Annotated in this window: 40 protein-coding genes and 1 pseudogene; 19 read left to right on the top strand and 22 right to left on the bottom strand. The window is 62.7% G+C overall.

Going from position 1 to position 40,400, the window contains the following annotated elements:
• The 3 genes from GJ699_RS34305 to GJ699_RS32265 form a co-directional block, all read left to right on the top strand.
• Nucleotides 1–315, top strand: a 315-nt coding sequence (locus GJ699_RS34305) for a hypothetical protein (RefSeq protein ID WP_229262405.1), incomplete at its 5' end; no start/stop codon positions are given.
• A gap of 288 nt (nt 316–603) precedes the next feature.
• A complete protein-coding gene (locus GJ699_RS32260) occupies nt 604–768 on the top strand; it encodes a hypothetical protein (protein ID WP_195763703.1) in 165 nt (54 codons plus the stop codon).
• Between the two features lie 91 nt (nt 769–859).
• Nucleotides 860–1,981 (top strand): branched-chain amino acid ABC transporter substrate-binding protein, encoded by a 1,122-nt coding sequence (locus tag GJ699_RS32265; protein WP_154383528.1) that lies wholly within the window; start codon nt 860–862, stop codon nt 1,979–1,981.
• Here GJ699_RS32265 and GJ699_RS32270 read toward each other — a convergent pair.
• Entirely contained in the window at nt 1,944–2,525 is a 582-nt protein-coding gene (locus tag GJ699_RS32270; RefSeq protein ID WP_154383529.1) for a biliverdin-producing heme oxygenase, read from the bottom strand. The genes GJ699_RS32265 and GJ699_RS32270 overlap by 38 nt on opposite strands.
• 89 nt (nt 2,526–2,614) lie before the next feature.
• Between GJ699_RS32270 and GJ699_RS32275 the strand changes: the two genes are divergently transcribed.
• Nucleotides 2,615–4,237 (top strand): response regulator, encoded by a 1,623-nt coding sequence (locus GJ699_RS32275; protein ID WP_154383530.1) that lies wholly within the window; start codon nt 2,615–2,617, stop codon nt 4,235–4,237.
• Here the strand turns inward: GJ699_RS32275 and GJ699_RS32280 are convergent.
• The 3 genes from GJ699_RS32280 to GJ699_RS32290 all read right to left on the bottom strand — a co-directional run bounded on the left by GJ699_RS32280 (nt 4,224) and on the right by GJ699_RS32290 (nt 7,877).
• Nucleotides 4,224–4,679: a response regulator gene (locus GJ699_RS32280; protein ID WP_154383531.1), complete on the bottom strand. Its 456-nt coding sequence runs from the start codon at nt 4,677–4,679 to the stop codon at nt 4,224–4,226. The genes GJ699_RS32275 and GJ699_RS32280 overlap by 14 nt on opposite strands.
• A gap of 9 nt (nt 4,680–4,688) precedes the next feature.
• Nucleotides 4,689–6,920: an ATP-binding protein gene (locus GJ699_RS32285; protein ID WP_154383532.1), complete on the bottom strand. Its 2,232-nt coding sequence runs from the start codon at nt 6,918–6,920 to the stop codon at nt 4,689–4,691.
• Between the two features lie 72 nt (nt 6,921–6,992).
• The gene (locus GJ699_RS32290) at nt 6,993–7,877 is read right to left on the bottom strand and encodes a LysR substrate-binding domain-containing protein (RefSeq protein ID WP_154383533.1); all 885 of its coding nucleotides are present in this window, start codon (nt 7,875–7,877) and stop codon (nt 6,993–6,995) included.
• Nucleotides 7,878–7,980: 103 nt separating this feature from the next.
• Between GJ699_RS32290 and GJ699_RS32295 the strand changes: the two genes are divergently transcribed.
• Nucleotides 7,981–8,556: a nuclear transport factor 2 family protein gene (locus GJ699_RS32295; RefSeq protein ID WP_154383534.1), complete on the top strand. Its 576-nt coding sequence runs from the start codon at nt 7,981–7,983 to the stop codon at nt 8,554–8,556.
• On the opposite strand, the gene GJ699_RS32300 is transcribed toward GJ699_RS32295, so the two are convergent.
• On the bottom strand, nt 8,553–9,263 hold the full coding sequence (locus GJ699_RS32300) for a TetR/AcrR family transcriptional regulator (protein ID WP_154383535.1): 711 nt from the start codon (nt 9,261–9,263) through the stop codon (nt 8,553–8,555). The genes GJ699_RS32295 and GJ699_RS32300 overlap by 4 nt on opposite strands.
• Before the next feature lie 154 nt (nt 9,264–9,417).
• Here GJ699_RS32300 and GJ699_RS32305 point away from each other — a divergent pair, with 154 nt between their 5' ends.
• The 3 genes from GJ699_RS32305 to mhpA are packed head-to-tail and all read left to right on the top strand — an operon-like array spanning nt 9,418 to nt 12,796.
• Nucleotides 9,418–10,254, top strand: a complete 837-nt coding sequence (locus tag GJ699_RS32305) for a fumarylacetoacetate hydrolase family protein (protein ID WP_154383536.1) — start codon at nt 9,418–9,420, stop codon at nt 10,252–10,254.
• 2 nt (nt 10,255–10,256) lie between these two features.
• On the top strand, nt 10,257–11,174 hold the full coding sequence (locus GJ699_RS32310) for a VOC family protein (protein WP_154383537.1): 918 nt from the start codon (nt 10,257–10,259) through the stop codon (nt 11,172–11,174).
• Nucleotides 11,175–11,191: 17 nt separating this feature from the next.
• A complete protein-coding gene (mhpA, locus tag GJ699_RS32315; RefSeq protein WP_154383538.1) occupies nt 11,192–12,796 on the top strand; it encodes a bifunctional 3-(3-hydroxy-phenyl)propionate/3-hydroxycinnamic acid hydroxylase MhpA in 1,605 nt (534 codons plus the stop codon).
• Here the strand turns inward: mhpA and GJ699_RS32320 are convergent.
• A complete protein-coding gene (locus tag GJ699_RS32320) occupies nt 12,763–13,743 on the bottom strand; it encodes a 2OG-Fe(II) oxygenase family protein (RefSeq protein WP_154383539.1) in 981 nt (326 codons plus the stop codon). The genes mhpA and GJ699_RS32320 overlap by 34 nt on opposite strands.
• Nucleotides 13,744–14,148: 405 nt before the next feature.
• On the opposite strand from GJ699_RS32320, the gene GJ699_RS32325 reads away from it, so the two are divergent.
• From GJ699_RS32325 to GJ699_RS32340, 4 genes are read left to right on the top strand one after another with little or no spacing between them, the layout of a single operon-like run.
• Nucleotides 14,149–15,120 (top strand): ABC transporter substrate-binding protein, encoded by a 972-nt coding sequence (locus GJ699_RS32325; protein WP_154383540.1) that lies wholly within the window; start codon nt 14,149–14,151, stop codon nt 15,118–15,120.
• An 11-nt stretch (nt 15,121–15,131) separates the two neighbouring features.
• Nucleotides 15,132–15,932, top strand: coding sequence for an ABC transporter ATP-binding protein (locus tag GJ699_RS32330; RefSeq protein WP_154383541.1), 801 nt, complete (start codon nt 15,132–15,134; stop codon nt 15,930–15,932).
• Entirely contained in the window at nt 15,929–16,720 is a 792-nt protein-coding gene (locus GJ699_RS32335; RefSeq protein ID WP_154383542.1) for an ABC transporter permease, read from the top strand. The genes GJ699_RS32330 and GJ699_RS32335 overlap by 4 nt, the downstream gene beginning before the upstream one ends.
• Complete coding sequence (locus GJ699_RS32340; RefSeq protein WP_154383543.1) at nt 16,717–18,135, top strand: amidohydrolase family protein; 1,419 nt, start codon at nt 16,717–16,719, stop codon at nt 18,133–18,135. The genes GJ699_RS32335 and GJ699_RS32340 overlap by 4 nt, the downstream gene beginning before the upstream one ends.
• 10 nt (nt 18,136–18,145) lie before the next feature.
• Here the strand turns inward: GJ699_RS32340 and GJ699_RS32345 are convergent, their stop codons facing one another.
• The 4 genes from GJ699_RS32345 to msrA all read right to left on the bottom strand — a co-directional run bounded on the left by GJ699_RS32345 (nt 18,146) and on the right by msrA (nt 20,973).
• Entirely contained in the window at nt 18,146–18,886 is a 741-nt protein-coding gene (locus GJ699_RS32345; protein ID WP_154383544.1) for a YoaK family protein, read from the bottom strand.
• A 9-nt stretch (nt 18,887–18,895) separates the two neighbouring features.
• Nucleotides 18,896–19,912: a cupin-like domain-containing protein gene (locus GJ699_RS32350; protein ID WP_154383545.1), complete on the bottom strand. Its 1,017-nt coding sequence runs from the start codon at nt 19,910–19,912 to the stop codon at nt 18,896–18,898.
• A gap of 53 nt (nt 19,913–19,965) precedes the next feature.
• Nucleotides 19,966–20,364 carry a DUF1842 domain-containing protein gene (locus GJ699_RS32355; RefSeq protein WP_154383546.1) on the bottom strand — a complete coding sequence of 133 codons (399 nt, stop codon included), beginning with the start codon at nt 20,362–20,364 and terminating at the stop codon, nt 19,966–19,968.
• A 108-nt stretch (nt 20,365–20,472) separates the two neighbouring features.
• Nucleotides 20,473–20,973 (bottom strand): peptide-methionine (S)-S-oxide reductase MsrA, encoded by a 501-nt coding sequence (msrA, locus tag GJ699_RS32360; protein WP_154383547.1) that lies wholly within the window; start codon nt 20,971–20,973, stop codon nt 20,473–20,475.
• A gap of 101 nt (nt 20,974–21,074) precedes the next feature.
• On the opposite strand from msrA, the gene GJ699_RS32365 reads away from it, so the two are divergent.
• Both GJ699_RS32365 and GJ699_RS32370 read left to right on the top strand, forming a co-directional pair.
• Entirely contained in the window at nt 21,075–21,566 is a 492-nt protein-coding gene (locus GJ699_RS32365; protein ID WP_229262406.1) for a response regulator, read from the top strand.
• A gap of 40 nt (nt 21,567–21,606) precedes the next feature.
• Nucleotides 21,607–21,792, top strand: a complete 186-nt coding sequence (locus GJ699_RS32370) for a hypothetical protein (RefSeq protein WP_154383548.1) — start codon at nt 21,607–21,609, stop codon at nt 21,790–21,792.
• Here GJ699_RS32370 and GJ699_RS32375 read toward each other — a convergent pair.
• The 5 genes from GJ699_RS32375 to GJ699_RS32395 form a co-directional block, all read right to left on the bottom strand.
• Nucleotides 21,789–22,484: a hypothetical protein gene (locus GJ699_RS32375; protein WP_154383549.1), complete on the bottom strand. Its 696-nt coding sequence runs from the start codon at nt 22,482–22,484 to the stop codon at nt 21,789–21,791. The genes GJ699_RS32370 and GJ699_RS32375 overlap by 4 nt on opposite strands.
• A 65-nt stretch (nt 22,485–22,549) precedes the next feature.
• The gene (locus GJ699_RS32380; RefSeq protein ID WP_154383550.1) at nt 22,550–22,906 is read right to left on the bottom strand and encodes a hypothetical protein; all 357 of its coding nucleotides are present in this window, start codon (nt 22,904–22,906) and stop codon (nt 22,550–22,552) included.
• Nucleotides 22,893–23,186, bottom strand: a complete 294-nt coding sequence (locus GJ699_RS32385) for a hypothetical protein (protein WP_154383551.1) — start codon at nt 23,184–23,186, stop codon at nt 22,893–22,895. The genes GJ699_RS32380 and GJ699_RS32385 overlap by 14 nt, the downstream gene beginning before the upstream one ends.
• A gap of 99 nt (nt 23,187–23,285) precedes the next feature.
• Complete coding sequence (locus GJ699_RS32390; RefSeq protein ID WP_154383552.1) at nt 23,286–24,542, bottom strand: aminotransferase class V-fold PLP-dependent enzyme; 1,257 nt, start codon at nt 24,540–24,542, stop codon at nt 23,286–23,288.
• Between the two features lie 19 nt (nt 24,543–24,561).
• A complete protein-coding gene (locus tag GJ699_RS32395; RefSeq protein WP_154383553.1) occupies nt 24,562–25,449 on the bottom strand; it encodes a LysR family transcriptional regulator in 888 nt (295 codons plus the stop codon).
• Between the two features lie 106 nt (nt 25,450–25,555).
• On the opposite strand from GJ699_RS32395, the gene GJ699_RS32400 reads away from it, so the two are divergent.
• The 5 genes from GJ699_RS32400 (at nt 25,556) to GJ699_RS32420 (ending at nt 31,170) form a co-directional block, all read left to right on the top strand.
• A complete protein-coding gene (locus tag GJ699_RS32400) occupies nt 25,556–26,593 on the top strand; it encodes an FUSC family protein (RefSeq protein ID WP_195763704.1) in 1,038 nt (345 codons plus the stop codon).
• A gap of 46 nt (nt 26,594–26,639) precedes the next feature.
• A complete protein-coding gene (locus tag GJ699_RS32405) occupies nt 26,640–26,951 on the top strand; it encodes a YkgJ family cysteine cluster protein (protein WP_154383555.1) in 312 nt (103 codons plus the stop codon).
• 87 nt (nt 26,952–27,038) lie between these two features.
• Complete coding sequence (locus GJ699_RS32410) at nt 27,039–29,672, top strand: xanthine dehydrogenase family protein molybdopterin-binding subunit (protein WP_154383556.1); 2,634 nt, start codon at nt 27,039–27,041, stop codon at nt 29,670–29,672.
• Nucleotides 29,669–30,187, top strand: a complete 519-nt coding sequence (locus GJ699_RS32415; RefSeq protein ID WP_154383557.1) for a (2Fe-2S)-binding protein — start codon at nt 29,669–29,671, stop codon at nt 30,185–30,187. Before GJ699_RS32410 ends, GJ699_RS32415 begins: the two co-directional genes overlap by 4 nt.
• On the top strand, nt 30,184–31,170 hold the full coding sequence (locus GJ699_RS32420) for a hypothetical protein (protein WP_154383558.1): 987 nt from the start codon (nt 30,184–30,186) through the stop codon (nt 31,168–31,170). The genes GJ699_RS32415 and GJ699_RS32420 overlap by 4 nt, the downstream gene beginning before the upstream one ends.
• A 204-nt stretch (nt 31,171–31,374) precedes the next feature.
• Here the strand turns inward: GJ699_RS32420 and GJ699_RS32425 are convergent, their stop codons facing one another.
• From GJ699_RS32425 to GJ699_RS32455, 7 genes and pseudogenes are all read right to left on the bottom strand, one after another.
• Complete coding sequence (locus tag GJ699_RS32425) at nt 31,375–32,562, bottom strand: hypothetical protein (RefSeq protein ID WP_154383559.1); 1,188 nt, start codon at nt 32,560–32,562, stop codon at nt 31,375–31,377.
• Between the two features lie 184 nt (nt 32,563–32,746).
• Nucleotides 32,747–33,498: pseudogene (locus GJ699_RS32430) on the bottom strand (transposase family protein).
• Between the two features lie 180 nt (nt 33,499–33,678).
• Nucleotides 33,679–35,874, bottom strand: a complete 2,196-nt coding sequence (locus tag GJ699_RS32435) for an OsmC domain/YcaO domain-containing protein (protein ID WP_154383560.1) — start codon at nt 35,872–35,874, stop codon at nt 33,679–33,681.
• A gap of 56 nt (nt 35,875–35,930) precedes the next feature.
• Nucleotides 35,931–37,790: a sensor histidine kinase gene (locus GJ699_RS32440; protein ID WP_154383561.1), complete on the bottom strand. Its 1,860-nt coding sequence runs from the start codon at nt 37,788–37,790 to the stop codon at nt 35,931–35,933.
• Nucleotides 37,790–38,488: a response regulator gene (locus GJ699_RS32445; RefSeq protein ID WP_154383562.1), complete on the bottom strand. Its 699-nt coding sequence runs from the start codon at nt 38,486–38,488 to the stop codon at nt 37,790–37,792. Before GJ699_RS32445 ends, GJ699_RS32440 begins: the two co-directional genes overlap by 1 nt.
• Before the next feature lie 102 nt (nt 38,489–38,590).
• A complete protein-coding gene (locus tag GJ699_RS32450; protein WP_154383563.1) occupies nt 38,591–39,676 on the bottom strand; it encodes a thioredoxin family protein in 1,086 nt (361 codons plus the stop codon).
• A gap of 62 nt (nt 39,677–39,738) precedes the next feature.
• A complete protein-coding gene (locus GJ699_RS32455; RefSeq protein ID WP_229262407.1) occupies nt 39,739–40,038 on the bottom strand; it encodes a DUF4148 domain-containing protein in 300 nt (99 codons plus the stop codon).
• Nucleotides 40,039–40,400: the final 362 nt, after the last annotated feature.

Consider the following 40,400-nt stretch of genomic DNA (forward strand, 5'->3'; position numbering starts at 1 on the left):
GCCAACGCGGCCGCAGCCGAGGCGACCCAGAACGCCGCAGCAGCCGCCAGCGCCGCGCAACAAGCCGCCGCCGCACAGGCAGCGGCGGAACAGACCAACGCCGCCCAGGCCGCAGCGGCCCGCGCCAGCGCCAACGCGCCGACCGATCCGCTGCGCGCCAATCCCGCGCTGGCCGCCGCCATCGCCGCCTACAACATCAACGACGTTGCCGGCAATGCCGCCCGTGTCGGCCAGAGCGCCACCCAGGCCATCCCCCGCGTCGGCGCCGTCAACGCCACCACGCCCACCCGTGGCATAGGCACCAGCGCCACCTGACGCCACCACGCCCAGGCAAGCGGCGCGCGACCACCCGAGCAGCGGTCACCGGCCACCGGCCACCGCCGCAATACCGCCCAAGCTCCGGAGCGGGACCGCCACGGCACCGGCGCGAAGCCACCCGAGCGCCCCGCCTCGCCACTGGCTGGCCATTGCTGGCTGTCCGCCCGCTTTTTACGGCCGCCGGCGGATTTCTGCAATAATCGGCGCCATGCCCATCTTTACGTCGCCGCGTACAACAAGCTGTGGATCGTCACCCGCAGCGACGCCACCTTCCCGTTCAGCCGCATGGGCGCCCTCGGCGCCGCCGCCAACAGCGGCTACAGCGTGTTGCCAACGCCGCTGGGCAACGATAGTGGTGTCTTTTTTGCCATCGCGCGCGACAAGGACGACGGCATCATCGACCGCATCAACACCGCACTAACCCGCATCCACCAGCGCGCGCCAAATTAAATTCAGAAGCGGCCCCGTTTGCGGCCCCAGTTCGGACGATAATATTTTGCGTTTTTAGCGATAATCATCGGATTCACTCAAAGGAGATCGCATGAAGTTGAAGCATACCGCCGCCGTCCTGGCCCTGCTGGCCGCCACTGGCGCCTACGCCCAGGACACCGTGGTGAAAATCGGCCACAGCGGCCCGCTGTCCGGTTCCCAGGCCTTTTCCGGCAAGGACAATGAAAGCGGCGCGCGCCTGGCGGTGGAAGAACTGAATGCCAAACCGATCACCGTGGCCGGCAAAAAACTGAAATTCGAACTGCTGTCGGAAGACGACCAGGGCGACCCTAAAGCCGGCATGGCCGCCGCCCAGAAGCTGATCGACAACGGCGTGCACTACGTGGTCGGCCCGTACAACTCCGGCGTCGCCATCCCCGCCTCGCGCGCCTACAACGAAGCCGGCGTGCTGATCGCCAGCGTGGCCACCAACCCGAAACTGACGCAGCAAGGCTACAAGGGCCTGTACCGCGTCAACGCCAGCGACTCCCAGCTGGGCTCCAAGATGGCGCTGTACGCCGCCAATGAACTGAAACTGAAAAACGTCGCCGTCATCGACGACCGCACCGCCTTCGGCCAGGGCGTGGCCGAGGAATTCAAGAAGCAGGCCAAAGCCGCCGGCATGACCGTGGCCGGCCACGAGTTCACCAACGACAAGGCGTTCGACTTCACCTCCATCCTGACCAAGCTGAAAACCAAGAACGTGCAAGCGATCTTCTTCGGCGGCTACGCGCCGCAGGCGGCGCCGATGGCGCGTCAGATGAAACAGCTGGGCATCAGCGCCAAGCTGCTGGGCGGCGACACCATCTGCACCGCCGAAATGGGCAAGCTGGGTGGCGACGCCGTCGCCGACAACGTGCTGTGCTCGCAGGGTGGCGCGATTCTGGACAAGGCCTCCGGCGGCGCCGCCTTCAAGGCCAAGTTCAAGGCCCGTTACAAGCAGGAGCCGGACGTCTATGCCGCCGCCTACTACGACGCGGTCATGATGTACGCCCAGGCCATGCAGAAAGCGAATTCGGTCGACGCGCAAAAGGTACAAGCCATCATCAGCGCCGGTTCCTACCAGGGCGTGGCCGGCACCTACGCGTTTGACGCCAAGGGCGACATGAAGCAGTCGCCGGTCACCATCTTCACCTTCAAGGGCGGCCAGCCGTCCCCACTGACGAGCTATTAAGCAGCGCGATCAGACTGTCGAACGCCTGCCGCGCACCCTGGCAGGCTTCCTCGATTTGCGGCGCCGTCACCACGGCGCCGCGCAGGGCGGCGAGAAATTGCTGCCAGCGCGGTCCAGGCGATCCCTGGCCGCGCAGATACCCCAGCGGATGCGGCGCCAATTGTTCGTGCAGGCGCTTGTACAGCACCGCCCCGCCCAGCTGCGATCCCTCCACCACATACGCCACACCCCAACGATATGCCGTGCCGGCATCGCGCGGCCAATCCGCGTCCATTGACAGCGGCGCGACGGCCGGCAATGCGGCCAGCGCCGGATCGGCCAAGTCGGCGCGCAACTGCGCCAGATAGTCGCGCGCCGGCAGCGCCTGCGCCGGGCCGGCGCCATCCAGCCAATCCTGCAACGGCGCCAGCCACGCTTCCAGCAAGCGCAGATGATCGCGGTAGGCGCGCAGGTCGGGCGCCGGCGCCGCCAGCGGCGTGCGGGTGTCCAGCTCGGCGTGGCGTTCGGCGGTGGCGGCGCGCAAGGCGCTCAATACGTCCGACATAATTTCTTCCGTTCAACTCAATGCAAGCCATTTTACACAAGCGCTACCGCGCGCGCCGTACGCCAACGCTCGGGTAGAATCAACCCGACATGAACCATGCACCCGTCCCCCATTGCTCCGTTCTGCTGATCGACGATGAAGTCATCGCGGAAGACCTGATCGGCTACCACCTGTCGCAGCGCGCCGACATCGCGCTGCATTACGACAGCCGCGCCGAGCACGCGCCACAGCTATGCCGCGACACCCAGGCCACGGTGGTGCTGGTCGACCTGCGCATGCCGGGCGCGGACGGCTTCGACGTGATCCGCATGCTGCGCGCGCGGGACGACACCGCGCAGGTGCCCGTGATCCTGCTGTCCTCCGAGGACGATGCCGACATCAAGGCGCGCGCCTTCGCGCTGGGCGCCAACGACTATCTGGTCAAATGGCCGGACGCGCGCGAACTGGAAGCGCGCATCCGCTACCACAGCGCGGCCTACCAGGCGCACCTGCAGCGCGACGCCGCCTTTGCCGAACTGCGCCAGCGCGAGGAAGAACTGCGCGCCAGCCAGGCCGCGCTGCACCAGGCGCAGAAGATGGAAGCGATCGGCCAGCTGACCGGCGGCGTGGCGCACGATTTCAACAACGTGCTGCAGATCATCGCCGCCAATCTGCATCTGCTGCAGCTGACCGCCGGCCTCGATGAAAAAGGCCTGGGCCGGCTGCGCAACGCCATGAGCGGCGTCGAACGCGGCGCCCAGCTGTCGTCGCATTTGCTGGCGTTCGCGCGCCGCCAGCCGCTGCAGAACACAGTGACCGCGCTGGCGCCGCTGCTGGCCGACATGGAAGACATGCTGCGCCGCGTGCTCGGCCCGTGCGCCGTGGTGCGCACCGAACTGACGCCGGCGCTGTGGAATACCGAGGTCGATGTCAGCCAGCTCAATAACGTCATCCTCAACCTAGCCATCAACGCGCGCGACGCCATGGGCGGCGAAGGCACGCTGACCATCCGCGCCCGCAACCTGCCGGCCGGCTCACCGCTGCCGGGACAGGCCGCGCCCGGCGCCGGCGACCATGTGCTGATCGAAATCGCCGACACCGGCGCCGGCATGCCGCCCGAGGTGTTGCGGCGCGCCTTCGAACCCTTCTTCACCACCAAGCCGTCCGGCCAGGGCACCGGACTGGGATTGAGCATGGCCTACGGCTTCGTCAAGCAATCCGGCGGCGAGATCGCGCTGCACAGCGAAGTGGGACGTGGCACCTGCGTGCAGATCGCGCTGCGCCGCAGCCTGGCAGCGCCGGCGGCCGAGACGCAGCCGGTCGCGCCGCCGCTGGTCAGCGGCGTGGAAACCATCCTGGTGGTGGAAGACGAAGACGACATCCGCCAGGCCACGGCCGACCTGCTGTCCACGCTAGGCTACGAGGTGTTGAGCGCCGCCGACGCCGAGCAGGCCGCGCACCAGATCGAGCGCGGCGCCCGCATCGACCTGCTGTTCACCGATGTGATCATGCCGGGCCGGATCAGCAGTCTGGAATTGACGGAACTGGTGCGCCGCCACCAGCCGCAGGCGCAGATCCTGTTCACCTCGGGCTACGCGGAAGGGGTGCTGGCGCACGACGGCAAGCTGCCGCCCGGCGTCCATCTGCTGGCCAAACCCTATAATGCCGAAACCCTGAGCGCGCGCATCCGCCACCTGCTGCGGCAACGCGCTCAGGCCATCACTGCGGCTTGATGTAACGGTGCGATCCCGGCGGCGGCTCGTTCAGCACCGCCCAGAAGATGCCCAGATCCGCAATCGCGCGCACGAATTCCGCAAAGTCCACCGGCTTGACCACGTAAGCGTTGACGCCCAGCTCATAGCTGCGCACCAGATCCTGCTCTTCCCTGGAAGAGGTCAGCATCACCACCGGCATGCTTTTCAGCGTGGCGGAACCACGGATCTCGGCCAGCACCTCCAGCCCGTCCACCTTGGGCAGTTTCAAGTCCAGCAGCACCACCGCCGGGTTGCCCTGCTCACGGCTGGCGTAGGCGCCGCGCGCGTGCAAATAGTCCAGCGCCTCGGCGCCGTCGCGCACCACGATGACTTCATTGGCCAGCTGGCTGCGCTCCAGCGCAATCAGCGTCAGTTCAAGATCGTGTGGATTGTCTTCCACCAGCAGGATGGGTTTCAGCATAGGCGTATCTCAATCAGTATCGATGTCGGTATTGGGTAAGGCAAATGAAAAGGTCGCGCCCTCGCCCGGTGTGGAATTGGCCCATACCCGGCCGCCATGGCGCTCGACGATGCGGCGCACATTGGCCAGGCCGATGCCGGTGCCCTGGAAGTCCTCCATGCGGTGCAGCCGCTGGAACACACCGAACAATTTATGCACATACTCCATGTTGAAGCCGACGCCATTGTCGGCCACGTGGAACACCGTCTCCCCCGGCAGCTGCTCGCAGCTGACGCGGATGCGGGCGGGATTGCTGTTGGCGCTGAACTTGACCGCGTTCGACAGCAGATTGTACAGCGCCAGTTGCAGGAAGGCCGGGTCGCCGCTGACCTCCGGCAGCGGGCCAACCTGCCAGTCGATGCGCTGCGCCGTCAGCTCCGGCGCCAGCTTGTCGATGGTGCCCCGCACCAGGTCGGCCATGCTGAAGCGGATCGGCCGCAACGCGGCACGTCCCATCTGCGAAAAACTCAGCAGGTCGTCCACCAGCTTGCCGGCCAGCCGCGCCGCGTCCTTGATGTTGGCCAGGAAGCGCTGGCGCCGTTCCGGATTATCGCTGCCGGCGGTTTCCATCAGCAGGTCGGAAAAGCCGACGATGTGGCGCAGCGGCGCGCGCAGATCGTGCGACACCGAATACGAAAAAGCCTCCAGCTCCTTGTTGGCGCGGCCCAGCTCCTCGGCCAGGTCGGCCATCTGCTCGGCGCGTTCCAGCGCGATGCCCAGCAACGCGCCGCGGAATTCCAGCGCCAGTTCCAGTTCGGCCTCGCGCCACGGCGCGCTGGCGCCATGCACCGTCTCGCGCCATGCCGCAAAGCTGGTGCGCGGCGACAGCATGCCGTTGGTGGACTGCTTGCCGTCCGGCCGTCCGGCCCAGTCGATGTGGTATACATGCTCGGGACGGAACCACAGCAGGTAGTGCTGGTGTATGCGCGAGATCGGCATCGCCAGCAAGCCGCTGGCGCATGCGGTGTAATCCGCCGCCGCCGCATAGCGCGCGCTCAGGTGCGCGCTGTGGAACAAGTCGTCGTGGCGATTGGTGGCCAGCCACGCGGTCAGGTCCTGAATCTGCGCATTGCTGGGCGTATCGCCAAAGGTGATCAACCGCTCATCGACCACGATCGCCACGCCGCCAGCGCGCGCGAAGTGCAGCAGCTCGGGCAGCACGCTGCGCAGGTTGTCGATGAAGTCCGCGCCTTGCGTCAGGCCGCCCAGCACCCGCACCATGGCGCGCCGTACTTCGAGACGGAATTGCAGTTCGTCGGAATCGTTGCGGTTCTTGAGATGCAGCGCCAGGATTTGTCCCAGTTGCTCGCACACGGTACGCTGGTGGAAGCTGAGCGGGCGCGGCTCGGCGTGGTGGCAGGAGATCAGTCCCCACAGCCGGCCCTTGACCACCAGCGACACCGACATCGAGGCCATGGTGCCCATGTTGCGCATGTATTGCAGGTGTACCGGCGACACGCTGCGCAGCGCCGCGAACGACAGGTCGTTGGGCTGGCCGCTGAGCGGATTCTCGGCCGGCACCAGTTGCGCCGGCGTGTAGTCGGCATGTTGGATCATGCGCACCCGGTTGGCCACATACAGCTCGCGCGCCTGGCGCGGAATGTCGCTGGCCGGGAAGCGCTGGCCCAGATAGCTGTCGTAGCCATTGGCCAGACATTCGGCCAGCACGTTGCCATGGCCGTCCTCGTCGAAGCTGTACACCATCACCCGGCCAAAGCCGGTCATCGCGCGGATATCGACCGCCGCCAGCCGGCACAGTTCCACGATCGAATCGGTATCGCTGATCTTGTTGAGGAAATCGCCCACCAGCGGATAGAGCTGCTGCAAGCCGGCGCCACTGTGATCGGCGATCGGCTCGAACTCCAGCATCGCCAACTGGTCCCACGCATGGCCCAGCACATCGAATTCGCTGCCATTGCAGCGCACCGTGGCGAGGTAGCTCGGCCGTTCGCGCAAACCGCCCTCTTCCATCACCCACGCCAGCACCTCGGCCGCCTCGCCGCCGATGATGGCAGCCAGCGGCTGGCCCAGCGCCTGCTCCGGCGCGAGGCCGATGAAACGCGCCAGATTGTCGCTCACCTGCAGCACCTTCAAGGCCGGGTCGAGCGCCAGTAAAAAGCCGTGCGGCTGAATCGCGCCCGGCGTGCGGATGGGCTCACGCTCGCAATTTGCTATCTGGTCGGTAATGCTTGCAGGTTGCATGGGAGGCAGACGTGGAATAAACAATCATCTTACCAATTTTTACGCCGCACAGATGCACGAATCGAGTGTTGGTTACAGCCGTTGCTGGCGCGCCAGCGCCAGATACGCCAGCACCGCGCCGCTGGCCTCCTGACGGCGGCTGACCAGCACCAGATTGGCCGACAGCTTCAGTCCACGCAGCGGCTTGTAGACGATATTCGGCAGCCGCAGTTGTTCCATCGGATCCGGCACCAGCGCAATGCCGAGGCCCGCCGTCACCAACGCCAGCACGCCCAGCGTGGTGGCGGCGCGATGCGCCACCTTCGGCTCCTGCGCCAACAGCGGCCGCAGCGCCGCCAGCAGCGCTTCATCCATCTGGTTGGCGGCGTACAGCACCAGCGGCTGGGTGGCGATCATTTTCGCCGTCAGTTCGCGCCTGGCCGCCAGCGGATGGGTGTCGCTCAGCGCCGCCACAAAGCGCCAGTTGCCGATTTTTTCCGCCTGCAGCGACGGCGCCAGTTCCAGTCCATGATCCGGCGTGTAGCCCAGATCCAGCTCGCCGGCCAGAATCGCGGCCATCTGCGCTTGCGGCGCGCTTTCGCGCACCACCAGTTCCGCGTCCGGATACGCGGCGTGAAAACTGCGCAGGTCGTGCGACAGCTTGCCGCTCAGGACCGCGTTGCCGGCAAAGCCGACCCGCACCCGTCCCAGCTCGCCGCGCATCATGCGGCTGACCGACTGTTTCGCATGCTCGGCCTGCGTCAGCGTGCGCTGCGCCTCCAGTTGCAGCAGGCGGCCGGCGTCGGTCAGTTCCACCCGCCGGCTGGTGCGCAGGAACAGCGGCCCGCCCAGTTCTTCTTCCAGTGCGCGGATCTGCATGCTCAGCGCCGGCTGGACGATGTGCAGGCGCTCGGCGGCGCGGCCGAAATGGCCCTCTTCCGCCAGCACCAGAAAACTGCGCAGGGTGCGTAAGTCCATGGTTGCCTTCATCAATTAATTTGATCAATCCAGCAGATCTATCTATTGGATTTTACACCCGGCTTTGACGATACTGGCTGCATCACCAATCACGGAGTACATCATGCAAAGCTATCTGGAAGACCGCCAGCAAATCACCGACTTGATCAACGGCTGGATTCATCGCGACCTGGGACAATGGGACCAACTGCGCGCGCTGTTCCACCCCGACGGCGAAATTGAAGTGACCTGGTTTGAAGGCAAAGCCAGCGACTTTATCGACGGTTCGATCCGCATGGGGGCGTCGAAGCTGAGCACCAAGCACCTGATCGCCACCCCGCTCGTGACCTTCAACGGCAACAAGGCCATCGTCGAAACCAACGCCGTCATCGTCGCCGACAACGCCGCGCTGGGCCTGGGCTGCAGCAACCATAACCGCTTCTACGATCTGGCGGAAAAGCGCGATGGCGTGTGGCGGCTGGTGAAACGCCAGAGCGTGTACGACATGGGCAGCTTCACCTTCCCCGACGGCCCGGTCGAGATCGACCGCGCGGTGCTGGCGCAATACCCGCGCGGCTACGCGCCGCTGGCTTACCTGCTGGCGCAAAGCGGCTTCCCGGTGCGGCGCGTGTTTGCCACCCGTGGCAGCGAACTGGAACAGCAGATGCGCGCCGAAGCGCAAGCCTGGCTGGCGGCTTAGGAAGCCCTCGCGGCCGGCGGCGCGACCTGCTTCAGCGTCGAGAAAATCGATGACGGCATGGCGCCGACATCGGGCAGCGGCATGTAGGCGATGGTGTGCGCTTCCTGCGCGCTCAAGCCCATGCCCTGCAACACAATCTGCAGCATGCGCTCGACATGCTGCCCGCTGCTGGCTTCCGTCAGCAAGGTCTCGATGCCGAAGAAAATCGAGCCGAGGATGATATCGCGCGCCGGCAGCGCGGTGCCGGCCGCAAAGCGCCCGCCGGCGATCCCCAGCGCCAGGTCGCGCCCCAGATACACATCCAGCAGCTTGCCGCGCACCGCGTGGGCCGAACCGATGCGGGTCAGGAAGGTGCCCCATACCGGATAGGTCAGCGCGAACTGCGCGTACAGCCGCGTGCCCACGCACACCCGCACCGCCGGGTCTTCGTACTTCAGCACTTCCAGGTCGACCACGCCCAGCACTTCATCGCTTAACTCGCCGGTGACGGCTTCCAGCAATTCGTGGGTGGTGCGGAAGTAGTTGTAAAAAGTGCCGCGCGCCAGACCGGCGGCGGCGATGAAATCGTCGATCACCGGCGCATCCGGGCCGCGCCGGGCAAACACGTCAATCGCGCTGCGGATCAGCAGCGCCCGCGTGCGTTCGCGCCGTTCCTGGCCGACGCGTTGCTGATGAGGTCTGACGGTATTGGCGGATTTTTCAGTCATGCGCGCAGTATAGACCAAGCACCGGGCCATCGGTCGGGCGTATTGCCTTTGAAAACATTATTTCATTTGTGAATGACAGAAATTCGTATTGACACTATCGTCAATTCGTTTACACTTGTTTTGACATTACCGTCATTTCAACGAGGAATTCACTATGAAGCTGCTTCGATTTGGTTTGCCCGGCGCGGAAAAAGCCGGCGCCCTGGACGCGCAAGGCCGGGTGCGCGATCTGTCCCTGCTGATCCCCGACTGGACCCCGGAATGGCTGGCGCCGGAGCGCCTGCGCGCGCTGGCCGCCATCGATCTGGACAAAATGCCGCTGGTGGAAGGCGCGGTGCGCTTCGGCGTGCCGCTGGCCGGCATCCGCCAGTTCGTCGCGATTGGCCTGAACTACCGCAAGCACGCCGAGGAATCCGGCTTGCCGCTGCCGGCCGAACCGGTGGTGTTCACCAAGGCGCTGACCTCGCTGAGCGGCGCCAACGACGACATCGTGCTGCCGCAAGGCTCGGAAGAAACCGATTGGGAAATCGAACTGGGTTTCGTGATCGGCAAAACCGCGCGCAAGGTGGCCAAGGAGGAAGCGCTGGACTACGTGGCCGGCTACTGCCTGGCCAATGACGTCTCCGAACGTAACTGGCAGATCAAGCGCAACGGCCAATGGGGCAAGGGCAAGAGCTTCGACAGCTTCGGCCCGGTCGGTCCCTGGCTGACCACCGCCGACGAAATCCCGAATCCGCAAACGCTGAACATGGAATTGAGCGTCAACGGCGTCGTCAAGCAGCAGTCCAACACCGCCGACATGATCTTCCCGGTGGCCGAGATCATCGCTTACCTGAGCCAGTTCATGACGCTGCTGCCAGGTGACCTGATCATCACCGGCACCCCGGCCGGCGTGGGCCTCGGCATGAAACCGCCGCAGTTCCTGGCCAAGGGCGATGTGGTGACACTGCGCATCGACCAACTGGGCAGCCAGACGCAAACCGTGGTGTGACCATGCTCGCCGTTCACTCCATCCACGAATTCGCCTTCAGCGTGCCGGATCTGGACGCGGCGGCGCATTTCTATCGCAGCTTTGGCCTCGATGTGCGGGACGAGGCGGGCGGCCTGGCGCTGTACACCCACGGCCACCCGCATCGCTGGGCGCGCATCCTGCCGGGCGATTGCAAGCGGCTGCTGTGGATCAGCTGGGGCGTGCACGCCGACGACCTGCCGGCGCTGGCGCTCAAGCTGGACCAGCGCTACACCCAGCGCCTGCCGCCGCCGCTGCAAAGCGACCAGCCGGGCCTGTGGTTCAAAGGACCGGACGGCCTGCCGCAGCAGCTGGTGGTCAGCGAAAAATGCACGCCCGACCACAAGTCGGCACGCATCTTCCCGCCGGCCGACAGCGCGGCGGGACGCGCGCCACGCCGCAGCATGCTGCAACAGGTACGGCCCAACCGGCTGTCGCACATCCTCACCTTCACCGCCGATGTCGACGCCAGCATGGACTTTTACACCGGCGTGCTGGGACTGCGGCTGTCCGACCGTTCCGGCTCGGTGATCGCTTTCATGCATAGCCCGCACGGCAGCGACCATCATTTGCTGGCACTGGCGCTGTCCGAGGACTACGGCCTGCACCACAGCAGCTGGGACGTCAGCTCGTTCGACGACATCGGCCTTGGTGCGCAGCAGATGACAGAGGCAGGTTACGCGCGCGGCTGGGGCGTCGGCCGCCATGTGCTGGGCTCCAACTACTTCCGCTACGTGCGCGATCCGTGGGGCGGCTACAGCGAATACTCGTTCGACATCGACCACATCGCGGCCGGACTGGAATGGCCGTCCGGCGACTATCCGCCGGAAGACTCCCTTTACGTCTGGGGCGAAACGCCACCGGACGACTTTACCCGCAACTATGAAATCACCGCAGAGTGACCGACAGGAGATGCACCATGAACTTGAACGATACCCCGAAGCTGGTCGACGTGCTGCTGGTCGGCTATGGCCCGGTCAGCGAGATTCTGGCCGTGATGCTGGCGCGCCGCGGCCACAGCGTGGCCGTGTTTGAACGCTGGAGCGAGCGCTATCCGCTGCCGCGCGCCGTCTGCATCGACCATGAAATCTACCGCGTGCTGGCCGCCATCGGCATGCGCGACCAGTTGCCCGGCGTGACCCACGCCGCACCGCCCTATCGCTGGTTCAACGCCGAATGGAAAGAACTGCTGGCGATCGACTGGTCGAAAGAATCGATCTCCGGCGGCACCGAGGTGAACTTCGTCCACCAGCCGACCATGGAAGCGATGTTCGACCGCCAGGCCCGCAAGTATGCGGAGATCGACATCAATCTTGGCTGCGAAGTGCTGAGCGTCAGCCAGACCAGCGACTACGCCGAGCTGACCGCGCGCGACGTCGCCAGCGGCGAACAGCGCACCGTGCGCGGACGTTATCTGATCGGCGCCGACGGCGCCAACAGCCTGGTACGGCAAGCCATCGGCGCGGTGCAGGAAGACCGCGGCTTCGAGGCCGACTGGCTGGTGATCGACGTGCTGCCGCATGAAGGCGTGACGCTGGACGTACCGGCGGCGGCGCAATACTGCAATCCGGCGCGCCCGACCACCATCGTGCCGGCCGGGGTATCCGAAGGACGCTACTACCGGCGCTGGGAGTTCATGCGCATGCCGCACGAAACGCGCGAGGAGCTGGAACAGGAAGCCACCGCCTGGAAGCTGCTGTCGCCATGGGTCACGCCCGAGCAAGGCCAGATGGTGCGCCACAAGCTGTACACCTTCCGCTCATTGATCGCCGACCGCTGGCGCAATGGCCGGCTGCTGATTGCCGGCGACGCCGCCCACGTCATGCCGCCGTTCATGGGTCAAGGCATGTGCGCCGGCCTGCGCGACGCGTGGAACCTGTCGTGGAAACTGGACCTGATCCTGAAGGGCGAAGCGGACGACGCGTTGCTGGACACCTACCAGCAGGAACGCCGCCCGCATGCCAGCGACGTGGTCGACCTGTCGATGTATCTGGGTAAAGTGATCTGCATCCCCGACGCGGCAGCCGCCGCGCGGCGCGACCAGTCCTTCTTCGACGGCAGCGTCACGCCGCCGCCGGCCTTCCCCAGCCTGACGCAAGGCATGCTGCACAAGGACGAACAGGGACGTCCGCTCGGCGCGGCCGGCCTGCTCAGCCCTCACGGCACCATTCAGCGCGACGGCCGCAGCGGCCGTTACGACGACCTGACCGGCTTGGGCTTCACGCTGGTGCTGCGCAGCGCCGCCGTGCTGGACGCGATGACGCCGGCCAGTTGCGTGCAACTGGCGCAGATGGGCGTGCGCACGGTCTATCTGGCGGAAGATGCCAGCGCGCCGGGCGCCTTCATCGACATCGACGCCAAGTTCGGTCCCTACATGGATCAGCATGAACTGGCGGCGATGCTGGTGCGGCCGGACTTCTACCTGTACGGCAGCGCCGCCAGCGCGCAGCAGATTGCACCGCTGGTCACGGCACTGGCGGCGGACTATCGTCAATACGCCTTGAAGTTGGCGTTGACGCGCTGATACAGATAGTCGGCCGCGCTAATCGGCGGATACTTCTGGTCCGGTCCTTCGATCATCACATCGCGGTTGGCCTGGCAGAAGAAGGCGATGCTGTAGCGCGGCCCTTGATACTCATGCGGCAGCGGATTCTTCACGCGGTGGAAGTTGGACGGTAGCTGGTCGTCGCTCCAGCGCATCAGCATATCGCCGATATTACAGGTGATGACATCATCGTCCGGCGTAATGCTGGTCCACTCGTGCGCATCCATCTCCTTGCCGGGACAGACTTGCAGCCCGCCCTGCCCCTGCTGCTGGAACAGCAGCGTGAGGCAATCGAAGTCGGTATGCGCGCCGGCACGCCACAGATCCAGCTTGTCCTTGAAGGCCGGGTCGATGGCGTAGTAATGTAGCAGCCGCAAGGTGCTCTGGTAGCTGGCCTGTTCCGGATTGTGCGCGGTGGTGAAGAAGTCGCTGTCGAATCCCAGCTTGTCCGCAAAGCAGGACAGCAGATTCATGCCGAGCTGCCAGCACTGCGCTTCGAATTCCAGCATGGTCTGTTTAAAGCCCGGCAGTTCTTCTTCCGTGGGCCACAGCTGCGCCATGTGCGGACGGGTGATCTGGTACGACTCTTTCTGGTCGGCGGTGCCGGTCGATGGCCGCACCTGCGCCTTGCTTTCCCAGCCGGCGTTATCCGCCTTCACCAGCGGGTACTGGCGCTTGACCTGTTCCGGCAGCGCGAAGAAAGCTTCGGCCGCCGCAAACGCCGCCCGCACCTTGGCCAGATCGATGCCGTGATTGCGAACCTGGAAGAAGCCGACATCCACCGCCGCCGACCACAGTTGGTCGGCGATGTCCGCTTTGCGGCTGCTGAAGTGGGACAGATCGATGCGGCGGATTTCGCGCTTGCTGGTTTCGGTACCGAACATGCCCATGCGGGCTTCTTTGTTCAATTCATTGAGTGCGTACATAAGGGGCTCCTTGAATGGATGATAAATTCAAGAGCAATTCCCTACCTCCTGACGGAAGGCTGAACGCTTATACTCTTGCGCCCTGTCGATGCAAAATCCAGACCAGCCGCCAGGCCGCTGGCGGCGGTGCACCCCGCACCACAACGGCGCCGCGCGCGCATCGTCGTGGTGCGCGCCACCTGGCGTCTGCGCCATGCGCGCGCAAAAAATCGTGGCACAGGATTTGCATCCCTTTCGGCCAAGAGTATAAGCGTTCACCTGCCAGCAGCACGGCAGTCGGGAAATTGCTCTTGAAGCTGCGCCACTGCCGCGACGATGACGTCGTGCAGGCCTGCCTTCATGAGCGCTTACTCTTCATGACGGCATGCGGGCGTGTTCTCTACCGCTCTCTTAAAGAAGGCCATCATGCGACTACGTACCTGCCTCATCTCCTGCCTGCTGTCCCTGTGCACCGGCGCCCACGCGCTGGCCGCCGACAAAGTTGTCTTCCTCACTTCCTGGTATGCGCAGGCCGAACATGGCGGCTTCTATCAGGCTGTCGCCACCGGCATCTACAAGAAATACGGCCTCGATGTGACCATCCGCATGGGCGGCCCGCAGGTGAACGGCATGCAGATCCTCAGCAGCGGCCAGGCCGACTTCCTGATGGGTTACGACCTGCAAACGCTGAAGAGCGTGGAGACCGGCGTGCCCGTCACCACCGTCGCCGCCAGTTTCCAGAGCGAGCTGCAAGGCATGATGACGCACGATGACGTCAAGAGCCTGGCGGATCTCAAATCGCGCACGGTGCTGGTATCGACTTCCGGCCGCGTGACCTGGTGGCCGTGGCTGAAGGCGCGCTACAAACTGGATGATGCGCAGTCGCGGGTCTACACCTTCAACCTGCAACCCTTCTTTGCCGATCCGCGTTCGGCGCAGCAGGCTTACGCTTCGTCGGAAGTATTCTCGGCCAATAAAGCCGGCGTGAAAAACCGCTTCTTCCTGTTTGCCGACGACGGCTATCCGCCATACGGCACCACCATCGTCACCATGCAGAAGACCGTGAAGGACAAGCCGGAACTGGTGGCGCGCTTCGTCAAAGCGTCGATGGAAGGCTGGAAAAGCTATCTGGAAAATCCGGCCCCCGGCAATGCGCTGATCAAGAAGGACAACCCGAACATGCAGGACGACCAGCTGGCGTGGGGCGTCGAGAAGCTGAAGGAATACCGCATGATTAACGGCGGCGATGCGGCCACGCAAGGCATCGGCACCATGAGCGACGCGCGCTGGCAAAAGACGCGTGACTTCATGGTCGGCGCCGGCCTGCTGAAGGCGGACGCCGACTGGAAAAAAGCCTACACCACGCAGTTCGTCAAAGACCTGCGCGTGATGCCTTGAAGGAGAACGAGATGGCAGTCCTTTACCGCAGCATGGAAGACGGCGTGTCCGGCGGCGCCGCAGTGGCGCCGGCGCTGTACGCCAATCAGGTCGAGAAGACCTACCCCAACGGCACACTGGCGCTGGAGCGCGTCAAGCTCGGCATACAGCCGGGCGAATTCGTGTCGCTGCTCGGCCCCTCGGGCTGCGGCAAGAGCACCTTGCTCAAGCTGTTCGCCGGCCTGGAACAACCATCGGCCGGCCACATTCGGCGCGGCGAGCACCACAAGCTGGCGATGGTATTTCAGGAAGCGACGCTGATGCCCTGGGCGCGCGTGGCCGACAACGTGCGGCTGCCGCTGGACCTGGCGCGGATGGACCGCGCCGAAAGCGAGGAGCGCGTCAGGCGCGCACTGGCGCTGGTGGGGCTGGACAAGTTCGGCGGCGTGTATCCGCGCGAGCTGTCGGGCGGCATGCAGATGCGCGTCTCCATCGCCCGCGCGCTGGCCACCAATCCGGACCTGCTGCTGATGGACGAACCGTTCGGCGCGCTGGACGAATTCACCCGCAACCGGCTGGACGCCGACCTGCGCGCGCTGTGGGCCGAGCGCGGCCTGACGGTGGTCTTCGTCACCCACAGTATTTACGAGGCGGTGTACCTGTCCAGCCGCGTGATCGTGATGGCGGCACGCCCCGGCCGCGTGATCGCCGACGTCGCCATCGAAGGACCGGCGGTGCGCGACGATGCCTTCCGCGTGTCGCCCCCCTTCATGCACTATTGCGCCGAGCTGTCGGCGCTGCTGACGCAAGCTAACACCCAGGAGCAGCCATGAATCCCCCACTCCTTTCCCGCCCCGCCGTGCAACGCATCGCCGCGCCGCTGGCGGTCGGCGTCGTGCTGCTGGTGATCTGGCAGGCCGTCTGCACGCTGATGGCGGTGCCGGATTATCTGGTGCCCGCGCCCACCGTGATCATCCGCGCGCTGGTCGAAGACTGGCAAATGCTGTCGGATGCGCTGTGGGTCACGCTGCGCATTACACTGCTGGCGTTCGCGCTGTCGATCGTGCTGGGCTGCGCGGCCGCCTTCCTGTTCGTTCAAAGCCGCGTCATCGAGGCCAGTCTGTTCCCGTATGCGATCCTGCTGCAGGTGACGCCGGTGGCCGCGATTGCGCCATTGATCATCATCTGGGTCAAGGACCCGACCATGGCGCTGGTAATCTGCGCCACCATGGTGGCGGTGTTCCCGATCATCTCCAACACGGTACTGGGCCTGCGCAGCGTGAACCCCGGCCTGCTCAACCTGTTCCGCGTCAACCACGCCAGCAAATGGGATACGCTGGTACGGCTGCGCATCCCCAGCGCCCTGCCCTACTTCTTCGGCGGCCTGCGCATCTCGTGCGGACTGGCGCTGATCGGCGCGGTGGTGGCAGAATTCGTGGCTGGCACCGGCGGCACCAGCGCCGGCCTGGCTTATCAGATCCTGCAGGCCGGCTTCGCGCTGAATATTCCGCGACTGTTTGCCGCGCTGTTTCTGATTACGCTGAGCGGCGTGCTGCTGTTCGGCGCGATGGTGTTGGCGACACGCCTGGCTTTGTCGCACTGGCATGAGAGTGAACTATGAGTATCCTGATCCGCAACGCGGCCGCCATCCTGACCGGCTTGCGCGGCGCCGGCGAACGCCACGCCGGGCCGGACCTGCGCATCGACAACGGCATCATCGCCGCGATGGGCGCATTGACGCCGCAACCCGGCGAGCAGATTATCGACGCCCGCGACTGCGTGGTGTATCCGGCCTGGGTCAACACCCATCATCATCTGTTCCAGTCGCTGCTGAAGGGCGAGCCGCAAGGGCTGGATCTGTCGCTGACGCCATGGCTGGCCGCCACGCCCTACCGCTTCCGCGCCGCGTTCGATGAACACAGCTTCCGGCTGGCGGCGCGCATCGGCCTGATCGAACTGCTGCGCAGCGGCTGCGGCACCGTGGCCGATCACAATTATCTGTACTACCCCGGCATGCCGTATGACGGTTCGGCCATCCTGTTCGACGAGGCGGATAAACTGGGGCTGCGCTTTGTGCTGTGCCGTGGCGGCGCCACCCGCACCCGCCAGCTGGAAAGCGAACTGCCGCAGGCGCTGCGGCCGGAGTCGCTGGACGATTTCCTCAGCGATTGCGCGCGTCTCACCGCCCGTTATCATCAAGCGGCACCGGACGCGATGCGGCGCGTGGTGATGGCGCCGACCACGCCGCTGTATTCGATGTCGCCGGAAGAACTGCGCACCTGCGCGCGCGAAGCGCGGCGGCTGGGTATCCGGCTGCACAGCCATTTGTCGGAGACGGTGGAATACCAGAATTCGGCGCGCGAACGCTACGACCGCTCGCCGGTCGCCTTCTGCGGTGAGTATGAATGGCTGGGCAAGGACGTCTGGTTCGCCCATCTGGTCAAACTGGATCGCGATGAAATCGGCCAGCTGGGGGCGACCGGCACCGGCATCGCCCACTGTCCGCAATCCAACGGCCGCCTGGGCAGCGGCATTGCCGACATCCCGGCGCTGGAAGCGGCCGGCGTGCCGGTATCGATCGGCGTCGATGGCGCCGCCTCCAACGAGGCGGCCGACATGATCTCCGAAACCCATGCGGCCTGGCTGATGCAGCGTGCCCGGCGCGGCGAACTGGCGCGCCCGCGCGCGCTGGGTGGCGACAGCGAAGGCGGCGCCGACGCCGCGCGCATCGAGGACGTGGTGCGCTGGGGGACGGCCGGCGGCGCGGCGGTGCTGGGACTGGATGCAATCGGCACACTCGAAGTGGGCAAGGCGGCCGATATCGCCATCTACAAGCTGGATGATCCGCGCTACTTCGGCCTGCACGATATCGCGATCGCGCCGGTGGCCAGCGGCGGCCGGCCGTCGCTGCGCGCGCTGCTGGTGGGGGGGCGCGTGGTGGCGGAGCACGACGCCATTCCCGGCATCGACATGGCGCAGCTGGCGGCGCAGGCGCGCGAGGCGGTGGCCACGCTGCAGCGGCGCAGCGGCGTCTGAGGCGTCGGGCTCAGGAACGCACTGCGGCGCGCATGTCGTCCCACAGCGGCATCATGGCCAGCACCAGCAGCACCGCCGCCAGCGGCACGGTGGCGGCATAGCCGAAGTAATGGAAACCGAAGGCGCCGGCCAGCGCGCCGCCGAGGAACATGGCCAGCAGCCCGGCCAACAGCACCAGCCGGTGGTGGTCGGCGCGCACGCGCTGGCCGGCTGCCGCCGCGCCGTTCCAGTACAGCAGCTTGCCCAGTTCAATGCCGATATCGGTCACCAGCCCGGTGACGTGGGTGGTGCGGATTTCGGCGCGCGAGGCCTTGGTGATGATGGCGTTCTGCAGTCCCATCACAAAACACAGCAGCGCGATGGTGGCGGTGATATGCCCGGCCGCCACCAGCGCCGCCCCGGCCAGGCCAAACGCCAGCAGCAGCGCCGCCTCCAGCATCAAGGGCAGCGCGTAGCGGCTGTGCGCCTCGTGCCGCCGGCCCCAGTTAATCAGGATGGCCGATGTCGCCGCGCCCAGCAGGAAGGCCGCCAGCGACAGCAGCCCCACCGCCACCAGCGTGATCTCGCCCAGCGCCAGGTCGTCCGCCAGCGCCGACACCACCCCGGTCATGTGCGAGGTGTAGCGCCCCACCGCGAAAAAGCCGCCGGCATTGACCGCGCCGGCCACGAAGGCCAGCGACAATCCCAGCCGCCGGTTGCCGGCCTCAGTGCGCTGCGGGCTGGCGTAGCTACGCAGATAATGCAGGGGCATACGGGCCTCTCAGAAATCCTGGTTGCGCGGATAGTGCGTATAAAAGTCGTTATCCCAACGGAATTGGGTGGTGGAGATGGTGATGGTGACGTCCAGCGCCTCGACGAAATGCCACCAGCCGACCGGCAGGAACAGGATTTCGCCCGGCGCCAGCACGCACTCCAGCACCGGTACCTCGGCCATCAGCGGGAAGCGCTGCAGGTCGATGCCGCGCCCGTCCACCGGCGAGAAGCAGTGCCGCTGGTTGTACATATTGGGCGTGTCGCACGGCGCCACCATGCGCACCCGCTTGCGGCCCGCCACCTGAATCATGAAATTATTGGTCAGGTCGTGGTGGAAGGGGGTGATGGTGCCGGCCGGGCCAAACCAGAAAAAGCCGTTGGCGCCCGGTTTCAGATACTGGTCCAGCGGCGGCAAGTCGGCCATCAGCTCGCGCAGCGCTTCGCGATTGTGATGGTCGTTATTGGCTGTCATGTAGAAATCGTTGGTGACGCCGGCGGCGCGCACCAGCGCCACGTAGTCGGCAAATGGCATGCGGCGCCGGTGCGAGGCGCTGTTCAGCTCATAATCGGCATCGGCGTTGCGGCCGAACTGCACCTCGACCTCGCGCTGGCCCAACTGCGTCGCCAGGTAGTCAAAGCTCCATTTTTCGCGCGCCGCGCAATCGTCCAGCATGCCGGTGATGATCACCGGCTGGTTGCGGCGGTAGTACTGGTCGAGGAACTCGTCGCCGGACAGGCACGCGCGGCGCGGCACCGTGGGCGGCGTCAGCCGGTTCAGCCGGGCCTGGATGCCCAGCACCCAGTCACGCTTGGCCAGCCGGTTGCTAAGCCGCGCCACCCCGCTCAGATAGGGGCTGCGGACGGCGGCCGCCACTTCGGCCTCGGCCTCCGGCGCGGCGATGCCGGATTCCACCATGATGCCGGCCAGCGTCTCCGGCTGGGCGCCGAGCACCAGATTTTCAGCGATCCAGCCACGCCAGGAATCGTTCACCGCCACGGCGGGCGCGGTCTCGTCACGGCTCATGTGTCTCCTTTACACGGGGGCGATAGTCGCCACCAGTGTACCGCAAAGACTCTTCAATATACCGTCTCCGGCAACACCGCCCGCGCGATGCCGTCGCGCACGTCGATGATGCGCGGGAAGATTTTGCCCAGACTCATCTTGTAGCAAGCCTGGCCATCCTTCCACGCGGTGGGCAACACCAGCAACATCTGGAACGCGGTGGGCGACTCGTCGGCGGTGCTGAAAATCGGCGGCGTGCCGGCCAGCACGATGGCCTGCAGGGCATCGCCGCCCTCGATTTCCATGTGGTGGCCGCGCACCGACATTTCGTGGATTTCTCCGGTGACAGTTTCCAGCACGGTGGTGCCAACCACCCCGGCGGTCTCGCGATTGACCACCAGGTTCAGGCGCAAGGCGGGACGGCCGATGGTGGCGCTATGGATTTCGTAAACGGCGGTAAATAACTGGCTCATGGCATTCCTGATGTGTAGATGTGAAACAGGTCTGCACTGTAGGTCTGCCGCTGAAAACTTACCTTCCGATTACCTTCCGCTTTGTAAATCGCTGTTTATAAAGCAGATTTAACGCTTGGGCAAAACCCAGTCCGGGCGAATGTAATGGCAGGTGTAGCCGTTGGGAATGCGTTCCAGATAATCCTGATGCTCCGGTTCCGCCTCCCAGAACGGGCCGACGGGGGCCAGTTCGGTCGCCACTTTGCCCGGCCACAAGCCCGACGCGTTGACGTCGGCGATGGTGTCCTCGGCCGTCGCCTTCTGTTGCTCGTCGACGTAAAAGATAGCGGAACGATAACTGGTACCGATGTCGTTGCCCTGGCGGTTGCGGGTGGTCGGATCATGAATCTGGAAGAAGAATTCCAGAATCTTGCGGTAGCTCAGCACCGCCGGATCGAACACGATTTCAATCGCTTCGGCATGGCTGCCATGGTTGCGATAAGTTGCATTATCAACATCACCACCGCTGTAACCGACCCGGGTCGCTTGCACGCCGGGGATCTTGCGGATCAAATCCTGCATGCCCCAGAAACACCCACCGGCCAGGATGGCCTTTTCCGTCGTCGTCATATTCATTTCCTTTACACAATGTTCTGTACACAATTTGGTGACAGCTACAGATTTCTTCAAGCGAAACGCCAAAACCCAACTATAATTGACATTGAGCAAGCTTGCGCGCCCCCTACCTGCCGCACACCGCCTCCCCGGCCTGGACCCAGCCGAACGTCTTTCCCTTTTCGTTCACTATCATGGACCAGACCCAAACCAACCAACGTATTCTAGTCGTCGACGACAACAGCGAGGCGGCCGACATTTCCGCCGAGTTGCTGGATTTGCATGGCTATCAAACAGCCGTCGCCTACAGCGGCATGACCGGCCTGGACGCCGCACGCGAATTCCAGCCGCACGCCATTCTGCTCGACCTCGGCATGCCCGGCATGGACGGCTACCAGGTGGCCGCCGCGCTGCGCGCCGTACCCGATTTCGACCAGGTGGCGCTGATCGCCTTCACCGCCTGGGGCGACGTGGTCACCCGCCAGCGCGTGATTTCCACCGGTTTCGACGAGCATGTCATCAAGCCGGCCAACCTGGAACGCATCCTGACGGCGGTGCGCAACGCGCTGGCCAAGCGCAGCGAGGCGTGCGTCGCCAGCGCATCCTGATTGCTTTTGTGATACCGTCTCTGGTCATGGAGGTGACATCATGATCGAGAGACGTACCCGGCCGGATCGCGCCAAGGCGCTCACCGTCAACGCCGGCCTTGCTTTGCTGGAAAAGGATGGCCGCGCGGCGGCGGCCCTGTTCATGGAAGAAGCGGGCGTGCCGCTGCCGGTCATCGCCCGCGTGCTGAGCGAGCCGGACAAGCGCCGCGCCGCCGATTTGCGCTAGTCGCCAATCAACTGCACCGCGTCCACCACCTTGTAGTCGTGCTTGAGGTTGTTGGCCCAGGTCAGCTTGACGCCCTTGGCCTTGTACGCGGTCTTGTCGAAAGTGCGCACCAGCCAGGTGCGGTTGCCGCGCGCATCGCGCTTGTCGGCGTTGATACCATCCCACACCGTGTTCCACTTGCCGTCGGTATCCTGCAATTCGACTTTGGTAACGGCCTCCAGGCCCTGGCCGCTCGGGATCACCACCCGCACCTCGGTGGCGTTGACCGGTTTGGCGAAGCCCAGTTCCAGCCAGTCGAAGCCCTTGTCCGTTTCATTGTTAGTCCATTCGCGGCCATCGGCGGGGCCTGTGGCCAGATCCGGCATATTGGGCGAGCTCGGCTTCTTGTTGGAGAAATCGCCGCCGAACACCGAGCTGGCCTTGGCTTCCGTGGCCCACTGCGCGCGCGTATCGTTGATGTATTTGTCTTCCATGGTGGCGTAATCGAGCAGCGCCTTCTTCTTAGCCAGCTCCGCCTGTTCCGGGGTCGGCTCCACCGGGGTCGCGGCCGGCGCCGACGCTGGCGCTGGCACGGTGGCGGGTGGCGGCGTGGTCGCAGCCGCGCCGGCGACGTCCTCGGTCTTCTCCTTCTTGTGGCAAGCAACAAGCAGCGCAGCCAGCAGCATGGCTGCGGCAGTGGCGTGACGGTTCATAGGCAGATCCCATTATGATGTAAAAATGATAATTTACCTCATCCACCAATAAGGCCGCGCACGCATCAATGAGACAAATGTTGCTCGACCTCCCGCACCAGACTGCGCACGTAACGATAGCGATTCATCAAATGAGGCTGATCCAAAGGCCACAACACGTCAGCGGGCCAAGGCAAGTGCAGCAACTGAATATGATTGCGAATGATGGCACGCAGTCGCTTGAATCGCTCATCATCACATTGATCGCGCCAATCGCACTCCCATACGTGCGGGGCATCGTGAACGAATTCAGGATCCGTCGCGAGGCTGCGCACCAATGCACTGCGCATTGCAAGCTTCCTGTAAAGATCGTAACAAGTCCAAACCACGCCCAAGGCACCTACGATCAGACTCATCATCATTAGCACACTAAGTATCTGCATGAGCGCCTCCTTTGGAATCCTTCAGAAACTCAAAAAACTCTTCCTCATTACGCACGTGGCGAAAGAATCGCTCAATGATATGCGCCACTAAAAAGAAGGCAATAGCCGCACCGGAAAGACGACATGCCGCGACGACAACGAAATCGCCATCGTGTACAGAGCAGCTGTTAAAGCAGCGGACTTGGAGGCCACGTCGCCTGCAAACCACCATTCCAGCAACAGCGGCAGTAATGGAAGCAGCATGTGCAATGTGATGCAGGCGAAAAAGTTCTGCCAACAACGGAACCTGCTAAGTTCCTTTACGCTCATGTCTGCACCTCGGTAGACGGAAGAGATACTTCAGCCTACCGAGATTCATCGGACGCTTACATGATCCTGCTCAGGCGGTGGAGAGTTCGGTGAGGGCCTGGACCAGTTGGTCGAGGTCGCTGGTGCGGGTGAACAGGCCGGGGGTGACGCGGATGCAGGCGCCGCCGACCGGACCTTTGCGGGCCACGGTGAAGATGCGGTACTGCTCCATCAGCCGCTGCACCAGCGCTTTGTTGGCGTCGAAGCTGGTGTGGCCGCGCAAACGGAACGAGGTCACCGCGCCATAACTGCCCGCTTCGTCCGGCGTCAGGATCTGGATGTTATCGCGCCCGCGCACACGCTGCACCCAATAGTCGCGCAACTCGCGCAGCCGCCGACCACGATTGGCAAGCCCGATGTCATCGTGCAGCTTGAGCGCCGCCGGTATCGTCATCAAGGCCGCCGCATTCACCGTCCCCGAATGCACGCGCGAGCGGATATCGTCCGCCGCGTAATCCTCGTCGCCGCGCTCGATACCGATATCCGCCAGCCGCTCCTTGCGGATATGCAGAAAGCCCGTACCTAAAGGCGCGCCGACCCACTTGTGCAAATTGGCGCCGACAAAATCCGCGCCCAGATCCGGCAACTTGTAATCCAGCTGCCCCCACGACTGCGCCACATCCACAATCACATCCACCCCGCGTGCCTTGGCCAGCTTGACGATCTCCACCACCGGCAGCACAAAGCCGGTGCGATGGTTGACGTGCGTGAGCAGCAGCAAGCGAGTACGCGGATGCGCGCGCAGCGCCTTCTCATACACATCGATCGCCAGCTGACGGTTGACCGGCTCCGGGATCTGCACCAGCGCCACCTTCACATCGTGACGCCGCGCCAGATCGTTCATCGCATACTGCATAGCGTCGTAATCCAGATTGGCGTACATGATGGTGTCGCCCTTGCGCAGCAGGCGGTAATTGCAGATCAGGTTCTGCAGCGACTCGGTGGCGCCGCGCGTGATCGCCAGCTCGTCGGCCGGCACGCCGGTATGCGCCGCCAGCAGCGCACGCAAGCGCTCCATGCCGGCGCCGTCGAACTCGCGGCGCAGATGCAGCGAACTATAACGGTTCAGATAATCGATATTGCGCTTGAAGTCCTCCACCACCGGCCGCGCCATGATGCCGTAGTAGGCATTCTCCAGATTGACGAAATCGCCGGCGATGTCATACAGCTGCGCATAGCGCTCGCCCTCGTCCACCGAAGCCGCCGCCACCACACCCGGCGCCGACAGCGCCGTCACACCCGCCACCGCGCCCATCAACCTGCGCCGCCCCGCTTGAAACTCACGCATAGACACTCCTCCCGCTAATTTAGCGCCGATAAAACTGCCTGACCATCTCCATGAAATTCTTCACCGTCACCGACTTCTCGCGCGGCCGCGTAATCAGTGCAATTGCCGTGCCCAGATCCTTGTTGCTGATGTTCTGGTAGGTTACGCCCTCGGCGCGGAACTGGCCGATCGACTCCGGCACGATGGCCACACCAAACCCCGCCGCCGCCATGTTCACGCCGGACGATATCTGCGGCGACTCCATGCCAATGGTGGGCGAAAAGCCAGCCGCGCGGCAGGCGCTGATAATCGCGTCATACAGCTCCGGCCCGATAGCGCGCGGATACAGAATAAACGGATCGCCGGCCAGCTGTTTCAGATCGATGCTGCGGCGCCGGCCCAGCGCGTGGCCGCTCGGCAGCACTGCGATCATCTTCTCCTGCACTAGCGGCGTGACGATGGCGTCGCCGCAGTCCAGCGGCAAACGGATCATGGCGCAATCGACCTGGCCGTCGGCCAGCTTGCCGACCAGCGCGGCGGCGTTGCTTTCCTCGGTGCGGATCTTCACGCCCGGATAATCCTCGCGGAACTGGCGCAGCACGCGCGCCACGGTCGGATGAAACACGGTGGAACCGGCAAAGCCGATCGACAGATTGCCGCTGGCGCCGCGCGCCGCCATCTTGACCTGCTCCAGCGCGTCGTTGGCGTCGTCCAGCACGCGCTGCGCGTGCTCGCGGAAGATGACGCCGGCCTCGGTCAGCTCGACCCGGCGCGGATGGCGCAGAAACAGCTTGGCGCCGATCTCGCGCTCCAGCTTCATGATCTGCTGGCTCAATGGCGGCTGCGCGATCCCCATCCGCTCGGCCGCAATGGTGAAGTGCAAATGCTCTGCCACGGCCAGAAAATAGCGCAATTGGCGAAATTCCATCGGTATCCTTCCCCTCTGATTGATATCTTTTTCGTCTTGAAGAGACTATCACGAAATATTGGATTCATGGGCGGCTAACTTTTAAGCTGTACTCATGCTCAAATCCATGCTTTCCACCGCTGCCAACAAAGCCGACCTGTTTGACGGGATGCGCGCCGCTTCGGCCTCCGCCCTGATGCTGCTGGTGGGCTGCGTGCTGCAGGCACCCGATTTCTCGTGGGCCGCCATCGGCGCCTTCTGGACCTCGCTGGCCACCGCGCGCGACACGCCGCGCAGCCGGCTGGCGTCCATGCTGTCGTTTTCCGTGCTGTCGACGCTGGCCGGTGGCATCAGCACCTGGGCCGCCAGCCTGGGCACCGCCAGCGGCGCGCTGGCGGTGCTGTGCTTCGTCACGCTGGCCGGCCTTACCCGCATCTGGGGCAGCAAACCATATCAGGTGGCGATCCTTGCCGCCACCGCCTGCGTGGTGATGGTGGACCATCCGCTGAGCGCCAACGGCGGCAGCAGCGTTTATCTGTTCCTGTATCTGGTGGGCTGCCTGTTCGCCACCGCGCTGAGCATGGCCGTGTGGCGCTTGCGTCCAGCGGCACCGGTGCGCCACGCCACCAGCTTGCGCCAGGCCGCTGGCGACACGCTGCGCCAGTCGCTGCACACGCTGCGCGAGCACGCTTCCCTGTCCAGCGACGGCGTGCACTTCGCGCTGCGGCTCGGCATCGCCACCACCACCGCCTATCTGCTGGTGCATATGCTGCAACTGCCTTACGGTTACTGGGCCACCATGGCGGTGCTGCTGATTCTGCAGCCGTCGATGTCCAGCACCTGGCCACGCAGCATCGAGCGCGCCGTCGGCACCGCGATCGGTACCTTGATCGCGGTGGTGGTGAGCGGTCTGGCGCAAACGCCGCTGGCGATCGCACTGGCCGTGTTCCCGCTGATCGCACTGACCATGGCACTGCGCCCGGTGGGCTACAGCGTGTTCGTCGCCTTCCTGACGCCGTCGTTCGTGCTGGTGACCGACTTCGCCATGCCCGCCATCGACTACAGCTATGTGTGGGCGCGGCTGGAAAACAACCTGCTCGGCAGCGCCATCGCCATCGCCGCCACCCTGACCTTGTGGCCACTGACGGACAAACTACGCAAATAAACTGGTTGGCATAGAATGGGGGCTCCATCGTATTCCATGGCCCTACATGAATTTCGATTGCCAGTCCTGTGGTGCCTGTTGCGCGGTGTTCCGCGTCAGCTTTTATTGGAGCGAGACCACATTGCATCCCGCCGGCACCGTGCCGCAGGAACTGGTCACGCCGATTTCGCCTCACCACGTGGCGATGAAAGGCACGCTGCAAACGCCGGTGCGTTGCGTGGCGCTGTGCGGCGAGGTCGGTGACGCGGTCAGCTGCGCCATCTATCCTTCCCGCTCCTCCACCTGCCGTGAAGTCCAGGCCGGCGACGAACGTTGCCTGCGGGCGCGCGAATTGGCGGGTTTGCAGCTGCCAGCGTAGTTGCCGCGCCACACCGCCATAGCTTTCCTGCTGGCAATCTATTTATAATCAGTTCACAATTCCTTTTTCCTAAGTGAACTGAGAGACATGGATATCTCCCCAGGCGTCAACCGTCGTACCTTCCTCAAAGTTCTGGCCAGCGGGGCGACGGTCAGCCTGTCGGTCACCAGCCTCAGTGCGATCGCGGCCAACTCCTCGCGGCCGCGCCTGACCGACATGCCGGATTGGGCGCCGGAGCCGGGCAAGGCGCGCTGGCGCATCGACGGCATGCCCAAGGTGCTGGGCCAAAAACTCTACGCCCGCGACTTCAAGGCACGCGACTTCAAGGACTGGCCGCAGGACGGCGAATACTTCCTGTACGCGGTGCGCTGCGACCGTTACGACCAGGTGGTCAACGGCTATGACCTCAGCATGCTGCCGGCCGAACTGCAGCCGGTGGCGCGGGTCGACGCCGCCGCGCTGGCGGCGCATGGCATGACCATCGCCACCAATATGAGCAATCCTTTCCTCACCACGCTCGGCAAGCCGGCCGATTTCTTCGGCCAGCCGGTGGTGATGCTGATCTTCCCCAGCTTTGAGGTCTACCGCCGCGCGGTCAAGATCCTGCAATTCAATCCGGACGTGATCCAGTACGGCGCGCCGACCACGCCGAAACAGTCGGTGTACACGCCCAGTTTCAACTACGTGCGCGACGATGCGCAGCAGTTCAACTACGTCTACAGCGCCGATTACAATGCGCGCCAGGAGGCGGTGGCCAGCCAGATCACGGCGCAGCTGCCCACTTGGCCGACCTTCTCGCGCGACTTCTACACCCAGACCATCGATCCGGTCTTCATGGAGCCGGAGGCCGGCCTGGCGTGGTACGAGGCCGGCGCCAAGCAATTGAATCTGGTGCTGGGCACGCAGTCGCCAATGGGCGATGCACTCGACGCCGCCGGCATCTTTGCCCACAGCGACTTCAAGGTGTGCGACATCGACATCGTGTCGTGCTATCCCGGCGGCGGCTTCGGCGGGCGCGATCAATCCTACTTCACGATGTACCTGTGCATGGCCGCGCCGTTCTCCGCCAAGCCGCTGCGCTGGGCGCAAAGCCGCTTCGAACAATTCCAGGTCGGCCTCAAACGCTGCGAGACGCAATTCAACGAAACGCTGGCGGTGGACAAGGACGGCATGATCCAGGCCATTTCCTGCAGCTTCACCATGAATGGCGGCGATCAGAAAAACCTCAGCCCCTTCGTGGCGCAGCTGGCGGCGCTGAGCTCCATGAGCTGCTATAACATCCCGCGCGCCATCGCCAAGGCCAGTGCGATCCAGACCCCGCAACTGCTGGGCGGCTCGCAGCGCGGCTTCGGCGGGCCGCAAGCCTTCATGGCGATCGAAACGCTGCTGGACGAAGCTGCGCAGACGCTGAAGATCGATCCCTTCATGCTGCGCCGCAAGAACCTGCTGGGCAAAGGTCGCGGCGCCACGGTGACCGGCGCACCGATTCTGCAGGATCTGCAGCTGGAACAGATCCTGACGCGGCTGGAGCAGCATCCGCTGTGGCAGCAACGCTTGGAAGTGCAGCAGGCGCGCCAGCGCGACGGCATGCTGTATGGCGTGGGCTTCGCCATGTCCAACGAAGCCTATGGCACTTCGGGCGACGGCATGTTCGGTGCGGTGGAGATTGAGGAGAATGGCCACATCACCGTCTACACGCCGTATGTCGACATGGGCAATGGGGCCGCCACCGCATTAGGACTGGCGCCGGCCTCGTTCCTGGGTCGTAACGCCAACAGCATCAACATGGGCGAGACCAATCTGTTCGACGGCCTGAAACTCACCACCTCGCCCAAGACGCCAACGCCGTCGAACTATGTGCTGAAGAGCGCCGGTTCATCCAGCGCCTGCCTGGGCGCGTTCTATCAGTACCACGTGGTCGAACAGGCTGGTTTGGCGCTGGTGCTGCAAAGCCTGCTGCCTGCGGCGCGCGCGCTTTGGGGCAAGGATGCGCCGGCCGCCGCGCTTCGTTGGAAAGGCAACCGCCTGCACGCGGATGGTTTGCCGACACTGCCCTGGACCGCCATCATCAAGCAGGCCAGGCGCATGAAGCTGCCGATGGTGGCGGTGGTGCACGCCAGCTATGTCGGCGCTTTCGCCACCGCCGAATATGCGTTCCGCAGCGGTGCCGCCACGCTACCGCTGGATTACATCGCCATGGGCACCACGGTCGATACGCTGGAGACCATCGCGCGCAGCCAGTTGAATAATCCACCGGCGATCAACTCGCGCTTCGGCCGCACCACTTATGCGCCTTGCGGCTCGTTGGTGGCCACCAGCGTCAATCCGAAAACCGGCGAAGTGAAAGTGGAGTCGGTGGTGTCGGTGCTGTGCGCCGGCGTGCTGCATTGTCCGCAGATGGTGTCCGGCCAATCGCAGGGCGCGATCGCGATGGCGCTTGGGAACGTGCTGCTGGAGCACTGTCCTAACGACGCCACCGGTCCGGGCAACGGCACCTGGAACCTCGACAAATACAATATCGCGCGCTCGACCGACATTCCGCAGCAGGAGCTGGTGATACTGCCGCCGGCGCCGGGCGAGACCACCGCGCGCGGCATCGCTGAAGCGGTCATGTGTCCGATCGGACCATCCATTCTTAACGCGTTGTCTATGGCCACTCACGGCCAACGCTACACCGCTACCCCCGTCACCCCGCAACGTATTCTGGAGTCGTTGAAATGAGCGAGACCATCCACTTCCATGTCAACGACCGTCCGGTCAAGGCCGATGCGGCCGATGGCGACATGCCGCTGATCGATTATCTGCACGAACGGCACAACCTCACCGGCACCAAATTCAGCTGCGGTATCGGCGTGTGCCGCGCCTGCACCGTCACCACCCGCAACGAAAAAAACGCGCTGCTGGAAAAGACGCTGGCCTGTTCGACGCCGGTCAGCGCCTGCAAGGATATGCGCGTCTACACCGTCGAAAGCCTGGGCAGCGAAGAAGCGCTGGCGCCGTTGCAGCAAGCCTTCCTGGAGAACTTCTCCTTCCAGTGCGGCTACTGCGCGCCCGGCTTCCTGATGGCGGCGACGGCGATGCTGGCGCATCTGAAAAATTCGCCCACCCAGCAATCGCAGCTCGATGGCGTGATGGAGGAATGGGTAGGTGGGAATCTGTGCCGCTGCACCGGCTACGTGCGCTACATGGAAGCGATCCGCCAGGTCGCCCTGCCCTACTGCGAGGACTACGCATGAAGCTCATCGCCTGGATTTCCGCGCTGTTGTTGGTGGCTGGCGCCGCGCAAGCGGCGGCGCCGAAAGTACCCAAAGTGCCGACACAGAGCCTGCACGAATATGCCGACCAATGCACCGACATGATCGGCCAGATACCAGCCTTTGACTGCACCGACGGCACCGTGGTGCCGATCACCGTCAACGGCAAGGAGCCGGCCTATTCCGAATACAAGCCGGGCATGACCTGCGACCGGCCGGCGCTGCTGCGGTATGGCGCACAGAGTTTTGGCCAGTGCACGCCATATTCCCGCATCCTCAACTTCTCGCGCGACAAAGTGCAGATCTCCGCCTTCTGCCGCCGCGAACAGCTGCGCGATCCGAAAAGCCCGTACTTCGACGAAGTGGATATCGTCGCCCACAACGCCGCCACCGGCAAAACCTGCTGGTTCCACGCCGAAGGCAAAACGGGCCAGAAGACCGGCTTCAACGCCTCGCGCGTGCCGCCGCCGAATGAAAGGACGCCGCCGCCCAAGCGCGTGTCGGCCAAAGAATTCTGGTGGACGCCGGGACGCACGGCGCAGAAGAGCTGCGGCGCCTGCCACGATGCGGATCCGTTCATGTACAGCCCGTGGCTGGGCCAAGTGTGGCACAAGGTGCCGACCGATCCGCTCGGCCCGTACAGCAACGTCGGCAAGGACTTCGCCAAGTGGCATTCGAACAGCATCAGCACGCGGGATAACACCTGCGTCGGCTGCCACCGCATCGGCGACCAGGCCAGTTGCTCGCAGTTCGTGCCGATGGCGACCGGACAGACCGCGCCCAAGGATGGCAACGCGCTGGCGCGCAGCTATCCGCTGAGCCACTGGATGCCGGTGAATAACGCGCAAACGCAGGCGTTCTGGAACAAGGCCAACCAGGAATCGCTACAAAAAATCATGACCTGCTGCGACGATCCCAAGAACCCGATCTGCACCATCAAACCCATCGTCAAATCCAGCAAATAGGTGGTGCACACTCCAACATCGTCAGTGCATGCTCCCACGCGTACGGCTAGCGATGGCGGATATGACGACTCTCCCAGCCCCAACGACGTCCGCCATAAGCAACTGCTGCAAAAGCTGATACGCAACGTCATGCACCACGTGGCCGACGAAGAGACAGCACTGGACAGCCAGGCACATCAGCTTCGCCGGTTCGATTACTAATCCCTAAAAATCATCCTCATCCGTTGAACCCTCACGAATTGGAGATTGTTCGACAAATAATGCCCTCTGATATTGCTGCTCCAAATCAATCACAGCAGAGTCGCAGCTCTGAAAATCTACTGTTCCCGGAAGCTTAGCGAGTCGAGAGACGTATCTTTTAATAAAGGAGAGCTGTTTCTCGATATAATCTTTATCCTTATTACGAAACAGACCTTCCTCAGGGTTATCACTGATTGCAGCCTTTATTGCAATAAGCAACCCATCGCAGAAATGAGACAATTTCACTAAAAATACGCCTGCCTGCTTTCGGAAGCCTGTATCACCAATTCTATTGCCAAACTGCTTTTCAAGAAGATGCGAAAGTTTGCAATATTTTACTAATAGTTTTGTATTTTCCTGCGTATACTCACATCCCAAAGGAATAAGCTTGTTCGGTGTTATTCCATAATTGCTTGTTGATGACTGAGATGAAACTTCATCAACTAAATTATTTTTTACTGGACGAACTTTTTCGGCTTTCCTTTTTTCAATTTCTTCTGTAGTAGGCTTACTCTTTGACCGCATGTTCAAGTTCGGATTTTTTACAAATCGGTGACTTTTCTTATAGCTATCAGCGCTACCAACTTCACATTTTTGCTGTGCTAAATCTAGGCTAAATCCAATTTTGCAATACGTGCATATCTTGGCAGGCGGTAAATATTCAGCATCATAGGTAATTAAATTCTGCAATGGAATCACTGTAGCATCCTCACCTTTAAGTGGGTCGCTACCATACTCATCTACCCATTCTTCCCGGGACTTCTTTTCTGATACCACCCCAAGTCGAGAATAGAACATTTCGCCGGTATCTTTAATAAAATACCACTGAACATCATTTTCCATCTTATCCCAAATGAGAAAAGGACCATCATTATCGATCCATTTCGCCTGCACCACAGATTTCTTAGTAGAATCCTTTCGCGATAGCTGAGTTAACCCTATACTGTTGTTTCGTTCACTGGCAATATCTTGAAGATGTGTCATTTTCCTAGCAAGAGGACTGTCATGCATCACTTCTTTCAATTTTCTCTGGGCGAGCATTGCCAGCCGGTTATCGGGGAATCGTACCCCGACCTGCTTTTTTTCCAACTCATTTGTAGCCGCCCTTGTAACCCGCTCACCAACAGGTCTGCTTCTATCTGCATGTTTCATTCACTCGCCCCTGGTTCACGCCCTAAATCGAGTCACATTATTCCCTCCCTGAGTGTTTGTGTAGTGTCACTGACGTTACGTAAATTAGTGTTACCTAGCCTTCTGTTATGCAATCATCGCGTCGCGCTGTCCGGCGATACCAAATTGAGTCCAAAACGCGTTTTACAAATAGATCAGGCTCCCGCTACTGCCATTCTTTGAGGGCTTGGATAGGTGTCTTTGAGCCTATTGCGCACTGCGGTATGTGATGGTTGTATAACTTAAGGTAGTGGTGGAGCGTCTTCTCCAAGCCAGCCTGGCTACTGAAGCGGATTTGCTGAAGGAGCTCGATGATATGGCCATTGAAGCGCTCGACCATGCCGCCATTGTCGGTCAGGATCTCGCTGATTTTAATGGGCGAAGCCTCTTCGAGGCGGCCCAGGAAATCGATGCTGCTGATATCGCTCATGTCCTGATAGATGTCCAGGAAGACCCAGCGCGTGGCGCGATCTATGGCCACGAATAAATAGCCACGAGAAGTCTCATCGGGCATCTGCAGCAGGTACTTGATGTCGATGTGCACAAAGCCTGGCTGGTAGTCCTTGAAGGTCTTTTGGGCCTAGATCTTCTCGCCCTCCGCAACGGGATGACGTCTGCCAGACCGGCCATCCCTTCGCGCTTGAGCAAGCGGGCCAAGCCTGAGCGTGAGACGTCTGCATTGATGTATTGCCGCGTGATGTAAAGTAGATCGTCAAACGGCAAATACAGCGTTTAGCGCAGCGATAGCACAATGACTTCCTGGTCGGCGCTCAAGGTTGTATGCAAGGTGTTGGCGCGATGGGAACGGTCTTGGACGTCGTCGCGCTTGAGCCACTTCGCCGTAGTGGCGGGCGTGATGTTGAATACCTTGACCGCTTTGCGGTCGGACAGTCCGGTATCTTTAATTTCCTAGCGTATCTTCGGGGTGGCGCGGGCTTACGGATGGATGCGCGTACTCATGCTCCCGATAATTCCCGGACGATTTTGCGGTGGCTTGACGATCGTGGCACCACGTCCGCGATCAACTCGTCCAGCATAGCCTCAGCGCCAAACAAAGGCCCGCTGCGACGAGGAATATGATCGCACGGAACTAAACACTTAGCCCGCCGCCTTGGCGCGGGCGGCGTGGAGTTTGCGGTAGCTGTCGAGCAGGCGGGCGTGGCGGTCCAGGCCTTCCAGCTTGGTGCTGGTCGGGGTCAGGCCGTGGAAGCGGACGCTGCCGTCGACAGAACCCAGCACCGCATCCATGCGCGGATTGCCGAACATGCGGCGGAAGTTGACTTCGTAGTCCTCCAGCTCCATCTCGTCATCCAGCACCACTTCCAGCACCGCGTTCATCGCCTGGTAGAACAGCGTGCGATCCAGCGTGTTGTCGTTGTACTGCAGGAAGGCGCCCACCAGTTCGTGCGCGTCTTCAAACTGCTCCAGCGCCAGGTTGATCAGCAGTTTCAGCTCCAGCACGGTCAGCTGGCCCCACTCGGTGTTCTCGTCGAATTCGATGCCGATCAGCGAGGCGATGTCGCCGTACTCGTCCAGCTCGTTGTTCTCCAGACGGTCGAGCAAGGCTTCCAGCGCGTCGTCGTCGAGGCGGTGCAGGTTCAGGATGTCTTCGCGGAACAGCAGCGATTTGTTGGTGTTGTCCCAGACCAGGTCTTCCACCGGATACACTTCCGAATAGCCCGGCACCAGAATGCGGCAGGCGACCGCACCCAGCTGGTCGTACACGGCGGTGTAGGCTTCCTTGCCCATCTCTTCCAGAATGCCGAACAGCGTTGCGGCTTCGTCGGCGTTGGAGTCGGCGCCCTGGCCCGAGAAGTCCCATTCGACAAAGTCGTAATCGGCCTTGGCGCTGAAGAAGCGCCACGACACCACGCCGCTGGAATCGATGAAGTGCTCGACAAAGTTATACGGCTCGGTCACGGCTTCGCTGGCGAAGGTCGGACGCGGCAGATCGTTCAAGCCTTCAAAGCTGCGGCCCTGCATCAGCTCGGTCAGGCTGCGTTCCAGCGCCACCTCCAGGCTCGGATGCGCACCAAACGAGGCGAACACGCCGCCGGTGCGCGGGTTCATCAAGGTCACGCACATCACCGGATAGACGCCGCCCAGCGACGCATCTTTCACCAGCACCGGGAAGCCCTGCTCTTCCAGTCCTTTGATGCCGGCCACGATGCCGGGATACTTGGCCAGCACATCGGCAGGCACATCTGGCAGAGCGATTTCACCTTCGAGGATTTCGCGTTTGACGGCGCGCTCGAAAATCTCCGACAGACATTGCACCTGCGCTTCCACCAGCGTGTTACCGGCGCTCATGCCGTTGCTGGCGTACAGGTTCTCGATCAGGTTGGACGGGAAATACACCGTCGCGCCATCCGACTGTCGCGTGAACGGCAGCGAGCAAATGCCGCGCTCCACATTGCCGGAGTTGGTGTCGATCAGATGCGAACCGCGCAGCTCGCCATCCGGGTTGTAGATCTGCAGGCTGTACTCATCCAGTATCTCTTTCGGCAACGCGCCTTTCTTGCCCGGCTTGAACCAGCGCTCGTTCGGATAGTGGACAAACTCGGCATTGGCAATCTCTTCGCCCCAGTACGAACCGGCGTAGAAGTGGTTGTTGCTGATGCGCTCGATGTACTCGCCCAGCGCCGAGGCCAGCGCGCTTTCCTTGGTCGCGCCCTTGCCGTTGGTGAAGCACATCGGCGAATGCGCGTCGCGAATGTGCAGCGACCACACGTTGGGCACGATGTTGCGCCACGACGCGATTTCAATCTTGATGCCCAGGTTGGCCAGCACCGCCGTCATGTTGGCGATGGTCTGCTCCAGCGGCAGGTCTTTGCCGGGAATGTAGGTGCTGCTGTCGGCAGCCGCGCCCACGGTCAGCAGCGCTTGCGCGTCCTCGTCCAGATTCGCCACTTCCTCAATGATGAAGTCCGGGCCTTCCTGCACCACCTTCTTCACCGTGCAGCGGTCGATCGAACGCAGAATGCCCAGCCGGTCCTTCTCGGAGATATCTTCCGGCAGCTCAACCTGGATCTTGAAAATCTGCTTGTAGCGATTTTCCGGATCGACAATATTGTTCTGCGAGAGACGGATGTTCTCGGTCGGGATGTTGCGCGTATTGCAGTACAGCTTGACGAAGTACGCCGCGCACAAGGCCGACGAGGCCAGGAAGTAATCGAACGGACCTGGCGCCGAGCCATCGCCCTTGTAGCGGATAGGCTGGTCGGCTATGACCGTGAAGTCGTCGAACTTGGCTTCGAGACGCAGCTTATCGAGAAAGTTAACCTTAATTTCCATGGGAGTGACCGGCTTTACAAGTGCTTAAAAATCAAAGGGTTAGAAGTTTAACACACTCACCTCGCCACCGGCAGGCGCAACACCAGCCGGGTGCCGCCATGGTCGCCCGGCTCCACCGTCACCTCGGCGCCGATCGACGCCGCCCGCCGCCGCTGGTTACGCAAGCCCTTGCCCTCATTCTCCACACCGGCCGCCACCGAAAATCCCTTGCCGTTGTCGTCGATGATGACCACCACGGTCTCCCCTTCGACAGCGGTGGCAACGCGGATCTCGCTCGCCGCCGCATGCTTGACGATGTTGGTGAACGCCTCCTGCAAAATACGCAGGATGTGCAGCGAATTGCGCGGATCGATCCACTCCATCATCGGCACATCCGCCACCTCCCAGCGCAAACGGATGCCGGCACTTTCCAGTCTCGGCCCCAGCCGGTAACGCAGATTGGCCAGCAACAGCAGCAGGTCGGCCTCAATCGGCTCCATCGAATCGATGGTCAGCTTCAGATCGTCGATGCAGTGCTTGAGCACATCGGCCACCATGCCCGCATCGGCATTACCACGCTCCACCGCCAGCAAGGCCGTCACCAGCGATGAGCCCATGCCATCGTGCATATCCTGCGTCAGCCGCATGCGCTCCTCGTGCAGCTGCTGCATCAGCGCGATTTCGCGCAGGCGGCGATGCGTTATTTCCAGCTCATCCTCGCGCTGCTTCAGGCGGCGCTGCAGACTGGCGTTGGCGTCCACAAAGCGCTGGTAAATAATGTACATGAAAATCAGGAAGGCGCCGATATTGTTGAACGGCCCCAGATAAATGCTTTCGATGTCGACGTAATTGTTCTGCAGCAGCCAGTCGTACAGCGCCAGCAGCATGCCGGTGATGCCCCAGCCGCTCAGCATCAAGCCCTCGCGCGAGCCGGCCTTCCAGCACAGCACGACGCCGACGCCGGTCACCGTCACGCCCACGAACATCAGCGCCAGATACGCCAGTGGCGCCAGCGAATACGCATCGATCAGGAACGACAGCCACGGCAAGGTCAGGATGCCGATCAGCACTGTGTACGCCACCACCGTGTAGTTAAGCCAGCGCAGCGGGCGCCGGTGCAGATAATTCAGGAAGAACTGCGTCGCCAGCACCAGCGCGAAGGTGGCGTTGATGGTGATCCAGCTGAACCACTCGTCGCTGATCGGCAGCCGGGTTTCGCCGACGTGATAGTGCAAGGTGCGCAAGAACGACGCCACCGAAATCGCAAAGAACAGCAGATAGATCGACTCGCTGCGCAACCGCAGCCAGACGAAGAAGGAAAACAATCCCACCGCCAGGAAGGCCGAGCTACTGGCATACGGCAATTGCACCTGCACCAGATTACGGATGCGGTAGCGCCAGTTCAGGCTGTCGTCGGTGCCGACCCACAGCGTCGAGATGCCACCGCCGGAGCCGGCCGGGCGTTCGATGCGCAACAGGATGGTGCGCGGCGGCGTCGCGCCGGCGGTGGCGTCCAGCGCGATCCACAGCGGGATATTCCAGCCATTCCAGTTGATGCTCTGGTGCGACTGGTACAGCAGGCGGCGGTCGCCATACACGGCGATCTGGCCGTCGGTCTTCCAGCGTGGGATATAGAGATAGCGTGGTTCGCCAACCGCCGGCAAGACCGGCACCTGCATCCGGTACCAGGTCACCACCGTTGGCGGATTGGCCAGTTGCTCCGGATCGGTCAGCGGCGTCAGCTGGCGGATCAGCGCATGCGGCAATGTCACCGCTTGCCACTGGCCCTGCAGCTTGGTGTCGTCCGCCTCATACGGCGGCGGCGAATAGCGGTGGCCGGGGATGGTCAACAGCTCGGCCTTGGTGATGTGCACCGGCTGCTCCGCTTGCGCCGGCGCCAGCCAGCAGATGAAGCAGAGCAGCAGCAACCAGCGCATCACCTCACCCCACCGAGCAAGCCCTGGCTCCTGGCCTCGTAGATCGCCTCGGCCTTGGAATTGACCTGCAGCTTTTTATAGATACGGCGCACGAAGCTGTGCACCGTGTGGCGCGACACCTGAATCAGCTCCGCGATTTCCTCCGACGTGAAGCCCTTGGTGATCAGCTCCAGCACCTCCAGCTCGCGCGCCGACAGCAACGGCCGCGCCGTCTCCTGCCGCATCGGCTCCAGTGCTGGTGCCGGCGCCGGTTGCTGCTCGCGGAAACGCATCAACACCTGACGCGCGATCATCGGACTGATCGGGCTGCCGCCCTGATGCAGGCTGCGGATCTCGCCCACCATGCTGTGGGCCGGACTGTCCTTCAGCAGATAACCGGTGGCGCCGGCTTCCAGCGACTGCATCACATGCAGCTCATCGCCAAACACCGTGCACACCATGATGCCGCACTCCGGCCACTTGCGATGCGCGGCGCGGATGACATCGATGCCCGAGCCGTCGGGCAAGCCCAGATCGACCAGCAGCACATCCATGGTCAGCGTATTCAGCGCGCGCATGCCCTGCTCGCGCGTGCTGGCGACCGTCAGCAACTCCATGTCCGGCGCGGCCGCGATCATCTGCTTCAGCGTTTGCTGAAAATCGACATCATCCTCGACGAGGACAACACGAATGAGCGGATTGGCGGTGGATGTCTGCATTAGGAAAGATGGACGGTATGGCAAGACTCGGTAATTTGTCAGTGTACCATGACTATTTCCTTGCAAACATCAATCCACTTCCCCCGCACACTTGCGCCAGAATCAGCCGAAAGTGAACGCAAACGCTTCCGCACCCTTGTCGAGGAAACGCACCTCAAAGCGTCGCTGCATCACCTTGCCGCTCTGGCGCGCCAGCTGATACAGGCGGGTGGCATCGATCACGCCATTGCCATCGGCATCGGTATCCGCACCGTGATCGGCACCTGGCGCCTGACCGTCGATCGTGACCTTGATGCGGATCTTGCCACCAGCCTTGCCCGGCCCCGCCACCAGATGCAAATCGCGCGCGCTGAACTGGTAGGCCAGACCGGCGCCGGGCGCATCCACCACGCCACTTTCCGCCCCCACCGTCCACTGACCCGACAGGCCCCACTGATTCAGCGCCAGCTTGTCCACCGCATAGTTTTGTGAGCGATCCTCACGTACCCTGCTGGTCGAATGGAAATTGCTAGCCTGGCTGTAGCCGACATAGGTTTCGCCCGATTGCAGACTGGCCAGATCCGGCGCCTTCTGCTCATCGTTCGCGGTTGGATTGACCAGCGAGCTATCCACCGCAGCGCCACGCGCCTCCGCCAGCAGCGACTGAATCGCCCGCTCCGTCATCGCATAATCGCCCTCGCCAAACTGGTGATAGCGCACCTTGCCATTGGCATCGGTCAGGTAAATCGCAGGCCAATAGCGATTGCCCCAGTTCGACCAGATCCGCTGATTACTGTCGACCGCAACCGGATAGTCAATGTGAAATCGGCCCACTGCGGCATTGATGTTGACCAGATCCTCCTCAAACTTGAACTCCGGCGTATGCACACCCACCACCACCAATCCCTGATCGCGATACTTCGCCGCCCAGGCCCGGATATACGGCACCGTGCGGATGCAGTTGATGCACGAGTAGGTCCAGAAATCGACCAGCACCACCTTGCCGCGCAACTGCTGCGGCGACAGCGGCGCCGAGTTGAGCCAGGTAGTCGCACCGTCAAAACCGGGAGCCTTGCCTTCCACCGGCAGACTACTGCGGAACTGCGCAGCATCCGCAGCCATGGCGCCGGGACCGGCCGTAGTAAGTACGGCGGCCAGTACCGCGCCGGCGAGCATCGTAAAGCTGCGTTGTTTGCTGAAGGTATACATGGTTAAGCTCCCGTTTTATACAATACGATTAAAGCGTATGCGATTTATAAATACTGTTTAAATCAAAGCGCGGCGACGTCATCCGACACTTCCGCATGGGTTTTGCGGTAAGCGGCCAGTTCAGCTTTGACTTCCGCGCGGGTCTTGGCGGGGGCTGCATCGACCTTGAATTCAGAGTACTGTTCGCCGTCGCGAATCTCGCCGCGCTGCTGGGCCAGGTGCAGTTCTTCCTGGACTTGAGCGCGGGTCTTGGTCGAGACGAAACCGGTGTAACCCGAGTATTCCGCACTCTCCTGCGCCGACACGGCGGACGAAGCAAACACGGCAGCGGCGATGGACAGGGCGATGGTGAGGTTTTTCATGATGTGTTCCTTTCGATGGTTGGCTGGGCGTTGTTGCCCGATGAACGAATATTACAGCGCATCCGATTCAATCGCAAGAGATTTTTACATATTGTTTCGAGGTACTTGCGCAGACCTGGCCAATGTCATCCAATGTCTAAGGAAGATTCAGACCCGCACTCCCTCGCAGTCCTTCAAGTTAGCGAACATCAGTGCTTTCGACATTTAGATGGACTTGGGACAATTTTGTCCCCTCGCTGTTAAGTTGCACTGAAATCTGACCCACCTTTCCCACGAATTTGCAACGGAATCTGACCCACGTTAGTAGCACAATTCCCCCTGTCTTTTCGGCAGGAGATCGGAGTGATCGACGTGGCATTGCT

It is taken from the genome of Duganella guangzhouensis (assembly GCF_009674535.1).
In the GTDB taxonomy this organism is placed as follows: Bacteria; Pseudomonadota; Gammaproteobacteria; order Burkholderiales; family Burkholderiaceae_D; genus Rugamonas; species Rugamonas guangzhouensis.

Excerpts from the sequence above, each read along its gene's own strand:
- GJ699_RS32260 (WP_195763703.1), top strand. The coding sequence starts at position 604 with ATGGGCGCCCTCGGCGCCGCCGCCAACAGCGGCTACAGCGTGTTGCCA.
- GJ699_RS32265 (WP_154383528.1), top strand. The coding sequence starts at position 860 with ATGAAGTTGAAGCATACCGCCGCCGTCCTGGCCCTGCTGGCCGCCACT.
- GJ699_RS32270 (WP_154383529.1), bottom strand. The coding sequence starts at position 2,525 with ATGTCGGACGTATTGAGCGCCTTGCGCGCCGCCACCGCCGAACGCCAC.
- GJ699_RS32275 (WP_154383530.1), top strand. The coding sequence starts at position 2,615 with ATGAACCATGCACCCGTCCCCCATTGCTCCGTTCTGCTGATCGACGAT.
- GJ699_RS32280 (WP_154383531.1), bottom strand. The coding sequence starts at position 4,679 with ATGCTGAAACCCATCCTGCTGGTGGAAGACAATCCACACGATCTTGAA.
- GJ699_RS32285 (WP_154383532.1), bottom strand. The coding sequence starts at position 6,920 with ATGCAACCTGCAAGCATTACCGACCAGATAGCAAATTGCGAGCGTGAG.
- GJ699_RS32290 (WP_154383533.1), bottom strand. The coding sequence starts at position 7,877 with ATGGACTTACGCACCCTGCGCAGTTTTCTGGTGCTGGCGGAAGAGGGC.
- GJ699_RS32295 (WP_154383534.1), top strand. The coding sequence starts at position 7,981 with ATGCAAAGCTATCTGGAAGACCGCCAGCAAATCACCGACTTGATCAAC.
- GJ699_RS32300 (WP_154383535.1), bottom strand. The coding sequence starts at position 9,263 with ATGACTGAAAAATCCGCCAATACCGTCAGACCTCATCAGCAACGCGTC.
- GJ699_RS32305 (WP_154383536.1), top strand. The coding sequence starts at position 9,418 with ATGAAGCTGCTTCGATTTGGTTTGCCCGGCGCGGAAAAAGCCGGCGCC.
- GJ699_RS32310 (WP_154383537.1), top strand. The coding sequence starts at position 10,257 with ATGCTCGCCGTTCACTCCATCCACGAATTCGCCTTCAGCGTGCCGGAT.
- mhpA (WP_154383538.1), top strand. The coding sequence starts at position 11,192 with ATGAACTTGAACGATACCCCGAAGCTGGTCGACGTGCTGCTGGTCGGC.
- GJ699_RS32320 (WP_154383539.1), bottom strand. The coding sequence starts at position 13,743 with ATGTACGCACTCAATGAATTGAACAAAGAAGCCCGCATGGGCATGTTC.
- GJ699_RS32325 (WP_154383540.1), top strand. The coding sequence starts at position 14,149 with ATGCGACTACGTACCTGCCTCATCTCCTGCCTGCTGTCCCTGTGCACC.
- GJ699_RS32330 (WP_154383541.1), top strand. The coding sequence starts at position 15,132 with ATGGCAGTCCTTTACCGCAGCATGGAAGACGGCGTGTCCGGCGGCGCC.
- GJ699_RS32335 (WP_154383542.1), top strand. The coding sequence starts at position 15,929 with ATGAATCCCCCACTCCTTTCCCGCCCCGCCGTGCAACGCATCGCCGCG.
- GJ699_RS32340 (WP_154383543.1), top strand. The coding sequence starts at position 16,717 with ATGAGTATCCTGATCCGCAACGCGGCCGCCATCCTGACCGGCTTGCGC.
- GJ699_RS32345 (WP_154383544.1), bottom strand. The coding sequence starts at position 18,886 with ATGCCCCTGCATTATCTGCGTAGCTACGCCAGCCCGCAGCGCACTGAG.
- GJ699_RS32350 (WP_154383545.1), bottom strand. The coding sequence starts at position 19,912 with ATGAGCCGTGACGAGACCGCGCCCGCCGTGGCGGTGAACGATTCCTGG.
- GJ699_RS32355 (WP_154383546.1), bottom strand. The coding sequence starts at position 20,364 with ATGAGCCAGTTATTTACCGCCGTTTACGAAATCCATAGCGCCACCATC.
- msrA (WP_154383547.1), bottom strand. The coding sequence starts at position 20,973 with ATGACGACGACGGAAAAGGCCATCCTGGCCGGTGGGTGTTTCTGGGGC.
- GJ699_RS32370 (WP_154383548.1), top strand. The coding sequence starts at position 21,607 with ATGATCGAGAGACGTACCCGGCCGGATCGCGCCAAGGCGCTCACCGTC.
- GJ699_RS32375 (WP_154383549.1), bottom strand. The coding sequence starts at position 22,484 with ATGAACCGTCACGCCACTGCCGCAGCCATGCTGCTGGCTGCGCTGCTT.
- GJ699_RS32380 (WP_154383550.1), bottom strand. The coding sequence starts at position 22,906 with ATGCAGATACTTAGTGTGCTAATGATGATGAGTCTGATCGTAGGTGCC.
- GJ699_RS32390 (WP_154383552.1), bottom strand. The coding sequence starts at position 24,542 with ATGCGTGAGTTTCAAGCGGGGCGGCGCAGGTTGATGGGCGCGGTGGCG.
- GJ699_RS32395 (WP_154383553.1), bottom strand. The coding sequence starts at position 25,449 with ATGGAATTTCGCCAATTGCGCTATTTTCTGGCCGTGGCAGAGCATTTG.
- GJ699_RS32400 (WP_195763704.1), top strand. The coding sequence starts at position 25,556 with ATGCTTTCCACCGCTGCCAACAAAGCCGACCTGTTTGACGGGATGCGC.
- GJ699_RS32405 (WP_154383555.1), top strand. The coding sequence starts at position 26,640 with ATGAATTTCGATTGCCAGTCCTGTGGTGCCTGTTGCGCGGTGTTCCGC.
- GJ699_RS32410 (WP_154383556.1), top strand. The coding sequence starts at position 27,039 with ATGGATATCTCCCCAGGCGTCAACCGTCGTACCTTCCTCAAAGTTCTG.
- GJ699_RS32415 (WP_154383557.1), top strand. The coding sequence starts at position 29,669 with ATGAGCGAGACCATCCACTTCCATGTCAACGACCGTCCGGTCAAGGCC.
- GJ699_RS32420 (WP_154383558.1), top strand. The coding sequence starts at position 30,184 with ATGAAGCTCATCGCCTGGATTTCCGCGCTGTTGTTGGTGGCTGGCGCC.
- GJ699_RS32425 (WP_154383559.1), bottom strand. The coding sequence starts at position 32,562 with ATGAAACATGCAGATAGAAGCAGACCTGTTGGTGAGCGGGTTACAAGG.
- GJ699_RS32435 (WP_154383560.1), bottom strand. The coding sequence starts at position 35,874 with ATGGAAATTAAGGTTAACTTTCTCGATAAGCTGCGTCTCGAAGCCAAG.
- GJ699_RS32440 (WP_154383561.1), bottom strand. The coding sequence starts at position 37,790 with ATGCGCTGGTTGCTGCTGCTCTGCTTCATCTGCTGGCTGGCGCCGGCG.
- GJ699_RS32445 (WP_154383562.1), bottom strand. The coding sequence starts at position 38,488 with ATGCAGACATCCACCGCCAATCCGCTCATTCGTGTTGTCCTCGTCGAG.
- GJ699_RS32450 (WP_154383563.1), bottom strand. The coding sequence starts at position 39,676 with ATGTATACCTTCAGCAAACAACGCAGCTTTACGATGCTCGCCGGCGCG.
- GJ699_RS32455 (WP_229262407.1), bottom strand. The coding sequence starts at position 40,038 with ATGAAAAACCTCACCATCGCCCTGTCCATCGCCGCTGCCGTGTTTGCT.